At 35.3% G+C, this 57,671-nt stretch carries 50 protein-coding genes and 1 other annotated feature (2 of these 51 cut by a window edge); of the genes, 3 read left to right on the forward strand and 47 right to left on the reverse strand.

Translation table 11 applies throughout. The features are described from left to right. The 3 genes from CC92_RS0105735 to CC92_RS22465 form a co-directional block, all read right to left on the reverse strand. A protein-coding gene (locus CC92_RS0105735; RefSeq protein ID WP_155998416.1) for a hypothetical protein crosses the window boundary here: on the reverse strand, nt 1-324 show its 5' portion. The gene continues 135 nt to the left of window position 1, outside the view; the window shows 324 of its 459 coding nt (coding positions 1-324); its start codon is at nt 322-324; its stop codon lies off the left edge, out of view. A 331-nt stretch (nt 325-655) separates the two neighbouring features. After that, on the reverse strand, nt 656-814 hold the full coding sequence (locus CC92_RS22460) for a hypothetical protein (protein ID WP_155998414.1): 159 nt from the start codon (nt 812-814) through the stop codon (nt 656-658). 143 nt (nt 815-957) lie between these two features. Beyond that, nucleotides 958-1,116: a hypothetical protein gene (locus tag CC92_RS22465; RefSeq protein ID WP_155998412.1), complete on the reverse strand. Its 159-nt coding sequence runs from the start codon at nt 1,114-1,116 to the stop codon at nt 958-960. A gap of 120 nt (nt 1,117-1,236) precedes the next feature. Between CC92_RS22465 and CC92_RS0105750 the strand changes: the two genes are divergently transcribed. Further along, nucleotides 1,237-2,190 (forward strand): helix-turn-helix domain-containing protein, encoded by a 954-nt coding sequence (locus CC92_RS0105750; RefSeq protein ID WP_029503929.1) that lies wholly within the window; start codon nt 1,237-1,239, stop codon nt 2,188-2,190. Between the two features lie 78 nt (nt 2,191-2,268). Here the strand turns inward: CC92_RS0105750 and CC92_RS0105755 are convergent, their stop codons facing one another. From CC92_RS0105755 to CC92_RS0105770, 3 genes are all read right to left on the reverse strand, one after another. Further along, on the reverse strand, nt 2,269-2,679 hold the full coding sequence (locus CC92_RS0105755) for a response regulator (RefSeq protein WP_029503928.1): 411 nt from the start codon (nt 2,677-2,679) through the stop codon (nt 2,269-2,271). A gap of 407 nt (nt 2,680-3,086) precedes the next feature. Then, nucleotides 3,087-3,671: an accessory gene regulator B family protein gene (locus tag CC92_RS0105765; RefSeq protein ID WP_029503927.1), complete on the reverse strand. Its 585-nt coding sequence runs from the start codon at nt 3,669-3,671 to the stop codon at nt 3,087-3,089. A gap of 39 nt (nt 3,672-3,710) precedes the next feature. Then, nucleotides 3,711-5,018 carry a hypothetical protein gene (locus CC92_RS0105770; RefSeq protein ID WP_029503926.1) on the reverse strand — a complete coding sequence of 436 codons (1,308 nt, stop codon included), beginning with the start codon at nt 5,016-5,018 and terminating at the stop codon, nt 3,711-3,713. 376 nt (nt 5,019-5,394) lie between these two features. Between CC92_RS0105770 and CC92_RS0105775 the strand changes: the two genes are divergently transcribed. Continuing rightward, the gene (locus CC92_RS0105775) at nt 5,395-5,598 is read left to right on the forward strand and encodes a cold-shock protein (protein ID WP_029503925.1); all 204 of its coding nucleotides are present in this window, start codon (nt 5,395-5,397) and stop codon (nt 5,596-5,598) included. 108 nt (nt 5,599-5,706) lie between these two features. On the opposite strand, the gene CC92_RS0105780 is transcribed toward CC92_RS0105775, so the two are convergent. The 34 genes from CC92_RS0105780 to CC92_RS0105945 form a co-directional block, all read right to left on the reverse strand. Then, entirely contained in the window at nt 5,707-7,353 is a 1,647-nt protein-coding gene (locus CC92_RS0105780; protein WP_029503924.1) for a putative manganese-dependent inorganic diphosphatase, read from the reverse strand. 13 nt (nt 7,354-7,366) lie between these two features. Next, nucleotides 7,367-7,831 (reverse strand): SsrA-binding protein SmpB, encoded by a 465-nt coding sequence (gene smpB, locus CC92_RS0105785; protein WP_029503922.1) that lies wholly within the window; start codon nt 7,829-7,831, stop codon nt 7,367-7,369. Between the two features lie 63 nt (nt 7,832-7,894). Next, nucleotides 7,895-10,042: a ribonuclease R gene (rnr, locus tag CC92_RS0105790; protein WP_029503921.1), complete on the reverse strand. Its 2,148-nt coding sequence runs from the start codon at nt 10,040-10,042 to the stop codon at nt 7,895-7,897. Between the two features lie 429 nt (nt 10,043-10,471). Further along, complete coding sequence (gene secG / locus CC92_RS0105795; protein WP_029503920.1) at nt 10,472-10,717, reverse strand: preprotein translocase subunit SecG; 246 nt, start codon at nt 10,715-10,717, stop codon at nt 10,472-10,474. Between the two features lie 79 nt (nt 10,718-10,796). Next, nucleotides 10,797-12,341 (reverse strand): 2,3-bisphosphoglycerate-independent phosphoglycerate mutase, encoded by a 1,545-nt coding sequence (gpmI, locus tag CC92_RS0105800; RefSeq protein WP_029503919.1) that lies wholly within the window; start codon nt 12,339-12,341, stop codon nt 10,797-10,799. Nucleotides 12,342-12,603: 262 nt separating this feature from the next. Beyond that, complete coding sequence (locus CC92_RS0105805; protein ID WP_051650966.1) at nt 12,604-13,959, reverse strand: MATE family efflux transporter; 1,356 nt, start codon at nt 13,957-13,959, stop codon at nt 12,604-12,606. A 303-nt stretch (nt 13,960-14,262) separates the two neighbouring features. Then, complete coding sequence (locus CC92_RS0105810) at nt 14,263-15,138, reverse strand: EamA family transporter (protein ID WP_029503917.1); 876 nt, start codon at nt 15,136-15,138, stop codon at nt 14,263-14,265. Between the two features lie 197 nt (nt 15,139-15,335). Next, complete coding sequence (locus CC92_RS0105815; RefSeq protein ID WP_029503916.1) at nt 15,336-17,321, reverse strand: class I tRNA ligase family protein; 1,986 nt, start codon at nt 17,319-17,321, stop codon at nt 15,336-15,338. A 28-nt stretch (nt 17,322-17,349) separates the two neighbouring features. Further along, nucleotides 17,350-17,596, reverse strand: a binding site (T-box leader). Between the two features lie 88 nt (nt 17,597-17,684). Next, nucleotides 17,685-18,098: a hypothetical protein gene (locus CC92_RS0105820; RefSeq protein WP_029503914.1), complete on the reverse strand. Its 414-nt coding sequence runs from the start codon at nt 18,096-18,098 to the stop codon at nt 17,685-17,687. Between the two features lie 229 nt (nt 18,099-18,327). Further along, on the reverse strand, nt 18,328-19,077 hold the full coding sequence (gene tpiA, locus CC92_RS0105825; protein WP_029503913.1) for a triose-phosphate isomerase: 750 nt from the start codon (nt 19,075-19,077) through the stop codon (nt 18,328-18,330). Between the two features lie 140 nt (nt 19,078-19,217). Beyond that, the gene (locus tag CC92_RS0105830; protein ID WP_029503912.1) at nt 19,218-20,411 is read right to left on the reverse strand and encodes a phosphoglycerate kinase; all 1,194 of its coding nucleotides are present in this window, start codon (nt 20,409-20,411) and stop codon (nt 19,218-19,220) included. A gap of 166 nt (nt 20,412-20,577) precedes the next feature. Then, nucleotides 20,578-21,588, reverse strand: coding sequence for a type I glyceraldehyde-3-phosphate dehydrogenase (gene gap, locus CC92_RS0105835; protein ID WP_029503911.1), 1,011 nt, complete (start codon nt 21,586-21,588; stop codon nt 20,578-20,580). A gap of 438 nt (nt 21,589-22,026) precedes the next feature. Beyond that, nucleotides 22,027-22,623 (reverse strand): signal peptidase I, encoded by a 597-nt coding sequence (gene lepB / locus CC92_RS0105840; protein WP_051650812.1) that lies wholly within the window; start codon nt 22,621-22,623, stop codon nt 22,027-22,029. Nucleotides 22,624-22,634: 11 nt separating this feature from the next. Beyond that, on the reverse strand, nt 22,635-23,240 hold the full coding sequence (gene lepB, locus CC92_RS0105845) for a signal peptidase I (protein ID WP_197035785.1): 606 nt from the start codon (nt 23,238-23,240) through the stop codon (nt 22,635-22,637). Between the two features lie 79 nt (nt 23,241-23,319). Beyond that, the gene (gene rpoZ / locus CC92_RS0105850) at nt 23,320-23,568 is read right to left on the reverse strand and encodes a DNA-directed RNA polymerase subunit omega (protein ID WP_029503907.1); all 249 of its coding nucleotides are present in this window, start codon (nt 23,566-23,568) and stop codon (nt 23,320-23,322) included. Between the two features lie 36 nt (nt 23,569-23,604). Next, nucleotides 23,605-23,880, reverse strand: a complete 276-nt coding sequence (locus CC92_RS0105855; protein WP_029503905.1) for a DUF370 domain-containing protein — start codon at nt 23,878-23,880, stop codon at nt 23,605-23,607. Between the two features lie 12 nt (nt 23,881-23,892). Beyond that, complete coding sequence (locus tag CC92_RS0105860) at nt 23,893-24,771, reverse strand: YicC/YloC family endoribonuclease (protein WP_029503904.1); 879 nt, start codon at nt 24,769-24,771, stop codon at nt 23,893-23,895. 262 nt (nt 24,772-25,033) lie between these two features. Continuing rightward, entirely contained in the window at nt 25,034-25,990 is a 957-nt protein-coding gene (locus CC92_RS0105865; RefSeq protein ID WP_051650811.1) for a GTP-binding protein, read from the reverse strand. A 178-nt stretch (nt 25,991-26,168) separates the two neighbouring features. After that, nucleotides 26,169-27,290 (reverse strand): CobW family GTP-binding protein, encoded by a 1,122-nt coding sequence (locus tag CC92_RS0105870; protein WP_029503902.1) that lies wholly within the window; start codon nt 27,288-27,290, stop codon nt 26,169-26,171. 245 nt (nt 27,291-27,535) lie between these two features. Beyond that, nucleotides 27,536-29,434, reverse strand: coding sequence for a glycerophosphodiester phosphodiesterase (locus CC92_RS21475; protein WP_155998410.1), 1,899 nt, complete (start codon nt 29,432-29,434; stop codon nt 27,536-27,538). 120 nt (nt 29,435-29,554) lie between these two features. Further along, nucleotides 29,555-30,841 carry an MFS transporter gene (locus CC92_RS0105880; RefSeq protein ID WP_029503900.1) on the reverse strand — a complete coding sequence of 429 codons (1,287 nt, stop codon included), beginning with the start codon at nt 30,839-30,841 and terminating at the stop codon, nt 29,555-29,557. 487 nt (nt 30,842-31,328) lie between these two features. Further along, nucleotides 31,329-33,881, reverse strand: coding sequence for a DUF2298 domain-containing protein (locus CC92_RS0105885; protein WP_051650809.1), 2,553 nt, complete (start codon nt 33,879-33,881; stop codon nt 31,329-31,331). A 23-nt stretch (nt 33,882-33,904) separates the two neighbouring features. Continuing rightward, entirely contained in the window at nt 33,905-34,612 is a 708-nt protein-coding gene (locus CC92_RS0105890) for a glycosyltransferase family 2 protein (RefSeq protein WP_051650808.1), read from the reverse strand. Between the two features lie 89 nt (nt 34,613-34,701). Continuing rightward, nucleotides 34,702-35,793 (reverse strand): UDP-galactopyranose mutase, encoded by a 1,092-nt coding sequence (gene glf / locus CC92_RS0105895; protein ID WP_029503896.1) that lies wholly within the window; start codon nt 35,791-35,793, stop codon nt 34,702-34,704. 17 nt (nt 35,794-35,810) lie between these two features. Next, a complete protein-coding gene (locus tag CC92_RS0105900; protein ID WP_029503895.1) occupies nt 35,811-37,907 on the reverse strand; it encodes a hypothetical protein in 2,097 nt (698 codons plus the stop codon). A gap of 11 nt (nt 37,908-37,918) precedes the next feature. Further along, complete coding sequence (locus CC92_RS21480) at nt 37,919-39,520, reverse strand: AAA family ATPase (protein WP_051650807.1); 1,602 nt, start codon at nt 39,518-39,520, stop codon at nt 37,919-37,921. A 183-nt stretch (nt 39,521-39,703) separates the two neighbouring features. Further along, nucleotides 39,704-41,740, reverse strand: coding sequence for an ATP-dependent DNA helicase RecG (recG, locus tag CC92_RS0105910; RefSeq protein ID WP_029503893.1), 2,037 nt, complete (start codon nt 41,738-41,740; stop codon nt 39,704-39,706). A gap of 385 nt (nt 41,741-42,125) precedes the next feature. Then, nucleotides 42,126-43,187: a bifunctional glycosyltransferase family 2/GtrA family protein gene (locus CC92_RS0105915; RefSeq protein ID WP_029503891.1), complete on the reverse strand. Its 1,062-nt coding sequence runs from the start codon at nt 43,185-43,187 to the stop codon at nt 42,126-42,128. A 100-nt stretch (nt 43,188-43,287) separates the two neighbouring features. Next, entirely contained in the window at nt 43,288-43,731 is a 444-nt protein-coding gene (locus CC92_RS0105920) for a 6-carboxytetrahydropterin synthase (protein ID WP_029503890.1), read from the reverse strand. A gap of 42 nt (nt 43,732-43,773) precedes the next feature. Beyond that, nucleotides 43,774-44,808 (reverse strand): hypothetical protein, encoded by a 1,035-nt coding sequence (locus CC92_RS0105925; RefSeq protein ID WP_029503889.1) that lies wholly within the window; start codon nt 44,806-44,808, stop codon nt 43,774-43,776. Nucleotides 44,809-44,822: 14 nt separating this feature from the next. Beyond that, entirely contained in the window at nt 44,823-46,181 is a 1,359-nt protein-coding gene (locus tag CC92_RS0105930) for a TIGR03111 family XrtG-associated glycosyltransferase (RefSeq protein WP_029503888.1), read from the reverse strand. Then, a complete protein-coding gene (gene xrtG / locus CC92_RS0105935) occupies nt 46,153-46,764 on the reverse strand; it encodes an exosortase family protein XrtG (protein WP_029503887.1) in 612 nt (203 codons plus the stop codon). The genes CC92_RS0105930 and xrtG overlap by 29 nt, the downstream gene beginning before the upstream one ends. Nucleotide 46,765: 1 nt before the next feature. Next, nucleotides 46,766-47,494 (reverse strand): Firmicu-CTERM sorting domain-containing protein, encoded by a 729-nt coding sequence (locus CC92_RS0105940; RefSeq protein ID WP_029503886.1) that lies wholly within the window; start codon nt 47,492-47,494, stop codon nt 46,766-46,768. After that, a complete protein-coding gene (locus CC92_RS0105945) occupies nt 47,484-50,630 on the reverse strand; it encodes a 6-pyruvoyl-tetrahydropterin synthase-related protein (RefSeq protein ID WP_029503885.1) in 3,147 nt (1,048 codons plus the stop codon). Before CC92_RS0105945 ends, CC92_RS0105940 begins: the two co-directional genes overlap by 11 nt. 344 nt (nt 50,631-50,974) lie before the next feature. On the opposite strand from CC92_RS0105945, the gene CC92_RS0105950 reads away from it, so the two are divergent. Continuing rightward, a complete protein-coding gene (locus CC92_RS0105950) occupies nt 50,975-52,150 on the forward strand; it encodes an ISL3 family transposase (RefSeq protein WP_029502023.1) in 1,176 nt (391 codons plus the stop codon). A 228-nt stretch (nt 52,151-52,378) separates the two neighbouring features. On the opposite strand, the gene CC92_RS0105955 is transcribed toward CC92_RS0105950, so the two are convergent. The 7 genes from CC92_RS0105955 to CC92_RS0105985 all read right to left on the reverse strand — a co-directional run. After that, a complete protein-coding gene (locus tag CC92_RS0105955) occupies nt 52,379-54,061 on the reverse strand; it encodes a DAK2 domain-containing protein (protein ID WP_029503884.1) in 1,683 nt (560 codons plus the stop codon). 20 nt (nt 54,062-54,081) lie between these two features. Further along, the gene (locus CC92_RS0105960; RefSeq protein ID WP_029503882.1) at nt 54,082-54,438 is read right to left on the reverse strand and encodes an Asp23/Gls24 family envelope stress response protein; all 357 of its coding nucleotides are present in this window, start codon (nt 54,436-54,438) and stop codon (nt 54,082-54,084) included. A gap of 532 nt (nt 54,439-54,970) precedes the next feature. Then, on the reverse strand, nt 54,971-55,168 hold the full coding sequence (locus tag CC92_RS0105965; RefSeq protein ID WP_029503881.1) for a large ribosomal subunit protein bL28: 198 nt from the start codon (nt 55,166-55,168) through the stop codon (nt 54,971-54,973). Between the two features lie 188 nt (nt 55,169-55,356). After that, complete coding sequence (locus CC92_RS0105970; protein WP_029503880.1) at nt 55,357-55,770, reverse strand: GerW family sporulation protein; 414 nt, start codon at nt 55,768-55,770, stop codon at nt 55,357-55,359. After that, nucleotides 55,770-56,927 carry a DUF2953 domain-containing protein gene (locus CC92_RS0105975; RefSeq protein ID WP_029503879.1) on the reverse strand — a complete coding sequence of 386 codons (1,158 nt, stop codon included), beginning with the start codon at nt 56,925-56,927 and terminating at the stop codon, nt 55,770-55,772. The genes CC92_RS0105970 and CC92_RS0105975 overlap by 1 nt, the downstream gene beginning before the upstream one ends. A gap of 144 nt (nt 56,928-57,071) precedes the next feature. Then, entirely contained in the window at nt 57,072-57,380 is a 309-nt protein-coding gene (locus tag CC92_RS0105980; RefSeq protein WP_051650806.1) for a hypothetical protein, read from the reverse strand. 89 nt (nt 57,381-57,469) lie between these two features. Further along, a protein-coding gene (locus tag CC92_RS0105985; RefSeq protein WP_029503877.1) for a hypothetical protein crosses the window boundary here: on the reverse strand, nt 57,470-57,671 show its end. Its footprint extends 1,196 nt past the window's final position; 202 of the gene's 1,398 nt are visible here — the last part of the coding sequence; its start codon lies beyond the right edge, outside the window; its stop codon occupies nt 57,470-57,472.

Below are 57,671 nucleotides of genomic sequence, written 5' to 3' on the forward strand. Positions count from 1 at the left end.
ATTAACTTTTTTGATAAATTCTTCTTCTTGTTTTATTATAACTTGTAACATGTTTTGATGATTTCTAAATACTATAAAGCCTGAGTAGCCCTCTTCCCGACATTTTTTAAAACATTTATCTAGATAAATATTCATCCCCTCAAGACTATATATACCATTTATTTTGTATCTATCGTCTGGAATTGGTTCGACTTCTTGGTCAACATAGGCTTCCCCAACATCAGTGAAGTAAACAATAAAGTAACGTATGTAATTAATACTACTGTAAATACTCGTTATTTGTTTTACAGTTTGTAACCGAAACCTTAGCTTTTTCTTCATCATGATGTCTCCTATGCATGCTTTAACTAGTAGTCAGTAATCATATGAAAGATTAATGTAAATTATTAATCAAGAAATTTTCTATCAAATCTTCAATTGAGGATTTCCGATGGTATCACCTTGGTCACAAAGAAATACTTTTTTGATTGCTTTCTTTATTAATATTAAAACTTAAATTAGCAAAATTTAAATTAAAACCATAGCTAATATAGCTCTAATGATAATTGTCTTTTTAGCCATTTTTATTATCCTTAGATGATTGTATATAGTTTACTTGTAACTAAAGAGAAAATTTATCTAAAAACCTAACTATTATTACCTTTTATCTTTTTGATCAGATTTTAAGTTGAAGATTTATTATAAACTGCCCTTGATCACAAAGTGTGACTTGTCTTTCATTTGCTACTGAGATAACTTTGTTCATGGATGACAATCCAATAAAATTACAAGCTAACGCTAAAATTGTACAGACAATTAAAATTTTTCTTCCCATAATCAATCTCCTTAATAGCTGAAATTGGTCAGACCTCTTATTGAATATAGAACCCAGAACCATTTAGGTTAATAAATTTTGCTTGTACGAAAATAAAAATAATTTCTAAGAAGCTTAACAAGCATTATCTTTTTAATTACTAATTAGAGCTTAAGTTGAAGATTAGTTATATACTCACCTCTATCACATAGAATGACTTGTTTTTCATTTGCTGCTGTGTTAACATTATTCATGGATGATAACCCAATAAAGTTGCAAGCTAATGCTAAAATTGTACAGATAACTAAAATTTTTCTTCCCATAATCAATCTCCTTAATGTATAATATTAATAATGTTTATAAGTTTCTTACTTGTTGAATGTATTGTATCATATAAAAAAATCCGTGAATATTGACAAGTATGTCACATTGGGGTGAAAAAAATGCAATCAAATGATTTTGGTTCTTTACTTAGGTCCTTACGTAAAATGTTAAGGATGACTCAGTCAGATGCATGTAAGGATATATGCTCATTACGTCAGTATGTACGTCTTGAAAAAAATATTTCAGAACCTTCTATGTATCTAGTCCAGCTTTTATCTCATAGATTTAACTATGACTTGTTAACACATTATAAACTAATATATTGTGATATGACTCTTCAAGCGAATGCTATAAAATCAGAAGCCGATGATTTAATAAAACAAAGAAAATATAATGAATTATACCCATTAATATTGAAAGCAGACAAACTTTCAGAATTTAAACGAGGTGAAAATTTACAATGTAGCTTTTATTATAAATCACTTTATTATTATCATGCAAAAAATGATATAGAGTTAGCTCTTCATAATTGTATTAATGGTCTACATGCAGAAGATTCGCAAATTACATCTAATAATTTTAAAGGTAAAATTTCTTCAAATGTTGGTTTAAGCCTACTCAATATATTAGCTTGTTTTCTACAACAATCTAACAAATCGGATAAAGCAATCGAAATATGGACTCAAATATTAATTGATATTGAAGAGAAGATGTCAGCTAATTTTACATATTATCAATCCAGCGTAGAGTTCATAAAACAATTATATTTGTCAACCTGCTACAATATAGGTCTACTAAAAACCGATACTAACGATTTAATATCTGCTATAGATTATTTTGATAAAGGAATTAATTTTGCATCAAAATATAATTGTCTATACTATTTGGCATATATTGTAAGGCAAAAAATGCGTGTTCTATACACACTGAAACGATTTGATGAGGCAAGAGCCTCTTATGATATCTGTATGGCATTATACTTATTACGAGGAGATTTATCAGAACTAAGAAGCTGCGAGAAAATAATGAAAGAAGATTATCCAGAATTATCAATAATTAAAATGTACGATTAAAACGTTACATATAACAAAAACCGTGGAATCCATAACATATGGATTTCACGGTTTTATTTCACTTATTGTTTATGTAGATCACCTCGGCAAAGGCACCTGATACATCGCCTCATGTACCTCGTCTATTATACTCATCAAACTTTCTGTACTAAACGGTTTAGACACAATATTTGTTATCCCAAGATTGTATGCCTCTCTCATCTTCGAATCATCCACTGTCCCAGATAAAATCGCAACATAGGGCAGATCCATCTCTTTATCCATTAAGTACCGAACAATATCCAAACCATTTTCATGTTCCGTTTTTGTTTGGGCATAGGAGTTTAAATTCAGATCAAGAAATATTAAATCTATCTTTTCTTCCTCTAAAATCTTAACCGCTTCTTCATAGGACCCAGCATCAAACATATATAAATTTCTATATTTACTTAAACTTGTCTTTATACCGATTCGAATAAAAGCTACATCGTCAACAATTAAGATATTCAAATATAATCCCTCATTTCGTAAATAAGTTCATTTTTTCATAAAAGTTTACTTATAATACCATGATATCAGAAATACTTAAATAATTCAATTGTCTTTCCCTAATTATAAAACATTTCACCTTATAAGGAATCCATAATAAAAGCAGAGCCGAATTGTTAAACAATGTCAGACTCTGCTTAAAATTATTCTACCAGATTAATCTATTAAATCCTCTGGCATTTCCTCTTGTCCAAAAATCCAAACAACGCATGTACTCGTAAATAATTCAGCAAGTGCTACAAATGTCGTAATTGTTGATAATAAAAGCTTTGACATAGTTATTACCTCCATTTGTTAGTTGTACACTATTGTACAAGTCCATTCTAGCACATTTTACTTTTATTTACAACTAATATTATGGATATAATTTACATTTTTATTCTGTCGTGCTGAACCCTAAAAATATAATATGCCATAGGGGTGATAAGTATTAAGGTAAAGAACATCGAGTACAAGCTCATACTGTAGATATCCTTCCATAGAAAACGACTCAAAAATGTCAACAACATACCAAGGAAGAATGAAAGTTTCATCTTTCTTTTTTCTTCCTTCTTACGAATAGGTCTTGCATCAGTTCCTTGCGGCACATATCGATACCATAAAAAAAGATTGATTAGCCATAGAATTATTTCTAGTTCAATTGTCAACGGTAATACTTTGGTAATCGCTATGATACCTCCTACTAATAGTAACGAGCTGGTAAAACACAGTACATAATTTTTAATATGAATTCCTCCAGAGTAGCTACGGTATAACTTTAGCAATATAATTACAATCACTGCTTCTTTGAGAGAATGAAACCAAAGAAGTATAAAAGCAATAAGAAACGAAAAAAGTAAGCTGCGTAGAAATATTTTTGTTTGATAAACAGCACGTTTTGCTTTTTTAGCTTCATACCCCTTTTTTGTAATTAGTAATTGCTCCAAATCATTATAGGTAAAATGATTTTTCAAGTTTACAGCCTCCTTAAAGCATCGTAACAAATTACGTCCTTAATCCTCGGTACGCTGATTATTTATGGTAAGTCGTATCTCAAACTCCTCCTCTTTATCTATAATATCATAGTGAATTGATTTATTTTTTCTTACTAGTTCCTCAATATTTCTAAGTCCAATATGTTTTGATACTCCATACTTTAATAACTTTCCATTTTCATCAAAACTCTTGAAATTCTTGGTGTTAATTTCAAAACGATTATCGTCAAATCGTAAATTAATATACACCGTCATATCCTTGGCAAAGTGTGCAACTTCGATTGCATTATCTACAATAATGTTTAATAGATCAATAAATATTTTGGAATTGATTTTTACATTACTATTACCATCGTAAGTAACCTTTAAGTTTACACCTAATTCTTGCGCATAATCCTGTTTTATGCTTAAAATCGAGGCTACCACGGTATTTGGTATATTAATATATTTTAGCTTATAGTTTATTTTGTTATTGTCATCCCAATCTAGTAGGTCTTTTAAAACAGCTCGGATGTCCTCAATTTTTAGTTCTTCACAATTAACAAAGAAATTAACAGCTTGCATCATGTTATTATAACTATGACCAAAATAGTTAATATTCTCAACAAAATCTTGATGTATTTCGTTTAATGTATTTCTTTCTTCAATTTGACGATTTCTATAGTTGGTAATAACAGATTCATAATAGGTTAGTAAAATTATTGTTAAGATAAGAAGTATCGTGAAACAGATGAGCATAAACGATTCATTGCTAATACCTTGTTTATTATAGATTTCTGCTCCTAATACAATGAACATTAAAATAAGGAATATCGTCACACCAAATTTAATGAACTTAACATAACGCTTGGTTTTTGATTCACAATACCTTATTACTTTATCATAAAAATTATCTTTACTAATCCACATATAATAGGCCAGAATTAACATACCCACCATGTAAAAACCTTGGACGATATCAACATGAACTTGTTTTGGTATTGAAACACTAAAAAAACTAAGAGCTATGTTAGTTACTAATAATGATATAATTTGTATTAAAATAATTACGATATTAACAAATAAACCAGTAACCAAAGAAACTACTAAATTACGCTGATAGATATAATAAATCAAGATAATTATAGCAACCATAGGTAAAACCTGCATAAGTATTTCGCCAATAAAAAAAGCAAATTCTATATCGAACTTTGTTTTATAATATGACATGCAAAATAAAGCTGATGTATAACCTAAGATTCGATAGATCCCCCTTTTTCGAAACAAAGAACGTATAAAAAGTGTTATTACTAAACTATCTAGTAACAATAAAATTGCGTCATGCATATGTACTATCCCCACCTGTATCTTCATATTCCCTAAAACGACTTTGATAAAAATCCTACTTTATTCCTATATTCTACCTTTTTTGAATAATTTTGTCAAAATGTTTAACTGACATCTTTTTAGATCTATTTTATTTTTCCCTTATTTTGTAATTGACTTTCCTTCTTTCCTATGTTATAGTTAGAGAGTAATAATAAATGCGATTTTGATTCACATATTTTTGTAAGTCATTAACATTTAATGATTTACAAAAATATGTGATTTTTTTATGAGTTAAAACTCATAAGCATTAAAATGCAGTCGCTTTTTTCCAGACAGTGTGGACATCACAAAAGACAGCAAGCTGTCAAATATTCAAATTTTTAGGAGGTATTTTATGAACAAGGGTACAGTAAAATGGTTTAATGCACAAAAGGGATTTGGTTTTATTACTAACAGCGAAACTGGTGAAGATGTTTTCGTACATTTTTCCGGTATTGCATCTGAAGGCTTTAAGTCTTTAGAAGAAGGTCAGAACGTAACTTTCGATATTACCAAAGGCGCTCGTGGTATGCAGGCAACTAACGTTTGCAATGCATAATCGAATAAAATGAAAAAAGGGCAAACCATTAAGGTTTGCTCTTTTTTTTATTCATGCCAAGGAAAGTTCGCATAGCGTGATTTTTCTTGTTTAAAAAATTCAATCAATTTATTCTTGCATAGCTGCAACAATTGCAGGTATCAACTGCTTCTTTCTTGATACAACTCCATCTAACTTAAAACTATTGGCAACTTCTTTCACATGGAAGGCATTCTCTATTACTTGCTTCGCCATGGAACCAACACAAAGCAATTCAGTTGATTCTCTAATGATATTCGTCAACATAAAGAATATCATATCTACTCCATGCTCCTCTCTTGCTTTCTCCAGATAAGGATATAAACGGTCCTTGATTTCCGAAAGTTCTAAAGCATTTAATGAATTAATTTGACCTACACCAAAGGTTGCATCTCCTACAGAGAAATCCTTATAATCTTGATAAAAAATTTCATCTGCTGATTTTGATTTTAAATTACTACCAGCTTCAAATATTTCACCCGCAAATTCAGTCACATCAACTCCTGCAATCTTAGCAAGATGTTCTGCTGCCTCAATATCAAACTTCGTACAGGTAGGAGAACGATACATTAATGTATCAGATATAATAGCTGCACAAAGAAGTCCAGCAATCGGCGGTTCTATATCAATACGATTTTCACAATACATCTGATAGACAATTGTTGCAGTGCAACCAAGCGGCTGATTTCGAAAAAATACTGGTTTCATTGTCTCAATGGTACCAAGGCGATGATGGTCTATAATTTCTAAGATTTCTGCATCTTCAATGCCGTCTACTGCTTGATCTTTCTCATTATGATCCACCATAATCACTTGTTTTCGTTCCATATTCAATAAGTTACGTCTGGAAATCATACCTCGATAAATCCCTTTATGGTCAAGGATAGGGAAATCACGATTTCTTTGTTTTGCCATTACTGTTTTTATCTCATCAACATACGCATCGGTACGGAAGGTTATTAGGTTATCACGAATCATAAACTGACTAATTGGCATACTCTGGTTCATTAGTCTTGCTACCGTATACGTATCATGAGGAGTGCTAATTATCGTACAACCTCTTTCCTTTGCTAATTTCATAATGGTCATGGAAACTTTAGCACCCTCACAAACTACGATGCAACCTGCCTTCATCTCAATTGCACATAATTGGGACTCATAACGATTTCCAAGGATAACAAGGTCATTTTCTTCAATATAGTCTTCCATTAAATCAGGGTTTGCTGCTGCTATGAGTACCTTCCCTTGTTCAAAAATTGCATGCTCATCTCCGACTAAAAGAGTTCCTTCTAGTGTCTCTAAGATGTTAATATAAGGTGTCTTTGCTTCCGCAAGTATTCGATTATCATATACCTCCATATAGGAAGTGGTGATATCACCAATTGTAATAATGCCCTCTAATTTTCCTTGATCCGTAATTGGAAGAGTTACAACGTTATTTTTTCTCATTAAGTTCCATGCCTTTTTTAAAGACAAAGTACTGTTGACTCCTTCTGTTTGTCTAATTTCGATGTCTCGTACTTGTGTCCTGACATCAGCAACGTACTCTGGAGGTGTTATTTTAAATCGTTCCAGGATATATTGTGTTTCCGAATTTATCTGCCCTGCACGTTTTGGAACATAGTCTCCGCCTGTTAACTTACATTTTAATGCAGCATAAGCGATTGCGGAACAGATGGAATCGGTATCCGGGTTCTTATGGCCAATTACTATTACTTTCTTCGCATTTGTTGTCATACCTATCCTCCTGTTAGAGATTCTTTACCTTAAAGTCCTTCTCTGCTTCTCTTTTCTGATCTTTCTTTGCGATATCCTGTCGCTTGTCATAGAGTTTCTTACCTCTCGCTACTCCGATTTCCATCTTAACTAGACTATCCTTTAGATAAACAGTCAACGGTACCAAGGTATAACCTTTTTGCTGTATCTGACCTACAATCTTATTAATCTGGAATTTATGAAGTAAAAGCTTTTTCACACGCAAAGGATCTTTATTAAATATATTTCCCTTTTCATATGGACTTATATGCATGTTATAAATATAAACCTCACCATTTTCTATACGGATAAAGGATTCTTTGACACTGCACTTACCCATACGTAGAGATTTTACTTCGGTGCCATGTAACACAACACCTGCTTCATACGTATCCTCTATGAAATAGTCGAATCTGGCTTTTTTATTATTTGCTATTAATTTGATTCCTTCTTTTGCCATGTCTTATCCCCCATTTCTGTTTTGATCTGGAAGAATAAAATGAAATTCTTATGGATTTCATTTTTATTCTTCGATGCGATTTGCTCTGCCAACAATAGAAAAGTTAATCGTACGCATCAATTTGTCCGTATCCTCAACACGGATAACGACTGCCTCTCCTAATTTATACGTTCTCTTGGTATGCTCTCCAGTTAATAGATAATGCTCTTCATCATAGATATAATAATCATCATGCATGTCTGCAAGCCGAATCATACCTTCTACAGTGTTCGGAAGTTCTACATACATCCCCCAAGATGTTACTCCTGAGATTACTCCTTCAAAGGTTTGCCCAATAAATTGACTCATATACTCAACCTTTTTTAGTTTTTCTACTTCTCTCTCAGACTCATCTGCTCTACGTTCTGTTAAGCTTGATTGCCTTGCTACCTCATTTAAAATATTTTCATAATGGTTAATTCGTTTTTCTTTTAATCCTCCACGCAGATTTTCTTTTATAATCCGATGAATCTGAAGGTCAGGGTAACGTCTGATTGGAGAAGTAAAATGGCAATAATACTTGGTAGATAAACCAAAATGTCCATCGCAAGTCGTCGTGTACTTCGCCTGCTTCATACTACGAAGAGTCAATCTGCTAATCAAAGCTTCTTCTGGCTTTCCATCAATCTTTATTAATAATTTCTGTAATTCCTTTGGATGAATTTCTTCCTGCCCAATTCGCATGGTATAGCCAAAATTATTGATAAAGATACTAAGCTTTTGTATCTTTTCTAAATCAGGATTCTCATGAGAACGATATACAAACGGTAACTCCTGCCAGAAGAAATCTTCTGCGACCGTTTCATTGGCAATTAGCATAAAATCTTCAATAATCTTCGTAGCTTTATTTCTTTCATATGGTTTAATCTCCGTTGGTCTACCATCAGAATCCAAGGTAATCTTACTTTCTGGAAAATCAAAATCAATGGAACCACGTTTCCTACGTTTTTCACGAAGTATATTCGCTAATTCTAACATTAATTCAAACATCGGAACCAGCTCTTCATACTCTTTTCTCTCTGCTTCATCATGATCCTCTAAGATTTTTTTCACAGAAGTATAGGTCATTCTTCGGTCAACATTGATTACTGTTTCAGCAATTCTATGGCCAACTACATTCCCTTTCTCGTCAATCTCCATCATACAAGATAATGCAAGACGGTCGCTGCCTGCATTTAAAGAACATATTCCATTCGATAATTTGTGAGGAAGCATCGGAATTACTCTGTCTACCAAATATACACTGGTTCCTCTTTTTAAAGCTTCCTTGTCCAGTGGAGAACCTTCGGTAACATAGTTACTAACATCTGCAATATGAACACCTAAGAGATAGATGTCTCCTTGCTTTGAAATTGTGATTGCATCATCTAAGTCCTTAGCATCTTCACCATCGATCGTTACTGTTTGTAGATTTCTAAGATCTACCCTGCCACCAATATCTGCACTGCTTACCTCTTCTCCGATACGCTCTACCTGCTTCATAACTTCGTCAGGAAATTCCGTCGGTAAACCATTCTCTAATATTACAGATACAACATCAACGCCAGGATCATTGATGTGGCCAATGATCTTTGCTATCTTACCTTCTGGGTTCTTGGTTTCGCTGCCATAATCTGTGAGCTGGACTAATACTTTATGGCCATTCACTGCTCCCTTAGTATGTTCCTTCGGGATAAAGATATCGCTATTAAACTTCGTATTATCAGGAATAACAAAGCCAAAGTTCTTGCTTTTTTGGAAGGTTCCAACAAGTTCCGTTACATTTCTCTCTAGGATACTGATAACTGAACCCTCTCTACGTTTCCCACTTTGTTCCTCAAAGATAGCGATCTGAACACGATCTTTGTTTAGAGCACCTTTGGTTTCACTCTCAGGAATAAAGATATCCTCGCCTTCTTCTCCCTCGATCTTAACGAATCCAAATCCTCTGGTTGTTCCTGAAAAAATTCCAGTTTTAATATTACCATTCGTTTCTTTATATCTACCATTCCCATCTAGCATAATCTTCCCATCCGATAGTAAGGAATCCAGCACTAGTTTTAAATCGTCTCTCTCATCTTTTGGAACCTGAAGTAAACTTGCAAGTTCACGAAATTTCATTGGACGATAGGATTTGTTTGTTATTACTTCAAACAATAATTCTTTTTTATTTTTCAATATTTCTTTTTCCATTCATACCTCCTTTTTGTTGCTTTAGAACCTTTTATAACAATAGCAACTTTATGTGTACAGAATTAATTCCTCTTTCGAATTTTTTGATTCTCTACCTTCTAAGAACACTATATTAATTCTGCGTTTCTCTTATTATTCGTTTTATGTAGCTTTATTATAATAAAAATTCACCAGAAACATAAATCCTTAAAATTTAGATGCACTTCCTAAATAAATTAACTATTACTTTACCAGATTTACTACATTTTGAGCTGTTCCTATTATAACATGTCATATTCCATTTGTCTTATATCAAAAAAAATAAGTTTCTTTAATAAAAATAACCTCGAAAAAAGCGAGAATAGTTGGAGTTCCTCCACGAAGCCACTTGCTTCTCATTGGAATCATCCACTTATTCTCGCTTCATTTTACTTATGTGTAATCAATTTCTTATAAGCCCCAATTCATATTTAGAACTACAGAAATAACGATGAAAAGAACACCTAAAAGTTTTGTAACCTTAACAAGCGCGCCCTCCATGGAACGTCCTTTGTTCTTTCCCCAATAAGTATCTGCAACGCCGTTGATTGAACCAGAAAGTCCTGCGGACTTACCTTCCTGCATTAATACAACAACTACTAATCCTAAACAGATGAGAACGTATACAACTGTAACTATCGCTCTTAATATTTCCATCAATAACACCTCCTAAAAGTCACACTGCATATTTTACCACAAGAGTGGCAATAAGACAAGTAGTAACTGATTTTGGAATTTATTTTTTGATTAATAAAGATTTTCCAGTCATCTCTTTTGGTTGTTCCATATCCATCATTTCAATTAAGGTTGGAATGATATCTGCTAAACAACCGCCTTCTCTTAAAGTATAGGATTTATCATAATTTACTAACATAAATGGAACCGGATTTGTAGTATGAGCTGTAAATGGATCTCCATTATTATAGTCGACTAACTGTTCTGCGTTTCCATGATCTGCACAGATAAACATCTGTCCATCAACAGAAAGAAGTGCATCATATGCTTTACCAACACATGCATCTACTGCTTCTACTGCCTTGATCGCTGCATCAGAGATACCAGTATGACCAACCATATCTGGGTTAGCAAAGTTAACAATAATAACATCGTATTTCTCTGAGGTAATTGCTTCTACTAACTTATCCGCTACTGCATAAGCACTCATCTCTGGTTGAAGATCATAGGTTGCAACTTTAGGTGAATTTACTAGGATACGATCTTCACCCTTATTTGGTGCTTCCACACCACCGTTGAAGAAGAAGGTAACGTGAGCATATTTCTCTGTTTCGGCAATTCTAGCCTGAGTTTTTCCGTGTGCTGCTAAGTATTCACCAAAGGTATTTGTGATAGAAACCTTTTCAAAAGCAACGCTCTTGTTAGGGATTGTTACATCATACTCTGAGAAACAAACATAAGTAAGAGGTAATCTTCCACTCTTACGAGCAAATCCGTCAAAATCATCGGTGCAGAAAGCTCTAGTAATCTCTCTTGCACGATCAGGGCGGAAGTTAAAGAATATAATAGAATCATTTGCTGAAATTGGAGCGATTGCTTTTCCATTCTCCACTACTACCGTAGGTACTACGAACTCGTCATTTACACCCTCTGCATAAGAAGCAGCAACTGCATCCACTGCATTTGCAGCTTCAACACCTTCTCCATCTACTAAAGCCACATATGCTTTTTCAACACGATCCCAACGATTATCACGGTCCATGACATAATAACGTCCCATAACAGAAGCGATACGACCTACACCGATTTCTGCCATCTTAGCTTCTAGGTCTTCCATAAAACCCTTACCAGAAGTTGGCGCGGTATCTCTACCATCTAAGAAAGCATGTACATAAACCTTCTCTAAGCCATGCTTCTTAGCAAGTTCTAATAGTCCATAAAGATGTGTAATATGGCTATGAACACCACCATCGGATAATAAACCGAATAAATGTAGTGCAGAATTGTTCTTTTTACTATTCTCTACTGCTTTTATTAATTCTTTATTATGAAAAAAGTCTCCATCTTGAATTTCTTTCGTGATACGGGTTAACTCCTGATATACAATTCTTCCGGCACCCATATTTAGATGTCCAACTTCAGAATTTCCCATCTGTCCCTCTGGAAGACCAACTGCCATTCCAGAAGCATTTCCTTTTACAAATGGATAGTCTTTCATTAATTTATCAAGAACAGGCTTCTTGGCTAATGCTACTGCATTGCCTTCCGTCTTCTCATTTAATCCAAATCCATCCAGTATCATTAGTACGGTCGGTTTTTTGCTCATAATTTATTCTCCTTTTGTTCATTGTAAACTTGTGTAATACAATTTATTAGCATGGCATATTCCGGAGCTAAAAAATTATATTACTTCAATCGGTCAAATATGTCCTATGTAGTGCTGTTTAATTTGTTAAAAAATTAGCAAGCCTATGCACTACTTCATTCTTTTCTATCATATCATGAATTATTCATTAGTCAAGAGAATTTCTGTTTCCACTTATCCTTCTTTACACCAAAATAAGCTGGTATGACTGTCAAGGTAAGCCTTATGATTTATCCCCTAATTCTCTCCATACGGTAAAAAACATCGTGATAATACAGGCAGCTCCACCTAGGAAATTCGAGATTGGTTCTGCTAAAAATACTCCATTCGTTCCAAGATTCGCTATCTGTGGTAATAACAATGTTAATGGTACTACAATGATTGCTTTTCTTAATAAAGAAAAGAAAATCGCATATTTTGATTTACCAAGAGCAACAAAAGTGGCTTGCCCAACAAACTGAAGTGACATCATAAAAAATCCAAAATAATAGATTCTCATCGCAGGAATTGCTGCTTCTATCAACTCAGACTCATGATTAAATAAGCGGATAAAGAACTCAGGGAACCAATTTAATAGCCCCCAGATGACAGTAGTATATGTGATTGATGTTACTGCCATAAATTTAATTGCCTTTTTTACACGTTTATATTCTGATGCTCCATAATTGAATCCCATCACCGGCTGTGCACTATTTGTGATACCGCTGACTGGCATACCTATTATTTCACGTATCGAATTGATCACAGTCATTACACCCACATACAAATCCCCACCATAGCTTTGAAGTGTAGTATTACAAGCAATCTGAACTGCTCCATTGGTGGCCGCCATAATAAATCCAGACATTCCAAGTCCAGTGATTGCTTTGACTCGTTGGAGAGATAATCTCATTGTTTTTCGCCTTAACTTTAAAATTGTCTTTTTACCAGTTAAAAATCTTAAAATCCATAATGCTGAAATCATTTGCGATATGACTGTAGCAATTGCAGCTCCTTGTATTCCCATATCAAACACGAAGATTAGGATTGGATCTAATATAATATTCGTCACTGCGCCAATTACTACGGAGAACATTCCAATTTTGCCAAAGCCTTGTGCATTGATAAAACTATTCATCCCGAGTCCTAGCATTACAAAAACACTGCCCAGAAGATAGATTGAGATATATTGATTTGCAAATGGGTAAGTTGCATCACTTGCCCCAAATAAATAAAGCATCGGTCGTTTTAATAGAAAGCAAACAATCGTTATGATTAATCCAGTGGATAGAAGCAACGTAAAGGAGTTACCCATAATTGCTTCTGCCTCTTCTTTCTCTCCTCTTCCCCTAGCAATAGAACACAAAGGTGCGCCACCCATACCAAACAAATTCGCAAACGCAATGATGATAGTAATAATAGGGAGCGTTAATCCCATCCCTGTTAAGGCTAAGGTGGCATCTTTCGGCAGCAAGCCTATGTACATCCTGTCTACAATATTATATAGAACATTCACCAGTTGCGCTAATGTCATTGGGATTGCAAGTTTTATTATATTTCCAACTACACTACCTTTAGAAAAATCATTTGTTTGTGTCATCTTAATCTCCATTCTGTCGCAGGCCTGAGAATTTGGGCAACCGCACAAATTCGTTCGTAAAAAATCTTGATTTTTTACACTATCTTCCACCCTACTTCTCTTAATACAATAATACGGAAGGGCACTATTTAGTACCCTTCCGTAATTCTAGACCCCTCATTTCGTTCTGTCAAGTTCCTAACTTTGTAGTCCTAAAATAAACCTATAAATTAGCATACCTCCAGTAAACATATATCTTAAAGTGATTTAAAAGTCGTAATACAAAATCTAAACATTAATAGATAATTTTTTATTAATTGTTTTCTATTTTATCAGTAATAAAAACGTCCCCAGTACAATAGACGCTAATCCAACAAAAGCTTTCTTACTAAGTTTTTCCTCAAAAACAAAATAAGAAAATGCTATTGTAACTACAATACTTAATTTATCAATAGGTACGACCACACTCGCTGGGCCCGTCTGTAAAGCTCGGTAATAACATAACCAGGAACCACCTGTTGCAAGTCCCGATAAGATTAAAAATAGCCAACTTTTTTTATCTATCTGCTTTATTGTATTTTGTTTTTTTGTCACGAACACAACAATCCATGCCATGATTAAAACAACAACAGTTCGAATTGCAGTGCCAAGGTTAGAATCGATCTGCTCAATCCCTATTTTACCAAGGATAGAGGTTAAACTAGCAAAGATTGCAGAACCAAATGCATATATGAGCCATGTATAATTTTCATCATTCTTTTCACTCTTTTTCTTTTCTCTCTGCCTCTTTTCTATCATCAGATAAGTACCGAGCGCAATAAAAATAATAGCAAAAGCTTTCGCTACCGTAATACTCTCATGAAGGAATAGAAAAGCGAAGCAAATTGTTAACACTGTACTGGACTTATCAATCGGAGTTACTTTATTAATATCTCCAAGTTGCAGTGCCTTAAAGTAACAAAGCCAAGAAGCACCTGTTGATAATCCTGACAATATTAAAAATATCCAGGTCTTAGGAGCTACACTTCCAATATCCCCTTGGCTATTCACAAGGAATACCATAATCCACGAAAAGATAAGAACAACAATCGTCCTTAGAGCTGTTGCAACATTCGAATCTGTATTTTTAATCCCACATTTCGCTAAAATAGCTGTCAATCCTGCAAATAACGCTGATAAAAAAGCAAATAATATCCACATATCCTTCTTCTTTCCACCCGTTCGTTTCTCTCTGTATCCTATGAAATAACTATTCTGTTAATGTCATTATAATTTTAATACAACAGAGAAAAAATTCAAGTATTTCAATATACAATAATGCGTGAAATTAGTAGGTTTTACTGAACCCGCAGTGTGAGCGCACATCCCATGGGGAATTTTATTTAAATAGAATACAATTATCTTTCAAACTGACTTGGATGTTTTGCAAAAAAATCTACCCTTGGCTCTAAATACTGAAGCTCATGCTCACTTTCTGAGGAGGTAAAATAAGAAATTGGTTCAAATATATGCTCCCAGGAAAAGAACTCATTTCCAACTTTAAGGTACTGCTGTACCATTTCACAACCTCTTGGAGCAATTGGATGAAGCAGAATAGCAGCTGTACGTACTCCATGAAAGCAATCAATTAAGAGTTGCTTTAATAATAATTTATCCTTCGCTTCCTGCGCTACCTTTATTCCATTCGCAAAACGTTTATTCATAGAGCGAATATATGTGTCTAATACATAAGTAATACTATGAAACTCATGTCGATACATGTGCTCCTCGTAGGTTAAGATAGCATCTTCTGCTTCATCGAGTACTTCTTTACTTACGTCTCCCAGTGGAAACTTTCCGTCAAAATCAGATTGTACCTGATAAAAGCAAGACCGAACCAAACGATTAAAGACATTCGTAAGAAGATTACCATCCTTTAATACTGGATCCGCACCGACTTGTTTTTCCTTTGGTAAATAAACCTGCGGCATAAAGCTAACACTCTTATTCGCTAACCCTAAACTTAAAAAATGAATTCTTAGCTGTTCGTCAGTATAATAGTCAAGAAGCTCGCCAGCCATTGGAGGTTTCACCTCAGAACTACTGCTTGCCTTCTTATCCATAAATAAAATATGATTGTTCGCAACAAGCATTGGTAGTTTTACCTTCTCCATGTCGATGTGGCTCGCATCTTCGCTAAAGAGAACAGCAAACATTGCCATCTCAGCGATTCCATAAAAGTAGATATTATCTTCACCGATGAATTGATAAACCTCACTATCCTCGCGAAGAAAATATTCCTTCCATAACTCTTCCTCTTTTCCCTGAAGTTTTAGGAATTCTTTAGTAAAGGAAATTGGTGCCCATAAGGATTCCGGCCATACCCAAAAGGTTAGATCGTCTTCTCCCGGTACTGGTACTCCCCATTCGATATTTCCGGTTAAACGAAATGGTACCAATGTCTTACCAGAACGATAGCGAAGCCCCTCTGCTGCTAAGATATCTTTTGCTTTATCTCTATCATTTAGATTTCTAAACACGAAGGTTATTGAGGACTTCTTCTCTTCATTGATTGTTTCATGAGTTGGAAGTTTTTCTTCTAATTCCTTTAAATCCCCGATTTGCTTTTTTAAAACATACATAACTGGCGGCTTTAAAAACTCTTCTATGGTATTTAGCAAATACTTTCTTGATACTGTATTCTTTCTTAACCAATCGATTCTAGCCTGAAGCATCTTAGTACAATCTTCTAACCGAAAGTACCAGTTACTAACCTCTTTCATGATTGGAGTTTTTCCAGATAAGGTGCTCTTTGGATGAATCAAGTCGCTTGGCATATACTGATGCCCTAAGGAGCATTCGTCTGCATATCCATGTTCCGATTGACATCCTTCAATCGGACACTGCCCCACAACCTGCCTACCATTTAAAAACACATTAAAATCAGGGTCATAAAATTGAGTTGTTGTTAATTTTTCTAAATAGCCTTGTTCTTTTAACTTTAAAAAAACTTCTTCTGAAACCTTTTCATGAAGTTTACCTGCCTCACCTAAAGCAGAGGCTGCATACAGGTTTGGAGATATCTGATATTTTTCTAATACTTCTTTTTGTTTTTCATGATTTCTTCGAACATAATCTGTTATGGTACCAATATCCGGATTCTCTTCTTTGCTTTTTCGGTAACTTTCTAAGATCGGAGAACCATAACAATCAGTTCCCGAAACAAATATTACATTTTTTTCCCCAATACGATCTCTCAAAAACCTTGCAAACGTATCTGCATGAACAAACATACCTCCCACATGACCAAAATGAAGTTCTTTGTTGCCATAAGGCATTCCTGCTGTAACAACTGCACGTTTTGGAAAAACTGGACGTTTCTTTTCTTTCTTCCATTCTGACATAAAAAAATCACCTCTTGCGTTTATTTTTGCAAGGGGCGAATGATATCGCGGTACCACCCTATTTCATTGATACGTCACCGTAACAATCTCATCAAGTACACTTAGATACTCTAGTCCTGTAACGGAGACCACCGTCATAGCATCAATAAAATAAGGTATTTCATATCCGTATGCAGCTCCGAGCCTTGTTTCATCTAACTTTCACTACCTTCTTCCACCAACCAAAGGTTCTCTGTAAGTGTTAGAAAGACTACTCTTCTCTTCCTAGCCTTTTTCTTGTTTTCTGTATTATAGTTTTAAACTCAGCTTCTGTCAAGAGCTAATCCTTCGGAAAAATCTATTGCTTGCAATCTAGCATTCAGTTTATTCGTTTGATCTTCTAATTTGGTTACCTAATGAATTTAATTCTTCGCATGGCTCATACTTCGTTTTATACCCTGTGTTATCTATTACAAGAAATGGATTATAAGCCATTATATCTATTTGTGTACCATCCGTTTTTGTTATCATAAAGATGACACCCTGCCCAGAATATTCAGTATAGGAATTATCCTCTTTGTAAATCACTACTGTATGAAGTATTTTGACCAATTCTTCAATCTCATTACTGCTTAATTCTAGTGTCACCCCAGGTGGAGTCAGTGTAACAGAAACATTCGAAATTTCGTCGACAGATAATTTCTTAAATGGTTTTTCTCCCAAAAATGATTTTATACATAAGATAATCAGAATTAATACTACTGCCACAATAATAACTATGAAATGTTTCTTTTTCATACCAACACCTCCATCTTCGAATTCCATTATAATTATTATACATGTTATCTATATAAGTTTCAAACAGATAATAAGAAAAAGCACGCTTCACGAACTTTTCCTTGTCACAAATAATTAAGAGGTATGTTAAATAGTTCTTTAACATACCTCTTATCTCATCATTTTAAGCAGTCTTTTGCACGAGAGTAAACGGTCGCTACATAATTTGCTTAATTTTAAATTTATTTTACTATTTGTTATAATTTACAATTTTACCAAAGTCAGGTTTTAAGCTTGCTCCGCCAACTAAACCACCATCAATATCTGGCTGTACAAATAACTCTGGTGCACTTGCTGCTGTAACACTGCCGCCATACTGAATACGAATCGCTTCTGCTGTTGCCTCACCATAAAGCTCACCGATGCATTCACGGATTGCAGCACAAACTTCTTGAGCCTGCTCTGTAGTTGCAACTTTACCTGTTCCAATTGCCCATATAGGCTCATATGCGATTACAGTTGTAGCTGCCTGCTCTGCTGTCACATTTAAAAAGGCAATTTTAATTTGTTGACGGATCCAGTCAATTGTAATTCCTTGTTCTCTTTGTGTTAAGGACTCACCGCAACAGATAATTGGGGTAATTCCATGCTCCAATGCCTTTAACACTTTCTTGTTTACTGTAACATCAGACTCTGCAAAATATTCTCTTCTTTCGGAATGTCCAATGATAACATATTTTACGCCGATATCTGTTAGCATGTTTGGAGCGATTTCTCCAGTATAAGCACCGCTTTCTTCATAAAACATATTCTCAGCACCAATGCAAATGTTGGATCCCTTTGCTGCTTCCATCGCAGTTGTTAAAGAAATCGCTGGAACACAAAATACTACGTCTACATCGTCATTTTTAACTAATGGCTTTAATTCTTCTATTAACTTAACAGTCTCACTTGGAGTTTTGTTCATTTTCCAGTTACCTGCAATAATTTTCTTACGCATTGTTCTTCTCCTATCTACTTAATATATTATGTATGATGGCTGCTTATTAAGAGCACATACCGCTTCCTAATAAACAGCCATGCATAGATTATTGTATTACCTCATCACCTATGAAAACCTTGAAGTTTTGTAAAGTGATATTATTTATCGTTAGCTGCTACTACACCTGGAAGCTCTTTGCCTTCAAGGAACTCTAAAGAAGCACCGCCACCTGTAGAGATGTGAGACATCTTATCTCCAAATCCTAACTGATTAACAGCTGCTGCAGAATCACCACCACCGATGATAGTTGTAGCATCAATATCAGCCATTGCCTGAGCTACTGCGATTGTACCCTTAGCAAAGTTAGACATCTCGAATACGCCCATTGGTCCATTCCATACTACTGTCTTAGCAGTCTTAAGAGCATCTGCATAAATTTCACAAGTCTTTGGTCCGATATCAAGACCTTCTTCATCTGCTGCGATTTCTCCACGGCCAACTACTCTGGATGGAGCATCGTTACTGAATTCTTTGGCAACTACTGTATCGATAGGAAGTAATAAGTTAACACCATTCTTCTTAGCTTTATCCATCATTTCTTTTGCATAATCGATGTAATCAGCCTCTAATAAAGAATTACCAACTTCTTCTCCAAGAGCCTTCATGAAAGTATATGCCATACCACCACCAATGATAAGGGTATCTACTTTATCAAGAAGGTTGTTAATTACAGAAATCTTAGAAGAAACTTTAGAACCACCAAGAATTGCTACTAATGGTCTTACTGGATTGTTTACTGCATTTCCTAAGAAGTCGATTTCTTTTTGCATTAAGTAACCAACTACTGCTGTTTCTACATACTGAGTTACACCAACGTTAGAGCAATGAGCTCTATGAGCTGTACCAAACGCATCATTTACGAACACATCGCAAAGGGAAGCAAGTTCTTTAGAAAAAGCTTCACCATTCTTTGTCTCTTCTGCTCTGTAACGAGTATTCTCAAGTAATACTACCTCTCCCTCGTTCATAGCTGCAACAGCTGCCTTTGCATTTTCACCCACTACAGTTGCATCTGCAGCAAATTTAACTTCTTGTCCGAGTAATTTAGTTAAAGCTTCTGCTACAGGAGCTAAGGATAACTCTGGCTTTGGCTCTCCCTTTGGCTTACCAAGGTGTGAGCAAAGAATTACCTTACCGCCATCATTGATTAATTTCTTAATTGTAGGAAGTGCTGCTACAAGACGAGTATCGTCTGTAATCTTACCCTCCTGTAATGGTACGTTAAAATCACAACGAACTAAGACTCTTTTCCCTTTTACATTGATATCATCAATTGACTTCTTGTTTAACATGTGTATGCTCCTTTCATTATAGGAACAGAGAAACAGTTTCCCGTTTTTCTGTAAAATTTATTCTGGATTGAATATATTCCCTAAAATCACGCTTCGCGAACTTATTTTCTTGTGAATAAAAAGATGGGCCCGGTCCATAAAGACCGGACCCATACTGGATCTTCTATTATGCTAATTCAGCAAAGTACTTGATTGTTCTTACCATCTGGCTTGTGTAAGAATTCTCATTATCGTACCAAGAAACGACCTTAACTAAAGTCTTTCCATCTGGAAGCTCTGTAACCTTAGTCTGAGTTGCATCGAATAAAGAACCAAATCTAATACCAATGATATCAGAAGATACTAACTCTTCTTCAGTGTAACCGAAAGATTCGCTAGCTGCTGCCTTCATAGCTGCATTTACATCATCCTTAGTTACTTTCTTATTAACAACTGCTACTAACTCAGTAGTAGAACCTGTTGGAACTGGAACTCTCTGAGCAGCGCCATCTAACTTACCTGCTAAATCTGGGATAACTAAGCCGATTGCCTTAGCAGCACCAGTGCTGTTAGGAACAATGTTACAAGCTGCTGCACGAGCTCTTCTTAAATCGCCTTTTCTGTGTGGTCCATCAAGTACCATCTGATCACCTGTATAAGCGTGGATTGTAGTCATGAAACCTTTTTCAATTGGAGCTAACTTGTTTAATGTATCTGCCATAGGAGCTAAGCAGTTTGTTGTACAAGAAGCTGCGGAAATGATAGTATCATCAGCCTTTAATGTATTTTCATTTACGCTGAATACGATAGTAGGAAGATCATTACCAGCTGGAGCGGAGATAACAACCTTCTTAGCACCTGCATCGATGTGTGCCTGAGATTTAGCCTTGGATACATAGAAACCTGTACACTCAAGTACAACGTCTACTCCAAGAGTTCCCCAAGGAAGCTTAGAAGCATCTGCCTCAGCATAAATTTTAATTTCCTTACCATCAACTACGATAGAAGACTCTTTTGCTTCTACTGTGTGTCCGTCATATCTTCCCTGAGCTGAATCATACTTTAACAAATGAGCTAACATAGTTGGGCTTGTTAAATCGTTGATTGCTACTACTTCGTAACCTTCTGCGCCAAACATCTGTCTGAATGCAAGACGTCCGATACGTCCAAAACCATTAATTGCTACTTTTACTGCCATGATTAAATTCCTCCTAAATGAAATTTTATAATATACTGCCATATATACTACTAAGCAAAGTGGACAGCTATTAATTTATTTCTTGGATTGTTAAGTTTTTGTCAAAGACCTGGCTTGACTACAACCAAAATCCTTCTCTATTTTACCCAATTTGTAATATAATTTCAAGTGAATTTTATTATTTTACTAATTATTAACACTTAGACTATAATTCATCCGTTTCTTTTCTTTTTTTTGTGCATAATACATTTAGCATATCTATTTGTTTAAAAAGGATAGGACTTCGTAGTTATTCTAATAAATATCTCCATTTTTTATGATTGGGTTAAATATTATATCTATAATTAGATATAATGGGCTAATATTGATAATATTAATTGTTGTTTTTCTTTAAGATTAATTGCTATCAGTTTTCTAATTTGAATAATTGTCTATGTATTATTCAATCGGTCCCATCTTATTAATTGGCCATAAACGAAAGATTGCTCTTCCGCCTATATTTTCTTTTTTAACCGGCCCCACTTCTTCATAGCGACTATCTAAACTAACAGTTCGATTATCTCCAAGTACAAAATATTCATCCTCTGCTAATTGAATTGGATTCACGGCAATACCCGGATTTTTAATTGGATCTTTTCCAAATGATTCCGTCAGTAATTCACTATTGATAAAGATATCCTCACCAATGATTTGAACAGTTTCTCCAGGCATACCAATAATACGTTTAATATAATATTCGTTATCATCTTTTCCGTGAGGATAAAATACAATAACATCAAAACGCTTTAATTTATCAAAATGATAGGATACTTTTTCTACCCATAGATTCTCACCATTATGAAGTGTTGTTTCCATGGAGTCACCTACCACTACAGTTCTTTGCAAAATGTATTTCGGAACAATTACAGCTGCAAAAAACAAGGCTACAACGTATAGTAAGATTTCTAACACAATTCGTTTCCTCGAACTCTTTCCTTCTGCGTGTTCTACTTCTGTTTGTAAATCATGATAACCATCCATTGGTTTATCTTCCACGCTATCACCACCTATTTATGTTTTACTACACCGAAATCCCTTAGAGGCCATATAGTACACCATGCACGGCCTAAAATTGCTTTTCTCTTTACTACTCCGACGCTTGGATCTCTACTGTCTTTACTATTATTTCGATTATCTCCAAGAACAAAATATTCACCTTCTCCTAGGACGATTTCTTTCCCAGCTATACCTGAACTTTTAATGGTATTTTCAAGTCCATAATTCTCATCTAAGCGTTCTCCATTAATGAAAATCACACTATCCATTATTTGAACTGTTTCTCCTGGTAATCCAATCACACGTTTGATATAGTATAGCTCTTTTTCTTCCTCATACGGTCTAAATACAATGACATCAAAACGTTTTGGATCCGATATGCTATACGACACTTTTTCTAATAGCACATGGTTATTATTATGGAGGGTTGGTTCCATGGAACTTCCATTCACTTCAACCGGTTGTATTAGAAAACGTTGTACTAACAATACTACCAAAAATATAACGATAAAGTATGCTAATGTCTCTATTAACTGTCGTAACAACGATTTTCCTTCCTTCATTCCTTTCTCATTTTTTACAGTTTCTGTCTCCTCTATTTTAATGTCATTCTCCATAGTTTTCCTTTCACTGAAACAGGCTGTTGCAAGTCGTCCTACAAGACATCTTTACAACAGCCTACACGCTTGTTATAACTTATTCGTTTTCATTTTCCTCATCTTCGCTTACAATCTTTACCTTTGATTTGTAAAGCTCTTCTACTGCTATAGAAAGTGGCTTATTACAGCTACTTTCTGTTAACGGTTCTGCGCCGTCAATAATCTGTCTAGCACGTTTTGCTGTAGCTAATACGATAGAATAACGACTGTTAACCACTGGCTGTTCGCCTGGTTCTACCTCACTATTTACTACTTGCATTAGGTCATTATAAGATGGATGTAACATCTGCAATCTCTCCTTCCTTGACAATCCTTATTTATTTTATAGAGCTTGGGAAGCATCACTGCCTTCTATGCTCTCTCGTTGGTTCACTCGATTTGCAATTGTCTCAGGAAGCAGTGCAGACAAAACAATCTGCCCAGTTTCCATTACGAGAACTGCTTTGCATTTTCTTCCACAGGTTGCATCTACACAGCTACCGCTATCTTTCGCATTCTGAACCATTCGTTTCACCGGAGCTGCCTCCGGCCTTATTACAGAAATCAACTTACCTGCATTTACTACATTACCAAAACCAATATTAATCAGTTTATTCAAATGTATCCCCTCTTACTCAATGTTTTGTATCTGTTCTCGTATCTTTTCAATTTCAGTTTTTAAATCGATTGCTTGATTCGATACAGCCAAATCATTCGCTTTCGACAAGATGGTATTAGCCTCGCGGTTCATTTCCTGAGCAATAAAGTCTAACTTTCTTCCCACATTTACTGCTTCATTTAAGGTACACTTCATATTGTTGATATGTGCTCGTAACCGAACCGTTTCTTCATCTACACAGATTTTATCAGCAAATATCGTAATCTCTGTTGCTAATACACCCTCATCTAAGGAGGTTTCTCCTAATAGATCTTTTACCTTATCCGTTAGCTTTTTGCGATATTCTGCTACAATTTGAGGTTCTCTTTCTTCGATAAAATCAACAATCGTTAACATACCATCTAATTTCGCATGAATATCTGCCAACAGATGCTCACCTTCTGCTATTCGTGTCTCCACAAATTTTTCAGCAGCTGCCTTTACCGTATTCTCAAGTAATTCCCATAGTTCTTGTTCATCCATGGTCTGTTCTTCCAGCGTAAAAACATCTGGAAATCTTGACAATATGGAGGCTCTTACATCATTCTCTATACCAAAATCACGGCTCATTTTTTCGAGACCGTTATAGTATTCTCTTGCAATATCCTCGTTATACTTAACGCAGGCTTTCCCTTCCGTGTAATCCTCGTATGTAATAAATACATCGACCTTTCCACGGTTAATATATTGTTTTAGAACATTTCGAATACCAGATTCAAAAAAGTTTAATTTCTTGGGCAATTTTACCGAAATCTCTAGGTAACGGTGATTGACAGATTTTAACTCTACAATCATCTTACGTTCACCAGTATCAATCTCACATCTACCAAAGCCAGTCATACTCTTTAACATATCAGCACAATTCCTCTCGTGATAAATATGAAAGAAAAAATATTTTCTTTCACACGGATATTTGTGCCTGCATCATCTCGGCATAAATATCCAGCCTACTTCAGGCATGTTTTCATGGGTGATGAATATCTTCCTCACACTTTGGAATAACTTCTGTGATTCTTAGTTAACCTACTATCTCGATTAGCCATTATCTAAAACATTATAATTAAAAATACTGTATTCGTCAAGTTATTTCTAGTTTTTGGTGATTTATTCCATCTTAGTTAAAGTACACTAGCTTCTCTTTTGGTTCCTCTGCCATTTCAATCTTCTTCGCATAGAGAACTGGCCCTTTACCGCGATATTCTTTGTAATACTCTACGCGCACCTGAGCTGTTATCGTAATCCACATACGATTTTTTAACTGGTCGGTAGCTACAGGCCCTGCATAGTCTGTCTTACATAAAAAACCAATAAAAGCGATGTCGTCTGCACAACAAGTCATCGCAAATCGACCAGGAACAAATGCTCCCTTAGGAAATCGTTCCGTTTTATATACCATGGCACGGAATGTAATCGTTTTTCCTTGATACATCTTAGGGTTATCCATCGCATGCAAATACCATAGACCATAGTCTTCATCACATAGGTCAATATGGTCAGCCGTAATATCAAATGGAAGTACTTCCTCCCCTGCATCGGTAGTCACTCCGTCTACAGACTCATAAATAATCTCAGCTTTACGATTCACCGGCTTAATGGTTCGTCTTATTGCAATCTTATCTGTAGAATCATCACAGCGATTTACAATGATAGTATCGGAATACTTAAATTGTGATATCATGATAGATTTAAAATTGCTCATATAGTTTTGGTAGGTAGAGGCATCAATCAATGTAATGATCTGAGCCATGACAAGAGGCTCAGGTAATTCCAGCTCTAAAAATTCTTCGGTGTCCCACATACCATTGTATTCTATCATAATTCGCCCAGGCTTATATTTCTCAAAGCAACGTTTTATATACTCTTCATTAAAGTTATCCTGATCTTCTACAACAACTACATCAACCTTTAACTTTGCTAACATTGCCTCGTCATATTCCACTTCTCCTTCTTCGCAGACAAAGAGTAAGGTACGAATAGAATCTGTAAACTCTGGGTCTTTCATGGTTTCCAGCACAAATGTACTTTTTCCACTTTCTAAAAAACCATTCACTAAATATACTGGTATTTCCATATTATCCTCCATGCACTAACTCTCAACTAAATATGGTATTCCTACATAGTATCTATACTTCTTAGTGCTATTTTTATATCATTGTCTAGTTATATTCCAATATAAGTTTGTTCTTTCAACGAAGTAAGTTTCCCAACGAATTAGGAATAGAACTAACTTACATCATAAATTGATTTTATTAAGCTTGAAACAAATCACTAATCGCCTTTGTATCTAACTTACTGCCAATCACACAAATTCTTCCTGTATAATCTGCTCCACCACGGCGTACTTCAAATTCACCCGGAACTAAATCAAAATGGAACCATTCACCCTCAACGGATGGAACAATACCTTTCGCACGTAGAATAATTCCAAGATCCTCTGCTTCTGATAGAGTAGTAAGAACCTTCTTCAATTCTGCTTCCTCATACTGATGTGCTGTTTCTATACCCCAGCTTGTGAACACTTCCTCAGCATGATGATGGTGAACGTGGTCATGATCGTGTCCGCAACAGCCTTCATGATCGTGGTCGTGATCATGGTCGTGTCCGCAACAGCCTTCATGATCGTGGTCGTGATCATGATCGTGTCCGCAACAGCCTTCATGATCGTGATCGTGGTCATGGTCGTGTCCACAACAGCCTTCATGATCGTGGTCGTGATCATGAACATGTCCACAAGATTTGCAGACACCTGTCTCATTTAACATCGAATCCATCAAGTCATTCTGGTGTTCTATCGCGCTTAAAATCTGCTTCCCATCAATTTTATCCCATGAAGTAGTTACTATCGTAGCCTTTTGATTATGCTCTTTAATTAACGCAAGACTTGCTTCTAATTTTTCTTCCGTGATATCTCCGGTACGGCTAAGTATAATTGTTTTCGCTGTTTCAATCTGATCATTGAAAAACTCTCCGAAGTTTTTCATATACATCTTACACTTCTTAACATCAACGACTGCTGTGTAGCTATTTAATACAACATCATCAGATAAAACACCTGACACTGCTTTTAATACATCAGATAATTTACCTACACCAGATGGTTCAATAATAATACGATCTGGATGATAGGTAACAAGCACTTCTTTTAAAGCGGTACTAAAATCACCAACTAAGGAGCAACAAATACATCCTGAATTCATCTCCGTAATTTCTACGCCAGCCTCTTTTAGAAAGCCACCATCAATACCGATTTCACCAAACTCGTTTTCAATTAAAACAAGTTTCTCACCCTTTAAAGCTTCCTCTAATAATTTTTTAATTAAGGTTGTCTTACCTGCTCCGAGAAACCCTGATATTACATCTATTTTTGTCATAGTAATCCTCCGTTCTAGTGCTTACACACATTAATTTAAACAATAGCAACTTAGTACACGGCACAAAGTACCATCTATTTTCCTGCCTTATTAGTTTTCTGCCACTAATTATACTTCCGTTTATCAAGTATTTCAATGACACTAATAAGTGAAAATTATTATATTTTTATAATGTTTTTAGTATGTTTTATAAAAAATCAGCAACCAATACTTATACCAAATATGCGAATAGCGTACCCGCCTATTTATTTAAGCAAACTCTTGATAAACTCTTGAAACGTTGAATTAAGTCCTTCTCCATATACAATCTCACGAACACGAACTGGCTGATCTGTAATGATGTTATCTACCCCTAGCTGTTTCATTCGTTCAATCTCTGCAATCGAGTTCACTGTCCATGCATGTATTTCTTTACCATAACTATGAGCATATCGAATCATTTCCCTTGTGATAAAGCTTGATTTTACACTAAAAAAATCAGCATTTTCCCAATTGTAAAAATATCCATAAGCAAAGGACATAATGTATCCAGTTTTGATATCAGGATTGAGAGCTTTCACACGTCCTAAGGCACCATAATTTGCCGAACTTAAAACGCACTGTTCTTCCATACCATACTCTTCAATTAAACGGACAACCTCTTCTACAAGCTGCTTTTCATGGCTGTTTACCTTTAATTCAATATTTAACATAATTGAATTTTGACAAAGAAGTAAGACTTCCTCTAGTGTCGGTATCTTAGTTCCCTCAAATTCCTTACCAAATCGTTTTCCAGCATCAATTTTTTCTAATTCCTCAAATGTTAAGTTCCAAATATATTGGTTCTTTCCGGTCGTTCGCTTCAGATTTGAATCATGAAGCAACACAATCACTCCATCCTTCGTCTCCTGAACATCGATTTCCGCATAATCACTAAGGTTATCAATGGACGCTTGAATGGCTGGAATGGTATTCTCCGGTGCAACGGATGAAAAGCCACGGTGAGCTGTTATTGCTGTACCAAACAACGGTTCACGGTTTGTAAATATATTATTTTTAAAGTTTAGTCCAAAATACAATGCAACAAGTGCAAACGATAATCCACCCACAATAACTACAGTTCTCGTATACTTGCTTTTACGGATCCGAAACCAGATACTTCGATTTTCTAGAACCAGAGAATCTTCCACTTCTGAAATCTTTTCTTGCATTGCAAGTATTTGTGTTTCTCCTCTCATATCTGTTAACTTATATTGTAAGAATAACCTCGTTACTAGAGCACAGTTTACAATAATGGACAGAACTCCTGCAATTAGGGAAAAATACCGATTAATCTGATCAAAGGTTGTTAGGAAGACCGCTACCACAAGATTTTCACTTACCGTACGATAGATAATCATACCAGAAATAAATACTACTGCATAATACAGAGCAATGTAAAATAAACACAAAAGAGCATTGTAGCCAATCATCGATGAGGCAATCTTAGTGCCATGTCCTTTTAGAGTTTTACAGCTCATACGATAAGCCTCACGAAAGCTCATCTCATCAAAGCTACAGTAATGTAACACAAAAATTCCCCGATATAAAAAATATACTGCTATAACAAGTAATAAAAGTAAAGCAAACACAACCGCTTTATAATCAAGAATCGTATCCATAAAATAAGCAGGTATTCTCATCTGCATAATCATTCCCAATAAAAGAGGTAGGCTATACACAAAATAGTATAATAATGCATAAAAATTAAGTGCCCTGTTTCCTTTTCTTCTAATTAAACGCAGTGATTCCCATAAACCAGGGAAAAATACATGACTTATTCTAATCTTTCGAAACCTTAGACTACTATGATAGTATACGATTAACGACACCATTTCCACATAGATAAATACTGAAAACATAATGAGTAACAAAGCGATTGCAGCGATCGAGGCTGGTGATGCTATGTACGCAAACACATTCTCTAAGGTGAGATAACTATAGCCAGAAAGTTTTAATGTTCCTTTCATCAGTGCAATAACCAGAGGCACCATAACTATTAAAAAAATTGCTTTATAAATTAATTCAAATAATATTAATGCCTTTATATTCTTAAATTTACTTACCCAATTCTTTGATAACCATTGTTTCACTAATTCTTCCGTCTTCTTTCTTTCGTTTTCCATACCCACTTGCACCTACTACATCCTAAGTGTTCCTATCTATTTTGACACAAAAACAGAGATATTACAACACAAATATAGTGTTCGCAATATCTCTATAAATGAAACGATAATTATAAAACTTTAATCTTCGACATCGAAATTTTCCAACATCTTCTGCCTTTTTTCCGGTCTTGCATCTCCGTGCTTTACAAATAACATTGTAATAAACGATGCAGCGGAGAAGAAAACAGCATAAGGGAACAACGTGCGGTAGGATACAAATTCTAACAATGCACCAGATAAAATTGGAGTCAATATCTGAGCCGTCATAGAAAACGTATAGTAATAGCCAGTATATTTTCCAACATCGCAACCTTTGCTCATCTCAACAACCATTGGATAGGAATTTACACTAATTGCAGCCCACCCCATTCCAGTGATTGCAAAAACCACATTAATGAGTGGGGAATATTCTAAGAAGAAACACCCACACACATAGGAGAATGTTATCAAGCCAACACCAATTAGTATAGTCTTCTTTCTCCCTATCTTGCTCGCAATAATACCAATTGGTATATAGCATACAATTGCTGCCCCCATAGCAACCATAAGGCTACTCGTAAAGCCTCCAGTTCCAAGCTTCCAAACAACCTCCGTATATCTTGAAAAAGCGGTTGTAACCGCATTGTATGCGGTAAACCATAAGAAGATGGAAGCTACTAAGAAGAATAAACTTCTTTTCACTTCGGGTTTCATCGGTTCCTTCGCTTCTTCGATGGTTACTATAGATTCATCCTGGTTATAGTCAGCCACTTCTTCTCTCATCTTATTTTCACGAATCGTATTTAGTAATACAATAACAGCGATTATCATAATCAGTGCTACTGCTAAAAAGAGAGGTATGTAATTTGGTAGGTCATTTGGGTTACTGCTTTTCTTTACTAATACCTTAATCAGTAATAAGCTGACTAATCCACCAACTGCACCCATTAAATTAATAATAGCATTTGCCATACTACGAAGGGGCTTTGGTGTAAGATCCGGCATCAGTGCCACTGCAGGGGAACGATAGGTTCCCATGGATATAAGCACTAACCCAAGCGCTACGATAAAGACTACGAATTGTTTTTCTTGATCAGCAATTGGTATCATCATCATGAATATCGTTGATGCAATGGTGCCTACAATGATAAATGGTGTTCTTTTCCCTAGTCTGGTACTAGTCTGGTCAGACAGCATACCGAAAATAGGTAGCAAAAACAATGCAATTACGTTATCCATTGCCATAATCACACCAGTAACTGTTTCGCCTACTCCAAACGTATTCTTTAAGATTAACGGTATAATATTCTCGTAAAGCTGCCAAAAAGAAGAAATGGAAAGAAAGGCAAGACCTACAAAAAATGTACGCTTGTAATTTAATTTCATGGAACCCTCCCAATACATTTTGATGCTTGTATTATACCATAATCTACCGTTTACTTAAAGCAAAATGTAGGTATAATTCTAGTAAAATCTTGTATCGGAAATGAGATTCATCACTCTAGCTCCTACGTTATCAAGCTTAGGTATGCAAATCTTTCTGGTTGCTAAAATTATAGAATAATCTACTTCGAGAAATTAAAATCATAAGAAATCACAAGGTACTTACTAAGAATGAAGAGGTTTTTGCCAAATAAACGAGTTATCAGCTAGGGAGGAAAGCTCCTTTTACGTTAAAAGGAACAAGGGTGCATCGCTTCGTAGATGATTTCTAGAAGAAATTATCTTACATAGCGATGCACCCTTTCTATTCCTAAGTTAACGTTCCTCGCTTTTTAAACAAGGCATGAAGTCCCTACAAAATCACTACTTATCTGATTTAATCTGATAGATTTATTAACACTCTTTAATGCTTCCAAACTAAAATTTCTTCTTACTCAAGATTAACGCGTACAATAAATGTCTCATAATCTTTTCCTTGGTTAGCATCAATTGAGAAAACAATATCTCCTAAAGTTTTTAACAGTTCATGATTTTGTGTTCCAAACTTTTCAGCTTCTAATTTACCAACATAGATGTATTCTACTTGATATTCTCGTAATTTTTCCTTAATTGCATTCTCATCCAAGGAAGTATAGATTAGTTCCACTACCTTTTCTCGTTCCGCAACTTCTGGCGGTAATCCAATATCTGCTCCGGAGCGCCATAACCACTCATGAGTTCTCCAACCAAGTATTGTTGGTAAACCAGTGATAACAGAAACACGTTCATAAAACGTATAACTATCTCCATTTGCCTCAAGTACAACAGGCTGTCCTGTAATATTTTCATTCAGCCAATTTGTCGCCAAGAAGTCATCCGCATTCTCCTTTTCCATAAAGGCAGAGGCATCCAAACCTTTGTAATTTTGCGGTTTACGTATATCACCAAACCAGGAATTTATGGCTGTTACACTATAACCAGTAGTCCAAAGTAGTAAGAGCAAACCAATCACAGCAACAATCTTCCTCAAATAAGTTCTACCAAAACGAATAAAACGGACTAGGATATAACCAAAACACAGACCAAACATGATAAATCCTTGATAGGTTAATTTAAACATGGTATTGGCACGCTTATGACTAGGGTAGATGTCCTTCACATAGATAATCTCAGGGAGTATAATAAGACCCATTGCACATAGTGATAGGATAACAATAAACAAATCCGCAACCTGAAGACTTTCAATCCACTGGAAAAGTTTATTCTTCTCACCACCATAGGTTACCGTTGTTTCATAACTCATCATTAACTTCTGAAAGCGATTTCCAGCGAAGTTATGATATCTTGTTTGTTTTTCCTCTTTTTGCTCTAGCTTTAACCTCTTATAACTTGTTTTTTTATTGGTAATAAAGCCTTCCTTCTTCAAATCACGATATCTTGTAATAACATAATAACCGCAAATGATAAACGGAAATCCCCATAATACTAACATCTGATGAAACATTGATCTGGCTTCTGTAAAATAAATACTGGTAGAGATTTGGTCAAAACTCTCTGTGAACGGTTTACATACTACACTAGATATTAATATAATAATCACTGCTTGTGCTGCAGTTAATAGGACTGCTAGTCTCGAAAACTGATAAATCACCAAATTAGAAAAAAGGATTACCGCTCCCGCAACGACAAAATAGATTGGAAAATCCCAAAAATTTGTCATGTGGAATAGCCCAATGAAGAATCCCAGCAACAAGATGATTGGATGAAATGCTTCCTGCAAGAAATTTGGTTTTTGTATCGTTACTCCATATCGAAGATCATCCATTCTTTGCTTCCGATATAATAACCAGGCAAACAATAATCCTAAAACAGCAAGCACAAAGATAATATTAATTACGTGGGCATGAAGGTCCCCAAGGATAAACGAATAGGACGGAAATTCATGAATGGTCTGATCGGTTTCCACCACGGGGTCATAGCCAATATAACGGGTGGAACTTGGAAACCAATAGCTAGAAACTTCTTTCCCTGATATCTTTTCTATCCATGGTTTAATATGCTTGTAAATTGGATAGTGCATATTTCCAGCAAAGACAACTGCAAAACCTGATATCATACCAGATAAGGTACACCATAAACCTTTTAATTTACTCTTTGATAATGAAAAATGTTCTCTGCCAGTTTTTCTACGTCGAAGAGAATTATCCTGAAGGAAGGTTTTCATCACATTATACATAAGGGAATAACACTGCGTAAATGCGAAACCAGATAGCGTCATGAGCATGAGGTTATATCCATATTCTACACCGACACCACTAAGTTTTGATAAATAGGTGCCAAGGTATTGTCCTAGATAATAGTAATTAATTGGTTTCCCTGAAAACCAGGTATCAAGAGGTGGCATATATTCTGTTCTCATCATACTGGTCATAAATCCATAATCCATCATTTTTTCTGTACCATATGCCTCCGGTTTAAACCCTCTAGCATAACACCAGAATAAAAACATGACAAAGAACATGATTTCTATGGTTAGTATGGACTTCGCCTTATTTACATCGAATTGATACCAGTCATTTAAGCTACTCTTTCTCTCTTCTCCACGATTTTTTAAAAAATAGGCCAATCCTACAATCAAGAGATTCACAATAAAGCAAATTACTAGCGTAAGTATTGCATTCTCTCTCGTAAATTTTAACAAACGTAGAGAGGATAAATACCATAACACCCATCCCGCTATTGCGATGCCAATTGCTTTTGAAAAAATCCATCCACTATCATGAAAATTCTTAAATAATACTCCAATCAGAGGATAGAACGTAATGGTAATCGCAAGTAAAGTCAACCACCATGACAGAAAGGGAGTAAAATCCTCTTTCAGTAGTTTTTTACCTATAACAAATGCAATCAAAAATACTATGATTCGCATCGCATAAGGTATGATATTATTCGTAAAACAGGAGGATGATCCTGATTTACTCCCCTGTTTGTTCAATCCATTCATTCTATAGCACTCCTTTTACCTGCTTATTTAAGGCATTTGTTAATTTGAATAAAGTCCTTATAAGCCTTCTTACCAATCTTTACAATCTTTTTAAAATTAATCGAATTCACACCGCCTTGGCGTGGTCTAAATGTAATCGGCAGGTAAAGAACCGGCAACTTCTTCTTGGCATAAATCACCGATATTATAACGTTCGATAAATTAAAATTCTCTGGAACAAGTTTTAATTGTTCTTTTAATATATCTGCTTTCATCAAACGAAATGGCGTATTGGCATCTGTTACTTTTACATGGAAGCATACTCTACAAACAACTTTTAAAGTTTTTGTAACAAATACTCTGGATAATCCATCTTGTCTGCCTTTACGATGACCAATCACCATTGCATACTGCTCTCTTAATTTCCAAAAATCCCAGAATTCATCTGGTAAGGTTTGACCGTCAGAATCTGTTTGGAAAACATAATCTGCACCAGCCTTAATGGCATAATGATACCCATACAATACCGTAGCGCCGTGACCGCCATTTGGTTTTGTAATTGGCTCGAGGGCAGGAAGGTCTTTAGCTAACTTTTTCATCAGCTCATACGTATGATCTTTGCTGCCATCATCAATTACAACTAGCTTACTACCATTTCCTATTTTATCAACAACTGGATACCACTCTCTTACTACTTTCTCTATATTCTCTTCTTCGTTATATGCAGGAATTACGATGTATAGTTTATCCATTTGATCCCCTTCTCCATTCATGTTAACTTTTATTTTGACACACTTTATATCACAAAGTTTTCAGTACCTCTAATAAAAGTGCTCTATTATTATTTCTTCAAAGATTCAAATAAGTCTAATGCACTTCTTACGACCGCATCCATGTTATAATAACGATATTCTGCAAGTCTTCCTAAGAAATGTACCTTCGTTTCCTTCTTCATCTCTTCTTGATATAATGCAAATTGTTCTTTGCATTCTTTGGTTGGGAAAGGATAATAAGGTTCTCCCTCCGAGCATGGGAACTCCTTAAGTATCGTTGTCTTCTTATGTTCTTGCCATGTCATCTGTTTAAATTCAGTAATTCTTGTAAAGTCATAATCATTCGGATAGTTTACTACCGGAGCTTCTTGATACTTCTCACAATCCATCGTTTCGAATTTAAAATCTATACTTCGATAAGCTAGTTTTCCATGCTTATAATCATAGAAATAATCGGTAGGTCCAGTATAAATTAATAATTCATAGTCTAAGTCTTTTATAATCTCTTTATAATCCGTATTCAATAATATCTTTATCTTCTTATCTGCAATCATGTTCTCACACATCTTAGTATAACCATGCTTTGGCATACCTTGATAACGATCTGTAAAATATCTTGTATCACGGTTATAGCGAATTGGGATACGGCTAATCACGGAGGTATCAATTTCACCAGGGTCAATTCCCCATTGTTTCTTCGTATAGTTTTCAAAGAACTTCTCGTAGATGTCGACTCCTACCTTAGATAATGCCACATCTTTACTTGTTTTAATCTCATCGATTGCAACAGCTTGCTTCCTAATAAACTCTTCGACCTCTTCACAGGAAAGATTCAGATTATATAATTTGTTAATCGTTTCTACCGTAATCGGCATTGGAATTAAATTTCCATCCACATAGGTTAGTACTCTGTGCCAAAAATCATTCCACATTGTAAACTTACTTAAGTACTCGTAGACCCCCCTATCATTCGTGTGAAAGATATGTGGTCCGTAATTATGAATCAAGATACCATCTTCATTATAGGAATCATAGATATTTCCTCCAATATGGCCTCTCTTCTCAATCACTAATACCTCTTCCTGCCAACTTTCAGCAATACGCTGTGCAATGGTTAATCCTGCTAGTCCTGCACCAACTACTACATTCTTATATTTCATGAAGCTTCCTCTCTTTCCTATTGTACTATTTTTTGTGTAGTATCATATATCGTGGTATTCCATTCTCCTTCTCCATTGGTAAATACCGCTTGATAAGTATTTCTTATATTATCTTCATTTACTATATATAAATCAGATGTCCTTGCATCATAATCAACAATAATGAATCGAATCTTCTCCTGCTCTACCAACTGAACTAACTCTTCACTGGTGCCTGCTTCATACATTCTTGTTACCATCTCTTGTCTTCCATCGGTATCATAACCAGCTGACCAAGCAAAATATGGCCATCCAAGATATAGCATACCTCCTCCAAGAACAACCTGATTGAGAGCATAATACGGTGATAATATGGTATCCTTTGCTGACGTATTATCCATCACCCATTCAGTTACCTTGTCTTTCATATTAAGAACCACATAATTACTTCCACTATTCTTCTTTAAAACAACCAAATACTCATAAAAGCCAGTACAGGTTAACATGATGACTAAAATTCCACTGACAAATCTAAGGAAAAAACTACGATTCTCAAATAACTTAACAATAAAAATAGCAACAAATATTCCAAGTAACATCAGTGACATCATAATATACTTATGATTTACCGTAACATCAATGGTAAGTGACATAGTAAATGCAAAGATAAATGGTGCCAAAAATGCGAATAACACCCATCTCCTCGTCCCCTTTAAGGTAAGGAACGATAACAGAAGAATTGGGAATAAGATACCAGTCAACCTTTTTATATAATCAAGAGTGCCAAAAAAGGTAGGATTTTCTGCAATAAAGCCGAATAAAAAATTGGTTTCAATTGGAGAACCAGAAATAAATACCGTGGACTGTATTACAGATAATACTGTCGCAATTACAGCCGTTATCAAAAGTTCTAATCTACGATCTGATACAATTGCAAGTACAAACAATACTAATAAAACTCCAATGGTAACCGCACCATTCCAAAAGGACAATGCACCAATTAAGAGTCCTGACATAATCGCTAACTTTATGTCCTTTACTTTCCAGCCTTCCCAGTTTAATAATGAAAGTTTTGTAAATGTTATTATCTTATGACAGAGTGACGTAAAACTTGTTTTCTCTTGTTTTTTATTCGAAAAAACCATCATCCCCTGCGAGACACGATATAAGCCCTCATAGGCAAGCGGTATAAATAATAATAACATAAGTAACATAATAGGAAGTGTGAACGCAAGATGTCTTTGATTACAGTATACGTTCAAATTCCATAATCCCCAATCTTCATGAGTTGTATAAGAAAAGAATTGGGAATTTGCTTTTAAAGCTTCCACAATACCTGTACCTTTTGGTAACTCAGATAAATAGGTGAATAAGCTAGGTGAGCTTCGAAATGCGAAAAATAGGCAGCTTAAGAATCCTATAGCTCGTTTTCCTCCAAGTTTACATCCCAAAACATACAGTAAACTAAAGGTACTAATCATACCGATTGCACTTGGTATATTAAAAGCATAATCCAATCGCATACCTAAAAATTCTAAGTTTCCAACGAAAAACTGAAACATAAAGTGATACCGAATATCACTTCCTGCAAAGTGAGAATAATTTGTCGGAAAATTATTACCATGAGAAAATGAACGAACCATTCCAATATGTGGTGAAAAGTCACTAAAAACGGAATTTCCGACATATAACTGTCCATGTGCTACAAATAAGGTTCGCCACATCAATTGTATTGACAAAAACGCCACTAAACTTAAGAAAATCCACTCAGAGGTTGTTAATTTATGTTTCCTCTCTGATAAAGAGCTTTCTGCCATTTTAAGAACTCTTTTAGACCAAAATTTTTGTATTAAGTATAACATAGATACCACGAAACAGATTGACATTGTGATACCATTTGCCAAAATTAATGGTTGCGTTTTATTTCTAAAAAAAAGCGCTAATATATAGACGAGCCAAGTTACCAAAATGGTTCCAGAAATAAACCAAGCTGGTAGTAAAACAAAATACTTATTTATCTCCAGCGGATTGCCACGAAAGGACTTTGTTGTTATCTCCTTTAATTTTGGAAATGCAAAGGTGCATATCATACTCCCTGTGACAAAACATATAATCAGATATAGTACTGCAATCAATGGGTATCCTCCTATCTTTCCTCTTTTAGGAGCGTTATCACATCATGTTGAACAATCATGGATAATTGCTCTAAAGTTGGAGATTCGTATGTAATAACGCGATTCGCCTGATTCACTACAAGCTTTTCAAACACATTCCGAATTCCTCTTGCGTTCCCAAATTCTTTCTTTTGATCTGCTTGCAATTTACCCAAATAGGTATCCATTGTCTGCATCGCATCATCTTCTATCATAAATCCGCTTTTTTGTGCCATTGCATCGAGTATGGATAATAATTCTTCCTTCGTATAATCCGGAAATTCTATAAACTTATTAAAACGGGAAACCAGTCCAGTATTTGATCGCAAAAATTGCTTCATCTCGTCCGTGTAGCCTGCAGCAATCACAACTAAATTATCACGATGATCTTCCATTAGTTTTACAAGCGTATCAATCGCTTCTCCACCAAAATCATTTGAGCCAATATTTTGCGTCAGTGCATAAGCTTCGTCAATAAATAAGACACCACCGATCGCTCTCTCAACTACCTCTGTCACCTTTAGCGCTGTTTGTCCAACATATCCTGCCACTAACCCGGCACGATCCGTCTCCACTAAGTCACCTTTCGATAATATCCCTAGCTCTTTATAAATTCTTGCTACTAAACGTGCAACAGTGGTTTTTCCAGTCCCAGGGCTACCAGAAAAAACCATGTGATAAGACATCTCAAGCTGCGGCAAATGGTATTTTTCTCGTAACCTTTTTACTTTAATAAGATTGATTAAGGACGTAATCTCTTTTTTTACCTCAGTGAGTCCAATTAACTCCTCTAGTTCTCTTAATAAATTGTTAAGTTCCTCATCATTCTTTTTTTCAAAAGTTTCTTCCACACTCGTTACATCACTCGTAGTTTCTTCTTTTTTCATTGGGTATGGTGAAGTTTCAAGCGGCAATTCTTTTAGATCATAATTGATATTCTGCTTATCTTTATAATATAAACTAATTTTTAAATAATCCCCAAAGGACTCACCCGCATCTAATAATCTCTTTGTACTCGATTCTAAATCACCAACACAAACCTTTTTAAACAAATAGCGTTCATCCACTATCGTTGTTGTATAATCAACACCTCGTAAAAAAACGCTAACACTGGAACAATATGCTTGCAGACAGCGCATATAAACTGCGGTTTCTACCGCACTAAGATACGCCATAACCAATAAGATATTAATAATTGCATCAAAAAACAAACCAAGCAAACCGGTGTTTTTCTTGGTATCTCGCAATCCAAATAATTGCAGTAGAATCGGAGGTGATTGATAAAATTTTTCTGCATCTATTCTTGCCTGTTCCTTGACCCCATCCGATAACGAAACCTCAAACGGATTGGTTTGTGTTAAACTTGCAAGTAAGAACATTTGATTTTCTTGTAAGGATGTTCGAAGTACATAAGCCACATGAATAAGACAGGACGAAAGATAAAGATCTAGGATTTCATAAATTGATTGATTAAGGTAACTCTGCGGTTGCTCCCAGTACCCTTCTTCTTCTAAAATAGAGCAGTATTTCACTAGAATATTATAGTTATTCTGTGCGATAAGATATAGTTTTTTCTCTGAAATATTCTGCTGCATGGTAATCTCCAATCCCGATGATATCATTGCTGAAGAGTTTATTAGAATTTTCACAAGTACGAGCATAATTTCGCACAATTCTCCCCTAAACTCTTTTATTATACTACACTACAAATGGAAAGGAAAGGGGAGAATAACGACACTCCTCTCCTCTCAAATAATCAATCGTTAGAAAAAAACTGGTTACAGGGTGCCCACTGCTAGTCGTTCAAACTTATCCAAAAGAGCGGGATAATTGTTACATAAGCTAAGGTATTCTTCCGCAGTTAAATGTTTTGCAGTTTCATTAGCTGCCTTTAAAATCGAAGCATCCTGATAAATGTCGCCAATCTTAAACTCCAAGTCACCGCTTTGCCTAATACCAAACAAATCACCTGGTCCTCGTAGCTTTAAGTCTTCACTTGCTATAAAAAAACCATCATTCGATTTATTTAATATTTCAAGACGTTCCATTGTCTCCTTACCGCTAGATCCACTTACTAAGATACAGTAGGACTGATGAGACCCTCTTCCAACACGCCCACGAAGCTGATGAAGCTGCGCTAGTCCAAATCGCTCCGCATTTTCTATCATCATAACGGTAGAGTTCGGTACATTAACGCCAACCTCGACAACGGTTGTAGAGACTAAAATAGAGATTTCACCTGAGGCAAATCGCTCCATAATATCGTCCTTTTCCTTGGGTTTCATCTTGCCATGAAGATATTCGATTCCATTAACATAAGGCAAGGCTTCTTTTAGTTTCTCGGTATATTCTACCACATTTTCGGCTTCTATGGTTTCACTTTCTTCTACCATCGGACAGATGACATAGGCTTGTCTACCTTCCGAAATCTGCTTTCCGATAAAACGATATGCAGTTTCTCGGTAATTGGTATCTACTACACAATTCTTTATCGGTAAACGATTTGCTGGTAATTCATCCACCACAGAAATATCAAGGTCTCCATATAGGATTATTGCAAGTGTTCGTGGAATTGGAGTTGCACTCATAACTAGCACATGAGGATTATCTCCTTTATTTAATAAACTCTCTCTTTGTTTTACCCCAAAACGATGCTGTTCATCTGTAATTACCAAAGCAAGCTTATCGTAAGTTACCTTTTCTTGTATCAAAGCGTGTGTTCCAACAATGATATCAACTTCATGATTTTCTATTCGCTGATACGCACTTCGTTTCTGTGCCGCTGTCATAGATCCTACTAACAGTTCAATCTTTAAATCAAACCTTGACAAACTCGATTGAAGAGCCTCCAAATGCTGTTTTGCTAAAACTTCTGTTGGCACCATAAAGCAGCCTTGGTAACCATTCTTTGCTACAAGTAACAAGGCTAACACAGCTAGTATGGTCTTACCAGAACCAACATCTCCTTGAATCAAACGATTCATCGAGGTACTACTATGAAGATCTTTCTTTACCTCTTCCCAAACCTTCTTTTGTGCATTCGTTAATTCATACGGAAGGCTAGCGATTAATTCTGATATCTCTTGCTGTTCTTTGATTATAAATCCATTTAAGACACTACCTTTATTCTCTCGTATTCTTTGTAGTAACACAGTATATAAAAAGAATTCATCAAAGACTAAACGCCTTCTAGCCTCTAGCATTGTCTCTCTTGCTTTTGGAAAATGAATTTCTCTGATAGCAGCCTTTCTTGATATTAAGTTTTGTTCTTTTAAAATAGATTTTGGTAAAAACTCCCCAAAATCATCCATCTGACTTAATACAACATTCACTGCTTTTGAGACCGCATGATTAGTTAAACCTTCTGTTAATGAATAAACTGGCTGCATTACATTTAGTAATACTCGATATTCCTCCTGCTTATAAATCTTCGGCTGTTGTATCACCAAAGAACCATTCTTTCTAGTAACTTTACCACGGAATATAAACCTTGCACCCATGCGCAATGTATTCTTTAAAAAAGGTTGATTAAACCAAGTCAGTTTTATCATTCCGGATGGGTCACGTACCATACAGGTAATAATCTGAAGATTTCTTATCTTTTTAACTTCTGCAATCGTAGCAATTCCTGCCTCTATCGATATCGTAGTACCTTCTATCGCACTACTGATTGGTTTTGGCATCTCATAAACCTCATACCCACGAGGGTAGTGCTCCAATAAATCATTCACGCTAAACAGCGATAGTTTATGAAATTTTTGCTCGGTTTTTTCCCCTATTCCCTTAATTTTCCCCAAGGAATCTGTCAACTGCATCGCATGAACCCTTTCTTTCTAAAACTTTTATACAAAAATACTACCATAGTTAACCTCTAGTTACAAGCATCTTTCCCAATTCATAAGTTGGTAACTTTCCCAATTCATAAGTTGGTAAGTGTATCCATTGTTAGTATTTAGTAATTAAGGTAACACCCCTTCCCTCCTTCCTATATGCCCATATTTTTATCAAGCACTGCTTTATCTTATAAAAAAACCTCCAAGCGTTAAGTTAATATAACTGCACTTGGAGGTAGCTACTATCTCTCTATTTTTTATAACCAAGTAAACCTTAAACGTTTTACTTTTGAAATAACCTGATTATTCATCCTTTTTGAGAAGTCTTTCGTCTTTAAATTTTATTTCGTTTTTATACTCATTCCCTTTAAATGCTCTTTCTTTTCTTAAATACCCATTCTCTTTGAATTTGAAAACTAAGGAAGAATAAAATAACATCCACTAGGATTTTAATCCCTGTTTCATTCCAATGGAACAAACGGTACAAAGCATATACTCCTACTCCTGACAGAATTGTCTGTATAACACATAAGATATAATACTTTGCCAGAGTAGCGATATTTTTCTCCTTTAAACGAAACACTCTTCTTTTATTCATGTTGTAATTATAGAGGGAGGATAATATTCTCGCAAACACTGTGGCAATGATGATGTAGCTGTCTGGATAATGACGTTTTAATAAGTGATAAGCCACGGTAAAAAGTACGATATCCACTACAAACGAAGAGAAAGACGCTACGATAAACTTTAAGAAAACAGAATAAATCTTTAGGGAATCAAATACAGGATTAAAATGAGAAGAAGCATTCTCTTCAATATAAACCGTTTCGATAGGAATTTCTTCAATGAAAACATCATTCTCTTTGGCATAAAGAAGCATATTCATCTCATACTCAAATCTCTCGCCTTTAACCGTTAATAGACTTTTCATCAGTTCTCGTCCAAACCCTCGAAGTCCAGTCTGTGTATCAGAAATTCTCATACCACAAAGGATCGATAATACTTTTGCAGTGAAAACATTGCCAAATTTACTGCGAAATGGAATGCCCTCCTTAGAAAAACTCCGACATCCAAGGGTAAGTTGATTCGGATGTTCTATTACTTCTTCTGATAATGCTAAGATATCTTTAATTTTATGCTGTCCATCAGAATCTACAGTGACAGCACCAAAGGCATTACTTTCTGTTATTAGGTAGTTCAGTGCCGTTTTAATTGCTCGTCCCTTTCCTAAGTTCACACCATGGGTAAGAACCTTGCATCCAAAGTCTTCACCCGCAATTTTATAAAGTCCTACATACTCGTCACTGCTTCCATCATTCACAATCACGATATTTTGAAAACCTTCTCTTTTTAAATCTTTAATCAAAGAAATCATTTTCATGTCTGGTTCTAATGAAGGAATAATAATCCATATTTTCTCTTGAAACATAACTGCCAAGCCTCCCAATCACTCCTCATCTATTACCATGCCTACTCTGTTGTTGCGATGTTCCCTCTATTGTTGTAGTATTCCTTGCCTCGATGCTTACTCATTGGCTTTTATGTTTTCTGCTCTCCTCTAGAATTCGCATTGCTATATTTTTTCGTTCCGCTTCTTCTTCTATAGGATTATCCAAAGTGCTTATGATATAAGATCTGGTCGGCGTCTCACTAATTTCTATCGTAAATATGACCCAATTCAGTGGATCTAGAATCTTTTGCAACTCTGAAAGAAAGAAATGCGCTATATTTTCAAGTGTTGGATTTAACGTGGTAAATGGTTCATAATCGTTGATATACTTCTCTTGAAATTTTCCAAGAAATTCTTCGATTCTTTTTTCCACCTCGGTAAACATCATAAACACTTCATTTTTATTAATAGCATAAATAGAAATCTCCCAAGTATGAGGATGGCGGTTTCCCAATTTGCCATCCAAATAGATGGAATGGCTTGCGTTCAAGTAAAAATTATACTTGTATTGACTATATCTCATATTTCCTCCAATCTGGATTTTTCTACTCTTAAGTAATACGGACTAGGAGAGAGGAAATTCTTTGTCATCTAAATACCTGGCAATAATTTTAAGATCCTCCACCTTTTCCTGACACTGTTCTTTATACTTACTAAGAAACAACTCAATGAAACTTCGAATGCTCTCTTCTTCCCCATGAAAGGAAAGCACCCTAAATATATTATCTTCCCAATAACACGCAACACTGTTATTTAGCTTGATCCTATCTAGGATAATGGAAACACCAACAAAATGCTCCATCTTTAGGTTTTCAATCATAAATTCTATCTGTACACAATTCTCTTTTTCTTCAGCCGTTAAATGCTTTATCACTTCTTCTACGATATTCCTTGGATAGAAAGAATACAGTCCCTCCTGACCTGGTATCACGTATCTGTCGCTCTTATCCGATTCTAATTTTTCAATCAGTATCCGATCATTGATTGCCTTTGCATTTAAGGCTTCAATTGTCCGTTTATCCTCTCTCATTGTATAAAATGCTAATACGGTAGTAATGACTTGTATTATTATATACAATAAAAAATAGACCATCGTATACATAGCGATATTATCTAGATTTATTTGTTTGATAAAATAATTTTCCTTGGTACAAATCAATAAATAATAGCTGTTGTTATTTAGTTTTAACTGCATATCCGCTATCAGATATTTTGTAGTTTCCTGTTTTGAAGCAAATTCTTGTTCTATTAAATCTTGAAGTGTTTGTCCTTTTAAAGATTCCGTTGTATTTTCATCCTTTATAAAAAGAACTTCATTTCCTTTTGTGAAGATACAATAATAACTGGATGATGTAGGAAAATCTGTCTTTATAATATCCGAAACCACATCTTCTATATTTTTTTCACTATACTTCTTTTCAAGAAGTGCTCGTTCTAATATCGATTTAATTAAATTTTTCTGGTTATTGATATAAACCTGCTTGTTTACAGTTATCGTATTATTAATTTCTAAATTGATTAGTACGAGCAGTAAAATCCCTAATGCGATATTAGCCATTATAATTACACTTTGAAATTTCGCGTTTTTAATTCGTCCCATCTACATCACCTATATCATTTTCCAGTTGTAATACATTGTCTAATTTTATTCACGACAACTCCTATCATCTTAAAATCATTTTTCATTATTTGCTTGCAGGTTCCACATTCCTCTTGAAATGACTTTGTTTTCCACTGACTTTGTATCTTAATACTATTTATGATACCAGCCATACGAAACCAATACACAATAAAGTTGAATATCGGAAGGCAAAATATCAAGATGAATTTCCTAGCATAAAAGCGACGTAATCTCCCATCCCACTTTAAATAGCTACAGATATTAAGGTAGGATAAAAACGACGAAATACAGTATAGAAAATATATTAATACAACAGAACGGATAATAAAGGAAAAAGGATAATTCATAAAGGTAAGACATATTAAAGCAAAGTACCATATCATACGTGGAAATGCAAAGGTATGATCGTATAACAATAATTTTGTCATAAAGTTCATGGAAAACTTTCTTTTATCTGGAAACATATGTGCTACCTCTAGTTCCCCTCTTTGCCAACGTTGCCTTTGTACATATAAGGTATCCATGCTTTCTATAGGTTCCACAAAAAAGATTGCATTTTCACAAATATCAATTCTTTTTTTCAACAATCTTCTAACTTGGAATGTAATGTGAGTATCTTCACAAACCGTTTCTGTATTATATAATTGTGTTTTAAGAATGGTAGATTTACGAAAAGCAGAGAAAGCACCAGACATAGTAAATATATTATTCCACTCTGCCTCAAAATTCCTACCAGCTAAAAAAGCTTGTGCATATTCAAAAAATTCTATTTTTTGCATCAATCGCTTTGTAAACTTTAGTGTGTTATCAATACTGTCTGGATTTGTTAAAATCGTCCCTGTCATGCAGTGGATATTAGAATGAGCTTCAAATCGTTTTATAAGATTAGAAAGCGCATTTGCATGAAGGATTCCATCGCTATCAATATGAATAATATATTTTCCTTTGCTGTTAAACAGCGCCATATTTAAGGCTTTTGACTTCCCTTGCTTTGAATTCATCCACTTCATGTTAATCTCTGGATGTTCCTCTTGGTATCTCTTATATATATCAAAGCTATGATCCTTGCTTCCATTATTCACTAATAAAATGCCAATCTTATCAATAGGATAATCCGATTCCACGATAGAGTTGATACACATCTCTAAGGTATCTGCTGAATTATAAACCGGAATGATAATTGAAATCTCTGGATTATATAACAATTCAGGATCAGCACTGTATTTTAGCCTCTTTCGTAACAATACAAGAAAACCAAAGAAGGAAGGAATAATCTCCATGATAAGAGGAATGATAATCCACGCCGACCAAAACACAATCTGACTAGACATCTTTTCCAGTATGTTCAGCATAACGGAAACCTCCTATCTTTTGTTTTATGATCTGCTGTTTTGTAAACACAATATAGTATAAGGCGATCGATAATGCATAAAATATCAATCTTCCTATAATCGTATGTGCGATATAATAGGAACCACTACCAAATTGATATACGATAGCACATATCGTAAGAATACGAATGACATTAAAAAAGAAGATACTGATACATCCAATCAATGCTACAATAATCCTCTGGCCCACTTCATACACTTGGTAAAATGCTAACATGGATACAAAAGCCATCATTTCAATAACTCCAGAACACTCATAATCAATATAAAGAGACACGGAAGAGATGACCTTCATCTGTGGAATAAAGATGATATTGTATTCATAATAAGCTTCGCAGATGGACAACCTTGAGCCTATCATTCCTACTACGGTTGCTACCAGTTGCTTTAGCGCTTCTGTCACTCTAGGTTGCACAAAAATACACATAACAATAAAGAGACCTACACTACCCCAGATAAATTGAAAGTAATGTAATTTACCTCTACGGAAAACAGTGAGTATATATATCCAAACAATAACACCCACGATTACCAACCAATTCATCTTAAGCTATCCTCTTTCTTCTTCTAACAATGTACACACCTGCTACTGTGATCACGCATAATGCAATCCCAATAACGGCTCCTGTGGAAGTACCCATAAGTTGTATGGTTTCTTTCCCTAGGTTTGGTAAGTATAGTGATATGATTGCGCCATTATTTACAGAGCCATGCGGTAAGCCCATTACCTGCTCCAGTTTATCGATACTAACGCGAATCTCCATCCGATCATTTGGATTCCCATCGGATACTGTGATAACCGCATCTCCCAAAGAGTAGTTTGGATAATAAGTAAATGGATACAATCCATAATTAATACCATTTTGCAAATTTACTGGATTTGACCAATCCGTCGTCCCCTGGGCATTCGCATGTGCAATATACATCTCACAGGTTCTTCCATTTATACTTAAATTAATAGCATAAAGCGGCATATGATGATCCGCATAGGTTTCGTGTAGTTTCACATAAATATAAATGTAATCCTCATCTTTGATCAACGATACATCATGGATGGTCTTTCCATTGTGTGATCCATAAGTAATATGAGAAATCGGCTTGTCCTCCCAATCATCATAATATCCGTCAATGGAAATCATACCCGCCTTTCCTAAGGAAAATCCAGCACTTAACGTATCTTTCGCATAGACCTTCGTAGCAGAAAAATTACCGGATACGGTAAACAGTAATATGGCAATCAGGCATATCGCCTTAATAAAACCTTTATTCTTCATCCGCTACTCCTCCTTTCTTGATCGTTCTTTGTAGATTCCAATACAGAGCTAACATTAGGAATACGCCCAATGAGCTCACCATTAGACCTTTGGTTAGGTGCGGGTATTTCATCTTAATAACTGTAGTACCCTTATCTACCACAAGCAGTCCATGATCTGCAGTATAATACTGCTCACTTTCAAATATATCGATATGAGCCAATGTTGTATTAACATTGTCATATTCTGATTGAATCATTACTTGGTTTATTTCTTTTTCCACAGTAATCGGTACCAACTCTCTGGTTGGAACTTGCTTACCATCCATTGAGAAAATGTGATCTACTAAACTTCCAATTACTGAATCATTGGTTATTTCTAGATAATAGATTAAATTTAGACCGATAAAATTGATATTGTCATTACCCGAAGTCCCGATATAAGGTAGTTCTTTATCCGCCATATTACAAAAACCTTCCACGTTATCTAACCCATCGAGATATACTGTGTTCCACTGACTTAACTCCTCTGGAAATTCTAAGCTGGTGTAGGTCTCTTTGAAATAATAAAACATAGGATACGTATCCTGAAAAGATATCGTTCTAGCAGTCACACCTAAAAACTCCATCTGTTTCTTCGCTTTATTTTCCGGCAAGCTTCCCATATCAATATAAATTTTAACACCAGCCTGCGCTAGTTTAAGTAACATTTCTTCTGCTTTTTCTTTCTCGGTATAAGTAAAACCTGAAAGATAGATATTTTTATATTTCATCAGTTCTTCAAAAGTATAAGCATTTAGGTTATCCGTTAGTGATTCTTTAAAACTTGGGTAAATTCTTGTAATACTGTCTGCGGATGCTCCAATTGCAATATTCTCATATTCCGAAATCACACCAAAACTATCTATCGTATTTTTATGAAAAAGTAAAGTCTCCTTGGTAGATTCTATCAAATTAAACCCAAGAAGATTTGCTGCTTCTTTTAACCTCTCTACATCATTTATTCCACGCTTTAACGAGGATACCGGAACTAATACGGTATCGTTACCAAGCTCGATCGCACGGTCAAAGAGATAGGTATACCATCCATTTTCCACGGAACTATTTAATGCAACAATATTCGAGGCAGTATTTGCCCCTTCCCATCCAGCACCAAAGGTATAATCGACTCGTTTACCAACACCAGCGATATAATAAGGAGCAAAGGAACCATAAGTACTAAGATCTAGCAGAGCCATTCTTTGTTTTGTTAATTCTTTTGCTTTGGTGATTAATGTTCTCTCTGCTCTTTCTTCCAGTTCTTTTTCTGCATCGAAAATTCTGTCCTCCTTCGCAAAATATACATGCTGATAAGAAGGTACGCAGTCTAAGATAAGTAGGGCACAAATTAAGATAACAACCCATTTTTTTAGCTGTCGCCACATAAAAAAGGAAACCAAAGCTAAGGCAAGAACTGCTGGAATAAAACGTATCATCCACATAAATTGACTAAAAGGAAGCTTAACAAATAAGTGATACACAGATTTCGTAGTACATAAAAATATGATAACAACGGTAAGAAAACCCGCCCTTACCTTCTTGGTGCCTAACATTACACCTAACACACAAACAAGAAAGACAGACAAACCAAAATAAAAAGATAAGATGTCACCACTTAAACGTAAAAACGGATTTAATGACTTGAAACCACTTTGGAAAAAATATTGCATTACCTGATTTGTACTTTTACCACTGGAAGCAGCACCTCCGATTAAAGAAGGTACCACCCATACTCCAACAATCATAATACCAGAGATACACGAACCTATACTGTACAATTCCCACTTTACAGATCGATTTGCAAGTCCATGAATGAATAAGAAAATTGCTACAGTAGCAATCAACATTAATACCATACCCATGTGACATAGTGTAATTAGGCTTGTAACTACAGCAAGCGGTATAAAACTTTTCTTGTTTTTTTCCTCTACTAATCTCCATAGAAAATAGAAAAAGAATGGAAAAAGCGCATTAATAAGACCTCTTGGTAGATTTCCCTCTTGGACTACAACTCGTATATTTTCAGGAAAGTAAAACCACATGAGTCCAAGAATCGTAGCAAGACCAATCCTCTTATAACGATAACCAAATAGAAGCCAACCACATCCACCTATCACAATCAACGCACCGAGATACAAAATATAGGCATCCAGTACACTGCTTCCGATCAACCACTCAAGTCCAGCAATCACATACAGCGGAAGCGGCCCCCAGTATCTCATAATTTCAACACCGTTATACCAACTTCCATCATACAACGGATACCAGTTTCCTACCTTGATATTTTCTAATATTAAGTCAGCTCGGTACAGATGACATAAGGTATCCGAACCCTGTGGATATCTACCACTTATCTTAACTGAGTACATCGTAATACACGCAAATGTTACCAGCGCTACTACAGCTAACACCAGTTTTACTAGATGAGGTAACCTGAATTTTGAGTTTTTCTCATCTTCTTGTACATGAGGAACATGGATTCTATCCTTATTTTCTTCCTTAGAATCTATTGCTTCTTTCGTATTCGTATCCTCTGTATTATCATAACTTACTAAATTAACTTTTCCGTCCGTATCATCAAGTATAGTAATATCTTTCTCATCAACCGTACTTTCTTCCTCGTTTATCTTTGGTTCTATCGCAGCAGCAGCTTCTTGCTCGTAATCTTCTAAGGCGTCCTCTTGACTCTTTCTATTTAAGTCAATGAAGGAAACACAATCTAATGGAATGCCTGTCACCCTATTTACGCTTTTATCCAAAAGATATTTTGAAACAGAATAAGAACGAATCGGATTTTCTTCAATATCAAGACGAATCAGTTCATACTCCTCATTCTCAATCAACTCGCATAAATGATCATAAAAAGTGTCTCCCATGGACTCTATGGAGGTTTCTTTTCCATTAAAAATTTCAAATTCATGCAGAGGCCTGTTTCTATATTTTTGTAACCATTCATTTACCACATTTTCTAAATTATAATTTTCATCCACTTGCTTGTTAATGCTATTAACATAAAGCGTTATCGTAAAATTATGAAAATGGGTATCCGTTCCACCATAGGACATGTTCGAATGTGCTGCATACAAATTAAATTTGTATTTATATCCATGAAAAGCCATTGAAATCACATGCCTCTTTCTTTCTATCGCTAACTTTTAGAACCAAATAATTAATCCCCACGCATCTAGTCATTATGAACTATATTAGCACAAATTAGTCTTATATGTCAACTTTCGTCATTTTTTGTCAGTGTGTATTTTCTAGTTTTATTCGAACACGTAAAGGATAGGTGTATCCCCTATTCGACAAAGTCAAAAAAATCGTGCATTGGAAGAAAACTGGCTCTATAATAAATGTTGGGGTATGTGAATAAATTAATTCACTACTCCAACATTTTATTTTATAATAATAAAAAAGCCTCCCAGTGCCAGTCTACCAAAACAATCACCAGGAGGTTGCAATAATGCATAATTATTGTATCAATAAATTACTAGATTTAAAAGAGGTAAAAATAAAAAATATCATTCATGCGGATTCTTTTGTAAAAATATTTATTGAAACTAAGGCAAAAACTCACACTTGCCCTTCCTGTGGTGCTAAGACAAATAAGGTTCATGATTACAGGCAACAGACTATTAGGGATCTACCATTTCAGATGAAGGACTGCTATCTAATACTTAGAAAAAGACGTTATCGCTGTGCATGTGGTAAAAGATTCAGTGAAAAATACGATTTTTTAGCACATTACCAACAACGTACTACTCGACTTACTAAATACATCGTAAATGAACTTAGACAAAGCGTGACTTTAAAAACCGTAGCCCGTCGAGCGAATGTCTCAGCTACAACTGTGGCGCGAATTCTTGATACTATTCATTATACTTGTCCTTCTTTAAAAGAAGCCATTTCAATTGATGAATTTAAGGGGAATGCTGAAACTGGAAAATATCAATGTATTCTAGTAAATCCAAAGCAACGTTCTATAATGGATATCCTCCCAAATCGTTCACAAGCGCATTTAGCCTCTTATTTTAAAGAAATAAACCGAAGTGAGCGGTACCGCGTAAAGTATTTTGTATGTGATATGTGGCAACCTTATGTTGATTTGGCTCATAGCTTTTTCCCTAACGCTCAAGTCATAATCGATAAATATCACTTTGTTCGTCAAGTTACATGGGCCATCGAAAATGTACGTAAAAGACTACAAAAAAGCATGACTGCAACGATGAGAAAATACTATAAACGCAGTCATAAACTAATTTTAGCAAGGTATAAACAACTAGAAAATAGGGATAAAAAAGCATGTGACATTATGTTACTTTATAATGATGATTTAAGAAAAGCACATATGCTAAAAGAATGGTTTTATGATATTTGTCAGAATACAAAGTACTCAATCCAAAGAACAGAGTTCTATGAATGGATCCGCAATGCTGAAAGTTCAGGTATTAAAGAGTTTGAAAAGTGCGCTGCAACATATCGGTATTGGTCAAATGAAATATTAAATGCTTTTAAGTACGGAATTACAAACGGTTCCACAGAGGGCTTTAATAACAAGATTAAGGTTCTTAAACGTACCTCATATGGTATCCATAACTTTGAACGTTTTCGTACCCGTATTTTACACTCTTGTAACTAAATAAAAACAGACTGGCACGAAGGTTTATTTGTCATGCCCAAAAATAGAATTTCTAGAACCTCTACATAAAAACAGCTCTAAATCCAGTAATGGGGCATGATTGAGTCCAATCATACCCCAACACTTGACAAAGAGCCAGAAAACTTTTCTTACAAATGCACGATTTTATTTAATTCTTTTCTGATTTTTTCAATTATCAATATGTCATAATCAAGCTAAAATGCCTTGTTACTCTACAGATAATACATAATAATAAATCGGTTGACCGCCCATGTGAACTTCGATATCAACCATCGGATACTTTACAGTAATCTGGTCTGCGATTTGATTCGCATCCTCTTCTGTAACTTCAGCACCATAGTACAAGCTAATTAATTCGGAATCGTCATCTACTAAACTCTCAATTAATTCAATCGTTGTTGTGTTGATATCACTTCCAACAGAAAGAATCGTCTTATCCCCGATTCCCATAATATTACCTTGTTTTATTTCTTTCCCATCAATATTCGTATCACGAACTGCATAGGTAACCTGACCGGTCTTTACGCGATTCATCTCTTCCATCATTCTCTTTTGATTTTCTTCTGTTGACTTATCAAAAACATAGTTAATGATTGCAGTAATACCTTGAGGTACTGTTTTTGATGGAATAACAACAATTTCTTTATCCTCAGTCAGAGCTTTGGCTTGTTCTGCTGCTAAGATAATGTTGCTGTTGTTCGGTAATATAAAGATGGTATCAGCATTTACATTATCAATTGCATTTAACATATCCTCGGTACTTGGATTCATAGTCTGACCGCCTTCAATCAAATAATCAACTCCAAGACCTGTGAAAATCTCATTAATGCCTTCTCCAATGGATACCGCTACAAAACCGACTGGTTTTCTAGGCTCTTTTTTCTTTACTTCCGCTGTCTCTATATTTTTAGCAGCCTGAGCAGATGCATCAGCAATTAAACGCTCATTATGCTCTTCTCTCATATTATCTATCTTCATCTTAGTTAACGAACCATACGTTAATGCACGCTGGATAGCAAGTCCAGGGTCATTCGTATGTACGTGAACCTTAACAATATCATCATCAGAAACAACTACGATAGAATCACCGATAGATTCAAGAAATCCCTTGAATTCATGTTCTTTCTTCTCATTGTAATCCTTCTCAAGCATGATAATAAATTCAGTACAATAGCCAAACTTAATGTCCGCTGTAGCAATATTTTCAACATCGATTTTTTTCGTAGCAGAAGGTGTACTAGTTGTAGCTGGAGCAATTGTAAAATCTACATTCTTACCAAGCATCGCATCATATGCACCTTTTACTATTTCTAGTAGTCCCTGTCCACCCGAGTCTACCACTCCTGCTTCCTTCAACACCGGAAGCAGCTCTGGGGTATGAGCAAGAACTTCCTCCATACGTTTTATCACTTCTGCTCCAAAGTATACTAAATCAGTAGTCTCATTCACGAGCTCTGCTGCTCTTTCTGCACCACCTCTGGCAACAGTTAATATAGTACCTTCCTTCGGCTTCATAACTGCTTTGTACGCTGTCTCGACTGCTTTCTGGAATGCATTTGCCATAACAGTAACATTAATCTGCTTGTGTTCCTTAAATTCCTTCGTTAACCCACGAAATAGCTGAGATAAAATTACACCAGAATTACCTCTCGCACCACGTAAGGATCCGCTGGATATCGCTTTACACAAATCTTCGATGGTTGGGTTTGTAAGAGTACTAACCTCCTTCGCAGCAGACATAATGGTTAATGTCATATTTGTACCTGTATCGCCATCCGGAACCGGAAACACGTTCAGCTCATTAATGTATTCCTTCTTCACTTCGATGCTCTTTGCTCCTGCAAGAAACATCTTCTGCAGAAGTTTTGCATCAATCGTATTCAAAGTCACTTGTTTGCTCCTCCTTAAATCTAGTCGATGACTCTAACGCCCTCAACAAATATATTAATTTTTGCGACTGTAAGGCCCGCAAATTCCTCTACTTTATATTTTACATTGCTTATCAGATTTTCTGCAACGGCAGATATACTTACACCATAAGAAACAATAATATGAAGATCTATTGTCATAACATTATCTTCGATTACTACATTAACGCCATGGTTTAAGCTTTCTCGCCGTAAAAGTTTTGCTAAGCCGTCTTTCATGCTAACGGAAGCCATACCTACAACGCCGAAGCACTCAATTGCGCTAGAGCCTGCATATTTGGCGATTACATCCGTATCTATAGCGATTTCACCCATTTTGGTAAACATCGTTCCATTCATACGTAACCCTCCAATCTAATTCGTATATAGTTCTATTATAACCTGTTTTTACAAAAAAAGAAACAAAATTTTGTTAACGTCTAACTGGGGACCTATTTCGTTTCTTTCCTATAAGTTAATAAGGTCCTTTGGCTTTGTATCTTAAGTCTTAAAACTTCTTCTCACACTTAAATGGATAACAAGCAACTTACCGCATATATATGTATAAAGCAGCTAAAATAAGGCTTGACTATGAAGAGAATGATTGGTTTCATCTTGTTTTGGATAGCTGTCGGAATGACAATTATGCTATTCATTACGAATGGTTTTTTAGCCATTTGTATTATCATCCTGTTCCTTATTCTTGGCTATAATCTCTTCTGTTGTTGACAGACTCACTTTATTATAGAGATTGAACAGTCACGAAACGATACTAAGGAAATCCCCCTTATTACAGGTCATGCTCATCCTTACCGGATCGTTTTTTGCATGTAACTTACAATTTATTCAACAAAAAAGGGTGTCAGTAATATGACACCCCTTTTAATATGGATTAAGCACGTTCTACTTTACCGTCTCTTAAACAAGAAGTACATACGTACATCTTCTGTGTTCCTCCGTTAACTTTAATACGAACAGATTTAACATTGGACTTCCACATTTTGTTGGATCTTCCCGAAACTTGACTTCTGGAATGGCTCACAACTTTACCAAAGTGAGCACCTTTATCGCAAACTGCACATTTTGCCATTGAAAAGCACCTCCTTAATTAAATTAGGCCTTGCGTCTCCCTGCTTAAGAGCCGCCAGCATCGTGCATAAATTACACTGTGACCTACAAACAAAACTATTCTATCAGAATTTAAGACATAATGCAAGCAGAAAATGATTAATTTCAATTCAAATCAGAATAGCAACCTTTCACTTTCTAATATAATTCCTACTCTAAGTTGTCTTCTTTTCCATTTAAAATATCAAAAGCTCTATCATTTATTTCTTGTTCTTCTTTTTTCTTCTTTGGATCTTTCGTAAAGCGATCAATCACATCTGGTACCATGTCAATAATCTTAGTAACCATATCCTGATTCTTCACATTGACAAGACGAATTTTTCCATCCTTAATCACAAGCACTGAGCTAGGAGTTATTCTGCCACCCATACCCCCACCAGCATTATTCTTCTTATCATTTGTAAATGCACCTGCTCCAACACCAAAGCTAACATCCACTAACGGTAATATGATGGTTCCATCTTCAAATTTAACTGCATCACCAACTACTGTTTTTGTAGTAATAAAAGAATCCATTCCTTTAAACAATGACTCTACGGTTTGGTTAAAATTCTGTTCTGCCATTATAATATCTCCTCCTTTAATAGCTTAGTATTTTTTATGAATCGTTTGAAATTCTCATCTCGCAATAACTTTATTCCTATTATAAGTAAGTTAAACAATCTTATTCTGCCCTTTATAAAAAGCTCACCTTCCAAAACTTCTTCTTCAAAGTCAGGTTCTACTTTAACATACTTACCATAATATCCATAGAAAGCAGCCGCTGCACCAAGCGCTTGTCCAGTCGTTGCTGGATCTCCTGATCCAAAATGAATATATCCTTTGGCTTTCGTAGGCGCTATATGCTTTAGAAGTCTCCAGATGCTGAAAAGTCCTAGCTTAATTCCAGCCTTATTTTCCTCTGACTGAAAAAAAGCAACTACTTTACTTTTTTTCTCCCAAAGACCTTGAATCAGCTTCCATATTGATAAAAACTTCTCTTTTAATTTCCGAAATACATTTTTTAGATTCTTTATCTTATTTCCAATCGTGATGAAGAATCTTTTTATTTTCACGCAAACCTGTTTCAATTTATTGATCAGACGTCGTAAAAATGAGATCTTTCCTTCACGTTCTTCCTCAATTTCCTCTTCATTTTCTAAAGCTTCACCAAACTTATCAATTGATTGAAGGTCAGATAGTACATTCTCTTTATTCTCACTTATCTTAGAAAACTCATCTTCTATTACCTTATTATCTGACTCTGTATCAGTTTCCGATATATCATTCTCTTTCTTAGTATCCAAAGAATTGTTTATCGCTTTGTTTTGATGATTTATTTTCATCATAGGATCGCTTGATTTAATCTCAGTAGAATTCAATTCTTTCTCTATCTCTAAGGAATCGACCTCAGATTGATGTTTCTTGTTCTTCTGCTTCTTGTTTTTCTGTTTCTTCTTTTTCTGTTTCTTCTTTCCTGAATCATTGTTATCAAAGAAACGATACCCTGCAATTCGAAGTACAATACTTAGCTTTTCCTGTAAAAATAAAATTCTTAAATGTACCAATCCAAAAGCCCAAGTCACTTTTCCTTTTACTACAATATCCGAATATTTCTTTCCTTCGAAGCGATAACGGATTGGAACAAATAAGACAACCAAAACAGCAAAAAGCAGCAAACCTAAGAGCACTGCTATTACTATTCCGATTATTTTTAATATCAGTAATAAAATATGAAGCATTCTATTATTCCCCAATCTTTTATGCTTGTCATAGCATGTTGCTAGGCATATTGCTAGGCAAATAGCTAAGTGAATTATTAGACAAATAGCTAAGCGGATCACTAATGGCTAAGCGAATTATCAGGCAAATAGCTAAGCGAATCACTAAGCAAAATACTCTCGCACCTTAAAATCCCCAGTAGCTTTGTAAATTTCTACTATCATTTGCATTACAACTTCCTCGGCTTCCTCCATATTATAAGCTAATCCAAGGATATGAACTTCACTGTTTTTTATGTGAGGAAGTTTTAGCTGGCTAGCTGGCATGATGTCGAATAGATTTTGGTTATTGGAAGCAAAGGTTATGCAGTAGATATTCGGAGCTTTTCTCCCGCGATTAATTGCATAAATCATTCGCCTATGCCTTTTCTTGATGGATTCGCCATAGTACAATTTCTCACTCCATCGAATCATGTTCTCCTCATCCTCTTCCTCTTTTTGGTTATCTACTAAATTATAACACAGGTTCCTTATAAAAATACAGAAGATTTTGTCTTTGGATATTAATCTAGTAACTGTTTTAAAAGTGAAACACTGGCAACACGTTCTGCTACATCACGACAACCTGCCAAAGAATTTCTCATATAATCTCTAACTTCTGTAGAATCCCTAAAAAGTACAGGCATCTCTCGAAGTGTTGCTGCAATACGAGCACGATTCATTAACTTATTTCCTTCACTTAATACCTTACCAAACTCGTCAACT

It is taken from the genome of Lachnoclostridium phytofermentans, from assembly GCF_000733755.1.
Classification (GTDB): Bacteria; Bacillota; Clostridia; order Lachnospirales; family Lachnospiraceae; genus Lachnoclostridium; species Lachnoclostridium phytofermentans_A.

Coding starts and splice junctions, on each gene's coding strand:
- CC92_RS22460 (WP_155998414.1), bottom strand. CDS start 814: ATGGGAAGAAAAATTTTAATTGTCTGTACAATTTTAGCGTTAGCTTGT.
- CC92_RS22465 (WP_155998412.1), bottom strand. CDS start 1,116: ATGGGAAGAAAAATTTTAGTTATCTGTACAATTTTAGCATTAGCTTGC.
- CC92_RS0105750 (WP_029503929.1), top strand. CDS start 1,237: ATGCAATCAAATGATTTTGGTTCTTTACTTAGGTCCTTACGTAAAATG.
- CC92_RS0105770 (WP_029503926.1), bottom strand. CDS start 5,018: ATGCATGACGCAATTTTATTGTTACTAGATAGTTTAGTAATAACACTT.
- CC92_RS0105775 (WP_029503925.1), top strand. CDS start 5,395: ATGAACAAGGGTACAGTAAAATGGTTTAATGCACAAAAGGGATTTGGT.
- CC92_RS0105780 (WP_029503924.1), bottom strand. CDS start 7,353: ATGACAACAAATGCGAAGAAAGTAATAGTAATTGGCCATAAGAACCCG.
- smpB (WP_029503922.1), bottom strand. CDS start 7,831: ATGGCAAAAGAAGGAATCAAATTAATAGCAAATAATAAAAAAGCCAGA.
- rnr (WP_029503921.1), bottom strand. CDS start 10,042: ATGGAAAAAGAAATATTGAAAAATAAAAAAGAATTATTGTTTGAAGTA.
- secG (WP_029503920.1), bottom strand. CDS start 10,717: ATGGAAATATTAAGAGCGATAGTTACAGTTGTATACGTTCTCATCTGT.
- gpmI (WP_029503919.1), bottom strand. CDS start 12,341: ATGAGCAAAAAACCGACCGTACTAATGATACTGGATGGATTTGGATTA.
- CC92_RS0105805 (WP_051650966.1), bottom strand. CDS start 13,959: ATGACACAAACAAATGATTTTTCTAAAGGTAGTGTAGTTGGAAATATA.
- CC92_RS0105810 (WP_029503917.1), bottom strand. CDS start 15,138: ATGTGGATATTATTTGCTTTTTTATCAGCGTTATTTGCAGGATTGACA.
- CC92_RS0105815 (WP_029503916.1), bottom strand. CDS start 17,321: ATGTCAGAATGGAAGAAAGAAAAGAAACGTCCAGTTTTTCCAAAACGT.
- CC92_RS0105820 (WP_029503914.1), bottom strand. CDS start 18,098: ATGAAAAAGAAACATTTCATAGTTATTATTGTGGCAGTAGTATTAATT.
- tpiA (WP_029503913.1), bottom strand. CDS start 19,077: ATGCGTAAGAAAATTATTGCAGGTAACTGGAAAATGAACAAAACTCCA.
- CC92_RS0105830 (WP_029503912.1), bottom strand. CDS start 20,411: ATGTTAAACAAGAAGTCAATTGATGATATCAATGTAAAAGGGAAAAGA.
- gap (WP_029503911.1), bottom strand. CDS start 21,588: ATGGCAGTAAAAGTAGCAATTAATGGTTTTGGACGTATCGGACGTCTT.
- lepB (WP_197035785.1), bottom strand. CDS start 23,240: ATGGAGAATGACATTAAAATAGAGGAGACAGAAACTGTAAAAAATGAG.
- rpoZ (WP_029503907.1), bottom strand. CDS start 23,568: ATGTTACATCCATCTTATAATGACCTAATGCAAGTAGTAAATAGTGAG.
- CC92_RS0105860 (WP_029503904.1), bottom strand. CDS start 24,771: ATGTTAAAGAGTATGACTGGCTTTGGTAGATGTGAGATTGATACTGGT.
- CC92_RS0105865 (WP_051650811.1), bottom strand. CDS start 25,990: ATGGAAATACCAGTATATTTAGTGAATGGTTTTTTAGAAAGTGGAAAA.
- CC92_RS0105870 (WP_029503902.1), bottom strand. CDS start 27,290: ATGACAAAAATAGATGTAATATCAGGGTTTCTCGGAGCAGGTAAGACA.
- CC92_RS21475 (WP_155998410.1), bottom strand. CDS start 29,434: ATGGAAAACGAAAGAAAGAAGACGGAAGAATTAGTGAAACAATGGTTA.
- CC92_RS0105880 (WP_029503900.1), bottom strand. CDS start 30,841: ATGAAATTAAATTACAAGCGTACATTTTTTGTAGGTCTTGCCTTTCTT.
- CC92_RS0105885 (WP_051650809.1), bottom strand. CDS start 33,881: ATGAATGGATTGAACAAACAGGGGAGTAAATCAGGATCATCCTCCTGT.
- CC92_RS0105890 (WP_051650808.1), bottom strand. CDS start 34,612: ATGGATAAACTATACATCGTAATTCCTGCATATAACGAAGAAGAGAAT.
- glf (WP_029503896.1), bottom strand. CDS start 35,793: ATGAAATATAAGAATGTAGTAGTTGGTGCAGGACTAGCAGGATTAACC.
- CC92_RS21480 (WP_051650807.1), bottom strand. CDS start 39,520: ATGCAGCAGAATATTTCAGAGAAAAAACTATATCTTATCGCACAGAAT.
- recG (WP_029503893.1), bottom strand. CDS start 41,740: ATGCAGTTGACAGATTCCTTGGGGAAAATTAAGGGAATAGGGGAAAAA.
- CC92_RS0105915 (WP_029503891.1), bottom strand. CDS start 43,187: ATGTTTCAAGAGAAAATATGGATTATTATTCCTTCATTAGAACCAGAC.
- CC92_RS0105920 (WP_029503890.1), bottom strand. CDS start 43,731: ATGAGATATAGTCAATACAAGTATAATTTTTACTTGAACGCAAGCCAT.
- CC92_RS0105925 (WP_029503889.1), bottom strand. CDS start 44,808: ATGGGACGAATTAAAAACGCGAAATTTCAAAGTGTAATTATAATGGCT.
- CC92_RS0105930 (WP_029503888.1), bottom strand. CDS start 46,181: ATGCTGAACATACTGGAAAAGATGTCTAGTCAGATTGTGTTTTGGTCG.
- xrtG (WP_029503887.1), bottom strand. CDS start 46,764: ATGAATTGGTTGGTAATCGTGGGTGTTATTGTTTGGATATATATACTC.
- CC92_RS0105940 (WP_029503886.1), bottom strand. CDS start 47,494: ATGAAGAATAAAGGTTTTATTAAGGCGATATGCCTGATTGCCATATTA.
- CC92_RS0105945 (WP_029503885.1), bottom strand. CDS start 50,630: ATGGCTTTTCATGGATATAAATACAAATTTAATTTGTATGCAGCACAT.
- CC92_RS0105950 (WP_029502023.1), top strand. CDS start 50,975: ATGCATAATTATTGTATCAATAAATTACTAGATTTAAAAGAGGTAAAA.
- CC92_RS0105960 (WP_029503882.1), bottom strand. CDS start 54,438: ATGAATGGAACGATGTTTACCAAAATGGGTGAAATCGCTATAGATACG.
- CC92_RS0105965 (WP_029503881.1), bottom strand. CDS start 55,168: ATGGCAAAATGTGCAGTTTGCGATAAAGGTGCTCACTTTGGTAAAGTT.
- CC92_RS0105970 (WP_029503880.1), bottom strand. CDS start 55,770: ATGGCAGAACAGAATTTTAACCAAACCGTAGAGTCATTGTTTAAAGGA.
- CC92_RS0105975 (WP_029503879.1), bottom strand. CDS start 56,927: ATGCTTCATATTTTATTACTGATATTAAAAATAATCGGAATAGTAATA.
- CC92_RS0105980 (WP_051650806.1), bottom strand. CDS start 57,380: ATGATTCGATGGAGTGAGAAATTGTACTATGGCGAATCCATCAAGAAA.